Origin of the sequence: Streptomyces sp. P9-2B-2, from assembly GCF_030406865.1 — a bacterium.
In the GTDB taxonomy this organism is placed as follows: Bacteria; Actinomycetota; Actinomycetes; order Streptomycetales; family Streptomycetaceae; genus Streptomyces; species Streptomyces platensis.
Genome location: NZ_CP129126.1, coordinates 1,719,773 through 1,776,439, shown reverse-complemented (window position 1 = coordinate 1,776,439; position 56,667 = coordinate 1,719,773). Strand labels below are relative to the sequence as shown.

General features: G+C 71.6%; 55 protein-coding genes, 1 pseudogene and 1 riboswitch (2 of these 57 only partly in view). Of the genes and pseudogenes, 37 read left to right on the top strand and 19 right to left on the bottom strand.

Features of this window, described 5'->3' with window-relative positions; translation table 11 throughout:
- The 9 genes from carB to QT196_RS07515 form a co-directional block, all read left to right on the top strand.
- A protein-coding gene (carB, locus tag QT196_RS07555) for a carbamoyl-phosphate synthase large subunit (RefSeq protein WP_168478192.1) crosses the window boundary here: on the top strand, positions 1–1,289 show its final stretch. It extends 2,023 nt beyond the left edge of the window; the window shows 1,289 of its 3,312 coding nt (coding positions 2,024–3,312); its start codon lies off the left edge, out of view; the stop codon is at positions 1,287–1,289.
- Positions 1,290–1,371: 82 nt separating this feature from the next.
- Positions 1,372–2,481 (top strand): quinone-dependent dihydroorotate dehydrogenase, encoded by a 1,110-nt coding sequence (locus QT196_RS07550; RefSeq protein WP_168478191.1) that lies wholly within the window; start codon positions 1,372–1,374, stop codon positions 2,479–2,481.
- Positions 2,478–3,335: an orotidine-5'-phosphate decarboxylase gene (gene pyrF / locus QT196_RS07545; protein WP_168478190.1), complete on the top strand. Its 858-nt coding sequence runs from the start codon at positions 2,478–2,480 to the stop codon at positions 3,333–3,335. The genes QT196_RS07550 and pyrF overlap by 4 nt, the downstream gene beginning before the upstream one ends.
- A 215-nt stretch (positions 3,336–3,550) precedes the next feature.
- On the top strand, positions 3,551–3,874 hold the full coding sequence (locus QT196_RS07540; protein WP_006607450.1) for an integration host factor: 324 nt from the start codon (positions 3,551–3,553) through the stop codon (positions 3,872–3,874).
- 38 nt (positions 3,875–3,912) lie between these two features.
- Positions 3,913–4,533 (top strand): guanylate kinase, encoded by a 621-nt coding sequence (gene gmk, locus QT196_RS07535; protein ID WP_085924520.1) that lies wholly within the window; start codon positions 3,913–3,915, stop codon positions 4,531–4,533.
- A gap of 71 nt (positions 4,534–4,604) precedes the next feature.
- Positions 4,605–4,877: a DNA-directed RNA polymerase subunit omega gene (gene rpoZ, locus QT196_RS07530; RefSeq protein WP_005319902.1), complete on the top strand. Its 273-nt coding sequence runs from the start codon at positions 4,605–4,607 to the stop codon at positions 4,875–4,877.
- Between the two features lie 100 nt (positions 4,878–4,977).
- Positions 4,978–6,213 (top strand): bifunctional phosphopantothenoylcysteine decarboxylase/phosphopantothenate--cysteine ligase CoaBC, encoded by a 1,236-nt coding sequence (gene coaBC, locus QT196_RS07525; protein ID WP_168478189.1) that lies wholly within the window; start codon positions 4,978–4,980, stop codon positions 6,211–6,213.
- Positions 6,214–6,465: 252 nt separating this feature from the next.
- Complete coding sequence (gene metK, locus QT196_RS07520; RefSeq protein WP_085924519.1) at positions 6,466–7,674, top strand: methionine adenosyltransferase; 1,209 nt, start codon at positions 6,466–6,468, stop codon at positions 7,672–7,674.
- A 112-nt stretch (positions 7,675–7,786) separates the two neighbouring features.
- A complete protein-coding gene (locus tag QT196_RS07515) occupies positions 7,787–9,925 on the top strand; it encodes a primosomal protein N' (protein ID WP_266736163.1) in 2,139 nt (712 codons plus the stop codon).
- Between the two features lie 125 nt (positions 9,926–10,050).
- On the opposite strand, the gene QT196_RS07510 is transcribed toward QT196_RS07515, so the two are convergent.
- Positions 10,051–10,605 carry a hypothetical protein gene (locus tag QT196_RS07510; RefSeq protein ID WP_168478187.1) on the bottom strand — a complete coding sequence of 185 codons (555 nt, stop codon included), beginning with the start codon at positions 10,603–10,605 and terminating at the stop codon, positions 10,051–10,053.
- 252 nt (positions 10,606–10,857) lie between these two features.
- Here QT196_RS07510 and fmt point away from each other — a divergent pair, with 252 nt between their 5' ends.
- Both fmt and QT196_RS07500 read left to right on the top strand, forming a co-directional pair.
- The gene (gene fmt / locus QT196_RS07505; protein ID WP_168478186.1) at positions 10,858–11,802 is read left to right on the top strand and encodes a methionyl-tRNA formyltransferase; all 945 of its coding nucleotides are present in this window, start codon (positions 10,858–10,860) and stop codon (positions 11,800–11,802) included.
- Positions 11,803–12,004: 202 nt separating this feature from the next.
- Positions 12,005–13,438 (top strand): transcription antitermination factor NusB, encoded by a 1,434-nt coding sequence (locus QT196_RS07500; protein ID WP_266736166.1) that lies wholly within the window; start codon positions 12,005–12,007, stop codon positions 13,436–13,438.
- Positions 13,439–13,507: 69 nt separating this feature from the next.
- On the opposite strand, the gene QT196_RS07495 is transcribed toward QT196_RS07500, so the two are convergent.
- The gene (locus tag QT196_RS07495) at positions 13,508–13,903 is read right to left on the bottom strand and encodes a DUF6193 family natural product biosynthesis protein (protein ID WP_168478184.1); all 396 of its coding nucleotides are present in this window, start codon (positions 13,901–13,903) and stop codon (positions 13,508–13,510) included.
- Positions 13,904–14,051: 148 nt separating this feature from the next.
- Between QT196_RS07495 and rpe the strand changes: the two genes are divergently transcribed.
- The 7 genes from rpe (at position 14,052) to QT196_RS07460 (ending at position 21,037) form a co-directional block, all read left to right on the top strand.
- Positions 14,052–14,735: a ribulose-phosphate 3-epimerase gene (gene rpe / locus QT196_RS07490; RefSeq protein ID WP_168478183.1), complete on the top strand. Its 684-nt coding sequence runs from the start codon at positions 14,052–14,054 to the stop codon at positions 14,733–14,735.
- A 220-nt stretch (positions 14,736–14,955) separates the two neighbouring features.
- A complete protein-coding gene (locus tag QT196_RS07485) occupies positions 14,956–15,972 on the top strand; it encodes a sugar-binding domain-containing protein (protein ID WP_042156821.1) in 1,017 nt (338 codons plus the stop codon).
- Positions 15,973–16,166: 194 nt separating this feature from the next.
- Positions 16,167–16,634: a ribonuclease domain-containing protein gene (locus tag QT196_RS07480; RefSeq protein ID WP_290354645.1), complete on the top strand. Its 468-nt coding sequence runs from the start codon at positions 16,167–16,169 to the stop codon at positions 16,632–16,634.
- On the top strand, positions 16,631–17,074 hold the full coding sequence (locus tag QT196_RS07475) for a barstar family protein (protein WP_168478181.1): 444 nt from the start codon (positions 16,631–16,633) through the stop codon (positions 17,072–17,074). The genes QT196_RS07480 and QT196_RS07475 overlap by 4 nt, the downstream gene beginning before the upstream one ends.
- Before the next feature lie 177 nt (positions 17,075–17,251).
- Positions 17,252–18,715: a GuaB1 family IMP dehydrogenase-related protein gene (locus QT196_RS07470; RefSeq protein ID WP_168478180.1), complete on the top strand. Its 1,464-nt coding sequence runs from the start codon at positions 17,252–17,254 to the stop codon at positions 18,713–18,715.
- Between the two features lie 383 nt (positions 18,716–19,098).
- On the top strand, positions 19,099–20,571 hold the full coding sequence (locus QT196_RS07465) for an amino acid permease (protein WP_168483621.1): 1,473 nt from the start codon (positions 19,099–19,101) through the stop codon (positions 20,569–20,571).
- A 10-nt stretch (positions 20,572–20,581) separates the two neighbouring features.
- Positions 20,582–21,037 (top strand): Lrp/AsnC family transcriptional regulator, encoded by a 456-nt coding sequence (locus QT196_RS07460; protein WP_030076492.1) that lies wholly within the window; start codon positions 20,582–20,584, stop codon positions 21,035–21,037.
- A 24-nt stretch (positions 21,038–21,061) separates the two neighbouring features.
- On the opposite strand, the gene QT196_RS07455 is transcribed toward QT196_RS07460, so the two are convergent.
- Entirely contained in the window at positions 21,062–22,510 is a 1,449-nt protein-coding gene (locus QT196_RS07455) for an MFS transporter (RefSeq protein ID WP_290354644.1), read from the bottom strand.
- A gap of 54 nt (positions 22,511–22,564) precedes the next feature.
- Here QT196_RS07455 and QT196_RS07450 point away from each other — a divergent pair, with 54 nt between their 5' ends.
- The 3 genes from QT196_RS07450 to QT196_RS07440 all read left to right on the top strand — a co-directional run bounded on the left by QT196_RS07450 (position 22,565) and on the right by QT196_RS07440 (position 26,352).
- A complete protein-coding gene (locus QT196_RS07450) occupies positions 22,565–23,500 on the top strand; it encodes a LysR family transcriptional regulator (protein ID WP_168478178.1) in 936 nt (311 codons plus the stop codon).
- A gap of 237 nt (positions 23,501–23,737) precedes the next feature.
- Positions 23,738–24,553, top strand: a complete 816-nt coding sequence (locus QT196_RS07445) for a carbon-nitrogen hydrolase family protein (RefSeq protein ID WP_266736176.1) — start codon at positions 23,738–23,740, stop codon at positions 24,551–24,553.
- 98 nt (positions 24,554–24,651) lie between these two features.
- Positions 24,652–26,352 carry an NAD(P)/FAD-dependent oxidoreductase gene (locus QT196_RS07440; protein WP_168478176.1) on the top strand — a complete coding sequence of 567 codons (1,701 nt, stop codon included), beginning with the start codon at positions 24,652–24,654 and terminating at the stop codon, positions 26,350–26,352.
- 187 nt (positions 26,353–26,539) lie between these two features.
- Here the strand turns inward: QT196_RS07440 and QT196_RS07435 are convergent, their stop codons facing one another.
- On the bottom strand, positions 26,540–27,301 hold the full coding sequence (locus tag QT196_RS07435; protein WP_266736178.1) for a DUF5995 family protein: 762 nt from the start codon (positions 27,299–27,301) through the stop codon (positions 26,540–26,542).
- A gap of 317 nt (positions 27,302–27,618) precedes the next feature.
- On the opposite strand from QT196_RS07435, the gene QT196_RS07430 reads away from it, so the two are divergent.
- The gene (locus tag QT196_RS07430; protein ID WP_168478175.1) at positions 27,619–29,004 is read left to right on the top strand and encodes a solute carrier family 23 protein; all 1,386 of its coding nucleotides are present in this window, start codon (positions 27,619–27,621) and stop codon (positions 29,002–29,004) included.
- Positions 29,005–29,340: 336 nt separating this feature from the next.
- Positions 29,341–30,651, top strand: a complete 1,311-nt coding sequence (locus tag QT196_RS07425; protein ID WP_290354641.1) for an erythromycin esterase family protein — start codon at positions 29,341–29,343, stop codon at positions 30,649–30,651.
- An 88-nt stretch (positions 30,652–30,739) separates the two neighbouring features.
- Here QT196_RS07425 and QT196_RS07420 read toward each other — a convergent pair whose 3' ends face one another.
- From QT196_RS07420 to QT196_RS07395, 6 genes are all read right to left on the bottom strand, one after another.
- On the bottom strand, positions 30,740–31,150 hold the full coding sequence (locus QT196_RS07420; RefSeq protein WP_168478173.1) for a Rid family hydrolase: 411 nt from the start codon (positions 31,148–31,150) through the stop codon (positions 30,740–30,742).
- A gap of 189 nt (positions 31,151–31,339) precedes the next feature.
- Complete coding sequence (locus QT196_RS07415) at positions 31,340–31,900, bottom strand: isochorismatase family cysteine hydrolase (RefSeq protein WP_168478172.1); 561 nt, start codon at positions 31,898–31,900, stop codon at positions 31,340–31,342.
- 270 nt (positions 31,901–32,170) lie between these two features.
- Complete coding sequence (locus QT196_RS07410) at positions 32,171–32,791, bottom strand: hypothetical protein (RefSeq protein ID WP_290354640.1); 621 nt, start codon at positions 32,789–32,791, stop codon at positions 32,171–32,173.
- A gap of 74 nt (positions 32,792–32,865) precedes the next feature.
- Positions 32,866–33,975, bottom strand: a complete 1,110-nt coding sequence (locus QT196_RS07405; protein WP_168478170.1) for a WXG100 family type VII secretion target — start codon at positions 33,973–33,975, stop codon at positions 32,866–32,868.
- Between the two features lie 2 nt (positions 33,976–33,977).
- Positions 33,978–34,292: a type VII secretion target gene (locus QT196_RS07400; RefSeq protein ID WP_290354639.1), complete on the bottom strand. Its 315-nt coding sequence runs from the start codon at positions 34,290–34,292 to the stop codon at positions 33,978–33,980.
- 207 nt (positions 34,293–34,499) lie between these two features.
- A complete protein-coding gene (locus QT196_RS07395) occupies positions 34,500–35,108 on the bottom strand; it encodes a hypothetical protein (protein WP_290354638.1) in 609 nt (202 codons plus the stop codon).
- 253 nt (positions 35,109–35,361) lie between these two features.
- Between QT196_RS07395 and QT196_RS07390 the strand changes: the two genes are divergently transcribed.
- Positions 35,362–35,862 (top strand): thioesterase family protein, encoded by a 501-nt coding sequence (locus tag QT196_RS07390; RefSeq protein WP_266736192.1) that lies wholly within the window; start codon positions 35,362–35,364, stop codon positions 35,860–35,862.
- A gap of 97 nt (positions 35,863–35,959) precedes the next feature.
- On the opposite strand, the gene QT196_RS07385 is transcribed toward QT196_RS07390, so the two are convergent.
- Positions 35,960–37,189 (bottom strand): MFS transporter, encoded by a 1,230-nt coding sequence (locus QT196_RS07385; protein ID WP_290354637.1) that lies wholly within the window; start codon positions 37,187–37,189, stop codon positions 35,960–35,962.
- 70 nt (positions 37,190–37,259) lie between these two features.
- On the opposite strand from QT196_RS07385, the gene QT196_RS07380 reads away from it, so the two are divergent.
- Positions 37,260–38,621, top strand: coding sequence for an ROK family transcriptional regulator (locus QT196_RS07380; RefSeq protein WP_290354635.1), 1,362 nt, complete (start codon positions 37,260–37,262; stop codon positions 38,619–38,621).
- A 225-nt stretch (positions 38,622–38,846) separates the two neighbouring features.
- On the opposite strand, the gene QT196_RS07375 is transcribed toward QT196_RS07380, so the two are convergent.
- A complete protein-coding gene (locus QT196_RS07375; RefSeq protein WP_168478164.1) occupies positions 38,847–39,617 on the bottom strand; it encodes an NAD(P)H-binding protein in 771 nt (256 codons plus the stop codon).
- Between the two features lie 171 nt (positions 39,618–39,788).
- A riboswitch (FMN riboswitch) is annotated at positions 39,789–39,919 on the top strand.
- Between the two features lie 158 nt (positions 39,920–40,077).
- On the opposite strand from QT196_RS07375, the gene ribD reads away from it, so the two are divergent.
- The 10 genes from ribD to QT196_RS07325 all read left to right on the top strand — a co-directional run bounded on the left by ribD (position 40,078) and on the right by QT196_RS07325 (position 48,779).
- Positions 40,078–41,205 carry a bifunctional diaminohydroxyphosphoribosylaminopyrimidine deaminase/5-amino-6-(5-phosphoribosylamino)uracil reductase RibD gene (gene ribD / locus QT196_RS07370; protein ID WP_290354633.1) on the top strand — a complete coding sequence of 376 codons (1,128 nt, stop codon included), beginning with the start codon at positions 40,078–40,080 and terminating at the stop codon, positions 41,203–41,205.
- Position 41,206: 1 nt separating this feature from the next.
- Entirely contained in the window at positions 41,207–41,857 is a 651-nt protein-coding gene (locus tag QT196_RS07365; RefSeq protein ID WP_290354632.1) for a riboflavin synthase, read from the top strand.
- A complete protein-coding gene (locus QT196_RS07360; protein ID WP_266736201.1) occupies positions 41,854–42,507 on the top strand; it encodes a nicotinamide mononucleotide transporter family protein in 654 nt (217 codons plus the stop codon). Before QT196_RS07365 ends, QT196_RS07360 begins: the two co-directional genes overlap by 4 nt.
- Positions 42,504–43,832: a bifunctional 3,4-dihydroxy-2-butanone-4-phosphate synthase/GTP cyclohydrolase II gene (locus QT196_RS07355; RefSeq protein ID WP_168478161.1), complete on the top strand. Its 1,329-nt coding sequence runs from the start codon at positions 42,504–42,506 to the stop codon at positions 43,830–43,832. Before QT196_RS07360 ends, QT196_RS07355 begins: the two co-directional genes overlap by 4 nt.
- Positions 43,833–43,898: 66 nt before the next feature.
- Positions 43,899–44,384 (top strand): 6,7-dimethyl-8-ribityllumazine synthase, encoded by a 486-nt coding sequence (ribH, locus tag QT196_RS07350; RefSeq protein WP_266736203.1) that lies wholly within the window; start codon positions 43,899–43,901, stop codon positions 44,382–44,384.
- 34 nt (positions 44,385–44,418) lie between these two features.
- Positions 44,419–44,691: a phosphoribosyl-ATP diphosphatase gene (locus QT196_RS07345; protein ID WP_042157533.1), complete on the top strand. Its 273-nt coding sequence runs from the start codon at positions 44,419–44,421 to the stop codon at positions 44,689–44,691.
- A gap of 50 nt (positions 44,692–44,741) precedes the next feature.
- The gene (hisG, locus tag QT196_RS07340) at positions 44,742–45,590 is read left to right on the top strand and encodes an ATP phosphoribosyltransferase (protein WP_168478160.1); all 849 of its coding nucleotides are present in this window, start codon (positions 44,742–44,744) and stop codon (positions 45,588–45,590) included.
- Between the two features lie 61 nt (positions 45,591–45,651).
- Entirely contained in the window at positions 45,652–46,104 is a 453-nt protein-coding gene (locus QT196_RS07335; protein WP_168478159.1) for a PH domain-containing protein, read from the top strand.
- 174 nt (positions 46,105–46,278) lie between these two features.
- Positions 46,279–47,652, top strand: coding sequence for a hemolysin family protein (locus QT196_RS07330; RefSeq protein ID WP_266736208.1), 1,374 nt, complete (start codon positions 46,279–46,281; stop codon positions 47,650–47,652).
- Positions 47,649–48,779 (top strand): hemolysin family protein, encoded by a 1,131-nt coding sequence (locus QT196_RS07325; RefSeq protein ID WP_266736210.1) that lies wholly within the window; start codon positions 47,649–47,651, stop codon positions 48,777–48,779. Before QT196_RS07330 ends, QT196_RS07325 begins: the two co-directional genes overlap by 4 nt.
- A 79-nt stretch (positions 48,780–48,858) precedes the next feature.
- Here QT196_RS07325 and QT196_RS07320 read toward each other — a convergent pair whose 3' ends face one another.
- Both QT196_RS07320 and QT196_RS07315 read right to left on the bottom strand, forming a co-directional pair.
- Positions 48,859–50,751 (bottom strand): AAA family ATPase, encoded by a 1,893-nt coding sequence (locus tag QT196_RS07320; RefSeq protein ID WP_290354631.1) that lies wholly within the window; start codon positions 50,749–50,751, stop codon positions 48,859–48,861.
- 474 nt (positions 50,752–51,225) lie between these two features.
- Positions 51,226–51,810: a hypothetical protein gene (locus QT196_RS07315; RefSeq protein ID WP_290354630.1), complete on the bottom strand. Its 585-nt coding sequence runs from the start codon at positions 51,808–51,810 to the stop codon at positions 51,226–51,228.
- A gap of 203 nt (positions 51,811–52,013) precedes the next feature.
- Here QT196_RS07315 and QT196_RS07310 point away from each other — a divergent pair, with 203 nt between their 5' ends.
- Positions 52,014–53,405 (top strand): peptidase C39 family protein, encoded by a 1,392-nt coding sequence (locus tag QT196_RS07310; protein ID WP_290354629.1) that lies wholly within the window; start codon positions 52,014–52,016, stop codon positions 53,403–53,405.
- A gap of 38 nt (positions 53,406–53,443) precedes the next feature.
- Here QT196_RS07310 and QT196_RS07305 read toward each other — a convergent pair whose 3' ends face one another.
- From QT196_RS07305 to QT196_RS07295, 4 genes are all read right to left on the bottom strand, one after another.
- Positions 53,444–53,569, bottom strand: coding sequence for a hypothetical protein (locus QT196_RS07305; RefSeq protein WP_290354628.1), 126 nt, complete (start codon positions 53,567–53,569; stop codon positions 53,444–53,446).
- Positions 53,563–53,982, bottom strand: a complete 420-nt coding sequence (locus tag QT196_RS39345; RefSeq protein WP_356948500.1) for a M55 family metallopeptidase — start codon at positions 53,980–53,982, stop codon at positions 53,563–53,565. Before QT196_RS39345 ends, QT196_RS07305 begins: the two co-directional genes overlap by 7 nt.
- 53 nt (positions 53,983–54,035) lie before the next feature.
- Positions 54,036–54,272, bottom strand: a complete 237-nt coding sequence (locus tag QT196_RS07300; protein ID WP_290354627.1) for a hypothetical protein — start codon at positions 54,270–54,272, stop codon at positions 54,036–54,038.
- A 258-nt stretch (positions 54,273–54,530) separates the two neighbouring features.
- On the bottom strand, positions 54,531–54,815 hold the full coding sequence (locus QT196_RS07295) for a hypothetical protein (protein WP_290354626.1): 285 nt from the start codon (positions 54,813–54,815) through the stop codon (positions 54,531–54,533).
- Between the two features lie 159 nt (positions 54,816–54,974).
- Between QT196_RS07295 and QT196_RS07290 the strand changes: the two are divergent.
- A pseudogene (locus QT196_RS07290) lies at positions 54,975–55,987 on the top strand (transposase).
- Positions 55,988–56,418: 431 nt separating this feature from the next.
- On the opposite strand, the gene QT196_RS07285 reads toward QT196_RS07290, so the two are convergent.
- Positions 56,419–56,667, bottom strand: partial view of an IS630 family transposase gene (locus tag QT196_RS07285; protein WP_290354625.1) — the final stretch only. The gene runs 786 nt beyond the window's last position; only the last 249 of its 1,035 coding nucleotides appear in the window; its start codon lies beyond the right edge, outside the window; the stop codon is at positions 56,419–56,421.

The following is a 56,667-nucleotide window of genomic DNA, read 5'->3' as shown; positions in this document are numbered from 1 at the left end:
CCGAGGAGCGCGGCGCCTTCGGCCGGGTGCTGACCGAGGCCGGACTGCCGGCCCCCAAGTACGGCACCGCGTTCTCCTTCGCCGAGGCCCAGCAGATCGCCACCGAGATCGGCTACCCGGTCATGGTCCGCCCGTCCTACGTGCTCGGCGGCCGCGGTATGGAGATCGTCTACGACGAGCCCTCGCTGCGGGAGTACCTCACCCGGCACGCCGGCCTGATCGACAAGCACCCGGTCCTCATCGACCGGTTCCTGGACGACGCCATAGAGATCGACGTGGACGCGCTCTACGACGGCCACGAGCTCTACCTCGGCGGCGTCATGGAGCACATCGAGGAAGCCGGTATCCACTCCGGCGACTCCGCCTGTGCGCTGCCCCCGATCACCCTCGGCGGCTTCGACATCAAGCGGCTGCGCGCCTCGACGGAGGCCATCGCCAAGGGCGTCGGCGTCCGCGGACTGATCAACATCCAGTTCGCGATGGCCGGGGACATCCTCTACGTCCTGGAGGCCAACCCCCGCGCCTCCCGTACGGTCCCCTTCACCTCGAAGGCCACCGCCGTACCGCTCGCCAAGGCCGCCGCCCGGATCTCGCTGGGCGCCACCGTCGCCGAGCTGCGCGCCGAAGGCATGCTGCCCAAGACGGGCGACGGCGGCACCCTGCCGCTGGACGCGCCGATCTCCGTCAAGGAAGCCGTGATGCCCTGGTCGCGGTTCCGCGACATCCACGGCCGCGGGGTGGACACCATCCTCGGCCCGGAGATGCGCTCCACCGGCGAGGTCATGGGCATCGACTCGGTCTTCGGCACCGCGTACGCCAAGTCGCAGTCCGGTGCCTACGGGGCGCTGCCCACCAAGGGCCGCGCGTTCGTCTCGGTCGCCAACCGGGACAAGCGCTCGATGATCTTCCCGGCCCGTGAGCTGGTCGCCCACGGCTTCGAGCTGCTCGCCACCTCCGGCACCGCCGAGGTGCTGCGCCGCAACGGCATCAACACCACCGTGGTGCGCAAGCAGTCCGAGGGCGAGGGCCCGGACGGTGAGAAGACCATCGTCCAGCTGATCCACGACGGCCAGGTCGACCTGATCGTCAACACGCCCTACGGCACCGGTGGCCGGCTGGACGGCTACGACATCCGTACCGCCGCCGTCGCCCGCGGCGTCCCCTGCCTGACCACGGTCCAGGCGCTGGCCGCCGCCGTACAGGGCATCGAGGCCATGTCCCGCGGAGACGTGGGCGTGCGTTCCCTCCAGGAACACGCCGAACATCTCACCGCGGCCCGCCAGGAGTAGCGGTCAGGAGGGGGACACCGAAACGGTGTCCCCCTCTTCATGAGCCCCCCGACCCTCCCCGTGCGGAAGGCACCACCCGACGATGTACCGCCTCTTCTTCCCACTGATCTTCCAGCGCATGGACCCCGAGAAGGCCCACCACCTGGCCTTCCGCTGGATCCAGCTGGCCGTGCGCCTCCCCGTGCTGCGCACCTTCCTCGCGGCCGCCCTCGCGCCCCGCTACAAGGAACTGCGCACCGAGGCCCTGGGCCGCCGGATGCACGGCCCCTTCGGCCTGGCCGCCGGCTTCGACAAGAACGCCGTCGCCATCGACGGAATGACCATGCTCGGCTTCGACCACGTCGAGATCGGCACGGTCACCGCGCAGCCGCAGCCCGGCAACCCCAAAAAGCGCCTGTTCCGGCTCGTACCGGACCGCGCGCTGATCAACCGGATGGGCTTCAACAACGACGGCTCCGCGTCCGTGGCGGCCCGTCTGGCGGCCCGTAACCCGGTGTTCCCGGCCACCGTCGGCGTCAACATCGGCAAGACCAAGGTCGTACCCGAGGCCGAAGCGACCGCGGACTACGTCACCTCCACCGAGCGGCTCGCCCCGCACGCCGACTACCTGGTCGTCAATGTCTCCTCCCCGAACACCCCGGGGCTGCGCAACCTCCAGGCCGTCGAGCATCTGCGCCCGCTGCTGACCGCGGTCCGCGAGGCCGCCGACCGTACGGTCACCGACCGCCGGGTCCCGCTGCTGGTCAAGATCGCCCCGGATCTCGCCGACGCGGACGTGGACGCGGTCGCCGACCTCGCCGTCGAGCTCGGCCTGGACGGCATCATCGCCACCAACACCACCATCGCCCGCGACGGCCTCGGGCTGACCTCCGACCCGAAGCTGATCGCCGAGACCGGCGGACTGTCCGGCGCGCCCGTCAAGGAGCGCTCCCTGGAGGTCCTGCGCCGCCTCTACGCCCGCGTCGGCGACACCATCACCCTCATCGGCGTCGGCGGCATCGAGGACGCCGAGGACGCCTGGCAGCGCATCCTGGCCGGCGCCACCCTGGTCCAGGGCTACAGCGCCTTCATCTACCAGGGCCCGTTCTGGTGCCGCGCGATCCACAAGGGGCTGGCCGCCCGCCTGCGCAACAGCCCCTACGCCACCCTCGCCGACGCGGTCGGCGCCGAGCACAAGAAGGTGACCGGATGACCCGGGAAGCCGCCCACCCGCCGGCCGCCCCCTTCGGCGCGCGCCTGCGGCAGGCCATGGACGAGCGCGGCCCGCTCTGCGTCGGGATCGACCCGCATGCCTCGCTGCTGGCCGACTGGGGCCTGAACGACGATGTCGCGGGCCTGGCCCGCTTCACCCGCACCGTCGTGGAGGCCCTCGGCGAGACGGTCGCCGTCTTCAAGCCGCAGTCCGCGTTCTTCGAGCGCTTCGGCTCGCGCGGCCTGGCCGTCCTGGAGACCGCCGTCGTCGAGGCGCGCGAACGCGGCGCCCTGGTCCTGATGGACGCCAAGCGCGGCGACATCGGCTCCACCATGGCCGCCTACGCCGAGACCTTCCTGCGCCCGGACTCCCCGCTGTTCTCGGACGCGCTGACGGTCTCCCCGTACCTCGGCTACGGCTCGCTCCGGCCGGCCGTCGACCTGGCCCGCGAGAGCGGCGCCGGACTCTTCGTGCTCGCCCTCACCTCCAACCCGGAGGGCGCGGAGGTCCAGCGGGCGGTGCGGGAGGACGGCAGCACCCTCGCGGCGACGATGCTCGGCCATCTTGCCGCCGAAAACGCCGGAGCCGAACCGCTGGGTTCCTTCGGCGCGGTCGTCGGCGCCACGCTCGGCGATCTCTCCTCGTTCGATCTGGCGATCAACGGTCCGCTGCTCGCCCCCGGCATCGGCGCGCAGGGCGCCACGCCCGCCGACCTGCCGAAGGTCTTCGGAAACGCCGCGCACAACGTCGTCCCGAGCGTCAGCCGGGGGGTGCTGCGGCACGGTCCGGACCCCGCGGCGCTGCGCGCGGCGGCGGACCGATTCGCCGACGAAGTGCGCACCGCGCTCGCCTGACGCCCGAAAGGCGGGGAGTTTGGTCCCGAAATGTCCTGGTCAGCAGAGTCTGACCAGGACTTTTCGCTTGTTCTCGCTGACTCCGGCGCACTCTGCCGCTAGTCTCCGTCGAGAGCACTGCACGTAAGCGCGTTGCTCGTTGCTCCGCACGTGTGGGGTGACTAGGTTCCACACTGGTCCGTATCCGACAGTTCGACATCCGAGGTGACGTAGGCGTGGCTCTTCCGCCCCTTACCCCTGAACAGCGCGCAGCCGCGCTCGAGAAGGCCGCCGCGGCTCGCCGGGAGCGCGCCGAGGTCAAGAATCGGCTCAAGCACTCCGGTGCTTCCCTCCATGAGGTCATCAAGCAGGGCCAGGAGAACGACGTCATCGGCAAGATGAAGGTCTCCGCCCTCTTGGAGTCCCTGCCGGGCGTCGGCAAGGTCCGCGCCAAGCAGATCATGGAACGGCTCGGAATCTCCGAGAGCCGCCGAGTCCGGGGACTTGGCTCCAACCAGATCGCGTCGCTGGAGCGCGAGTTCGGCAGCACCGCTTCCTGAATTTTCCGGCATCACCGGGAAGCTGGAATAATCGCTGCATGAGTTCTGACGTCTCCCGGGGGACGACCCCCGCGCCCCCGGCCAGACAGCCGCGGCTGACCGTGCTCTCCGGCCCCTCCGGGGTCGGCAAGAGCACGGTCGTCGCGCATATGCGCAAGGTCCACCCCGAGGTCTGGCTGTCGGTCTCGGCCACCACCCGTAAGCCGCGGCCCGGGGAGCGGCACGGCATCCATTACTTCTTCGTCGAGGACGAGGAGTTCGACAAGCTCATCGCCAACGGTGAGCTGCTCGAATGGGCTGAGTTCGCGGGCAACCGCTACGGCACCCCCCGCAAGGCGGTGCTGGACCGGCTGGCGGCCGGGGAGCCCGTCCTGCTGGAGATCGATCTTCAGGGTGCCCGCCAGGTCCGCGCGTCCATGGCGGAGGCCGAGCTGGTCTTCCTGGCCCCGCCGAGCTGGGACGAGCTGGTCCGCCGGCTCACCGGACGGGGCACCGAGGCGCCGGAGGTCATCGAGCGCCGGCTGGCCGCCGCCAGGGTCGAGCTGGCAGCGGAGAAAGAGTTCGATGTGACGCTTGTCAACACCTCCGTCGAGGACGTCAGCCGCGAGCTGCTAGCCTTGATGCTGAATCGCTCCGGGGACCGGAACACCAGCGGCTGACCGCGCAGCTCCCCGGACCGTCCAAGACTTTGCGTAACACCCCCGCTTCATCCCCCTTCGGAAGGTAGAGAGTGTCCTCTTCCATTACTGCACCCGAGGGCATCATCAACCCGCCCATTGATGAGCTTCTCGAGGCCACCGATTCGAAGTACAGCCTGGTGATCTACGCCGCCAAGCGTGCACGCCAGATCAACGCGTACTACTCGCAGCTCGGCGAGGGCCTGCTCGAGTACGTCGGCCCCCTCGTGGACACGCACGTCCACGAGAAGCCCCTCTCGATCGCGCTCCGCGAGATCAACGCGGGTCTGCTGACCTCGGAGGCCATCGAGGGCCCCGCCCAGTAAGCAGCACAGCGACACAGCAAGGGCCCGGCGGAGCATCCGCCGGGCCCTTGGTGTGTCATAGGGGCATACGTAGGGACCTAGCCCGGGGAGCGGCGAAGCGATGGACAAGCGGGAGCGGGAGCGGCCCAGGGTCGTCCTGGGGGTCAGCGGCGGGATCGCCGCGTACAAGGCGTGCGAACTGCTGCGGCGGCTGACCGAGTCCGGACACGACGTACGGGTGGTGCCGACGGCTTCGGCGCTGCACTTCGTCGGGGAGGCCACCTGGTCGGCGCTGTCCGGCAACCCGGCCGGCACCGAGGTCTGGGAGTCCGTCCACGAGGTCCCGCACGTCCGTATCGGCCAGGCCGCCGATCTCGTCGTGGTCGCGCCCGCCACCGCCGACCTGATGGCCAAGGCCGCGCACGGCCTCGCCGACGATCTGCTGACGAACACGCTGCTCACCGCCCGCTGTCCGGTGATCTTCGCGCCCGCGATGCACACCGAGATGTGGGAGAACCCCGCCACCCAGGAGAACGTCGCCACCCTGCGCCGCCGCGGCGCGCTGGTGATCGAACCCGCGGTCGGCCGGCTGACCGGTGTCGACACCGGCAAGGGCCGCTTCCCTGACCCGGCCGAGATCTTCGCGTTCTGCCGCCGGGTGCTGGCCCGCGGTGCCCGCGCGAGCGAGCAGGATCTCGCCGGGCGCCATGTCGTGATCAGCGCGGGCGGCACCCGCGAGCCGCTGGATCCCGTCCGCTACCTGGGCAATCGCTCCTCCGGCAAGCAGGGCTACGCGCTCGCCCGTACGGCGGTGGCCCGCGGCGCCCGGGTCACCCTGGTCGCCGGCAACACCGAGCTGCCCGATCCGGCCGGTGTGGACGTGCTCCCGATCGATACGGCCCGCCGGCTCCGTGAGGAGATGGTGAAGGCCGCCGCGGATGCCGACGTGGTGGTCATGGCCGCCGCCGTCGCCGATTTCCGTCCCGCCGTCTACGCCTCCGGCAAGATCAAGAAGGTCGAGGGCCAGGAGCCGGAACCCATCGCCTTGGTGCGAAATCCGGACATCCTCGCCGAGCTCTCCGCCGAGCGGGCCCACCCCGGCCAGCTCGTGGTCGGCTTCGCCGCGGAGACCGACGACGTGCTCGCCAACGGACGCGCCAAGCTCGCCCGCAAGGGCTGTGACCTGCTCGTCGTCAATGAGGTCGGCGAGCACAAGGCGTTCGGCTCGGCGGAGAACGAAGCGGTGATCCTCGCGGCCGACGGAACCGAGACCCCGGTGCCGTACGGGCCCAAAGAAACCCTGGCCGACACGGTCTGGGACCTGGTCGCACCCCGCCTGGCCGAGACTCGTCGCTGAAGCGCCGCAGCGGCCCCGGAATCACTCCGTCAGCCCTGCAAAATCGGGCATGTCCCCTTGACCCGGAAGATTCTCAAGGTGATCGTCCTAGCGTAAGTCGCGGTGTCCCAGGTCACGGGGGGTCCATAAATCGAGACCGTGTGCCCGAACGCCGCATCCGACCGATAAACTGGCGAGTGGATCGGGCCGAGCGCAGCTCTCGGCCCGTCCGCCAATGATCAGCCAGCAGCCGCTGCAACCCCAGGGAGCGATGTGTCCCGCCGCCTTTTCACCTCGGAATCCGTCACCGAGGGACACCCCGACAAGATCGCTGACCAGATCAGCGACACCATCCTCGACGCTCTCCTCAAGGAAGACCCGACGTCCCGGGTCGCCGTGGAGACGCTGATCACCACCGGCCTGGTGCATGTGGCCGGCGAGGTGACGACGAAGGCGTACGCCGACATCCCCAACCTCGTCCGCAACAAGATCCTGGACATCGGGTACGACTCGTCCAAGAAGGGCTTCGACGGCGCTTCCTGCGGCGTCTCGGTGTCCATCGGCGCGCAGTCCCCGGACATTGCCCAGGGTGTCGACACCGCGTACGAGAACCGTGTCGAGGGCGATGACGACGAGCTGGACAAGCAGGGCGCCGGCGACCAGGGCCTGATGTTCGGCTACGCCTGCGACGAGACGCCGGAGCTGATGCCGCTCCCGATCAACCTCGCGCACCGGCTCTCCCGCCGCCTGTCCGAGGTCCGCAAGAACGGGACCATCCCCTACCTCCGTCCCGACGGCAAGACCCAGGTCACCATCGAGTACGACGGCCACAAGGCCGTCCGCCTCGACACCGTCGTGGTCTCCTCGCAGCACGCCAGCGACATCGACCTGGACTCGCTGCTCGCGCCCGACATCCGCGAGTTCGTCGTCGAGCACGTCCTGAACCAGCTGGTCGAGGACGGCATCAAGCTGGACACCGAGGGCTACCGTCTGCTGGTCAACCCGACCGGGCGCTTCGAGATCGGCGGCCCCATGGGTGACGCCGGCCTCACCGGTCGCAAGATCATCATCGACACCTACGGCGGCATGGCTCGCCACGGTGGCGGCGCCTTCTCCGGCAAGGACCCGTCCAAGGTCGACCGCTCGGCCGCCTACGCGATGCGCTGGGTCGCCAAGAACGTCGTCGCGGCCGGCCTCGCGGCCCGCTGCGAGGTCCAGGTCGCCTACGCGATCGGCAAGGCCGAGCCGGTCGGTCTCTTCGTCGAGACCTTCGGCACCGCCACGGTCGACACCGACAAGATCGAGCAGGCCATCGGCGAGGTCTTCGACCTCCGCCCGGCGGCCATCATCCGCGACCTCGACCTGCTCCGTCCCATCTACGCGGAGACCGCCGCCTACGGCCACTTCGGCCGTGAGCTGGAGGACTTCACCTGGGAGCGCACGGACCGCGTGGAGGCGCTGAAGCAGGCCGCGGGGCTGTAAGTCCCGTAGCGCCCGTGTGAGTGCCACGGCCCCGGACCGCCGAGCGGTCCGGGGCCGTCGGCTGTCCACAGCCCGCCGGGCACTGTCCGTGCGGTCTGCTAAGACTGATGCTGTGAGCAGGGAGAACGGGCGACCGGAGGCGGGGGCGGCGGATGCGGGCGAGCAGTTGGCCCTCATCCGGGAGGCCGTGCGGGAGACCAAGGCAGAGCGGGCGAAGCCGCGGACCTGGCGGGGGGCCGAGCTGGCGGCCGAGCTGCCGGTGGCGCGGGTGCTGGTCGACAAGGGGCTGGTGCACCTCGACCGGTATTTCGACTACGCGGTCCCGGCGGCGATGGATCACGAGGCGCAGCCCGGCGTCCGGGTCCGGGTGCGCTTCGGGGCGGGGGAGAAGGGCGGCCGGCGCGAGGGCGGCAAGCTGGTCAGCGGCTTCATCGTGGAGCGGGTCGCGGAGAGCGACTACCGGGGGGTGCTCGCCCCGGTCGCGCAGGTGCTGTCGTCCGAGCGGGTGCTGACGCCGGAGCTGCTGGCGCTGTGCCGGTCGGTCGCGGACCGCTATGCCGGGACGCTCGCCGATGTGGTGCAGCTGGCGGTGCCGCCCCGACGGGCGCGCGCGGAGGCCAAGCCCTCGCCCGCCCCGCTGCCGCCCAACCCGCCCCCGGAACCGGGAAGTTGGGAGCGCTACGGCGCCGGCGCCGGGTTTCTGGCCGCGCTCACCCGGGGGGACGCGCCGCGGGCGGTGTGGACGGCGCTGCCCGGGCCGACCTGGCCGCAGGAGCTGGCGCGGGCGGCGGCCGCGGCGCTGGCGGGCGGCCGCGGCGCGCTGGTGGTGGTGCCGGACGGGCGGGCCGCGGCGCGGGTGGACGCGGCCCTCGGCGAGCTGATCGGAGAGGGCCGGCATGTGCTGCTGACCGCCGACGCCGGGCCCGAGGAGCGCTACCGTCGCTGGCTGGCGGTCAGCCGGGGCGCGGTGCGCGCCGTGGTGGGGACCCGGGCGGCGATGTTCGCACCGGTCGCCGACCTGGGCCTGGTCGCCCTCTGGGACGACGGGGACGCCAGCCACAGCGATCCGCATGCGCCGCAGCCCCATGCCCGTGAGGTCCTCATCCAGCGGTCGGTCCATGAGCGGGCGGGATTTCTGCTGGGCGGGCTGAGCTGCACGGTCGAGGCGGCCCAGCTGGTCGAGACGGGCTGGGCGCGCGCGCTGACCGCCGAGCGCGAACAGGTCCGGGCCGCGGCGCCCCTGGTGCGTACGGTCGGCGACGGCGACGAGGCGCGGGACGCCGCCGCGCGGGCCGCCCGGCTGCCGTCGATGGCCTGGCAGGTGGTGCGGGACGGCCTCCGGCGCGGACCGGTGCTCATCCAGGTCCCGCGCCGGGGATACGCGCCCCGGCTGGCGTGCGAACGGTGCCGTACCCCCGCGCGCTGCCGGTCCTGCGCGGGCCCGCTGGAGGCGCAGGACGCCGGCGAGCTGTGCTGTGCGTGGTGCGGCCGCCCGGAGCCGGACTGGCACTGCTCCGAGTGCGGCGGCGCGCGGCTGCGGGCGCAGATCGTGGGGGCGCGGCGAACGGCGGAGGAGCTGGGCCGGGTGTTCCCGGCGGTGCCGGTGCGGACCTCGGGGCGGGACCATGTGCTGGCCACGGTGCCGGGTGCCCCCGCGCTCGTGGTGAGCACCCCGGGCGCGGAGCCGGTGGCCGAGGGTGACGGGTATGCGGCCGCGTTGCTGCTGGACGGCTGGGCGCTGCTGGGGCGGCCGGACCTGCGGGCGGGCGAGGAGGCGCTGCGCCGCTGGCTGGGCGCCGCCGCATTGGTCCGCGGCCAGGCGGCGGGCGGCACGGTCGCGGTGATCGCGGAGCCGACGCTGCGGCCGGTGCAGGCACTGGTGCGCTGGGATCCGGTCGGCCATGCGGTCCGTGAGCTGGCCGAGCGGGCCGAGCTGGGCTTTCCGCCGGTGTCGCGGATGGCTGCCGTGGCCGGCCGCGCCGACGATGTCACCGAGCTGTTGGGATCCGCCGAACTCCCCGCGGGCGCCGAGGTGTTGGGCCCCGTACCCCTTCCGGTGCCGGACCCCGCCCGCCCGCGCCGGCCGGGCGACCCGCCGCCGGGCGAGCAGTGGGAGCGTGCGCTGGTCCGGGTCCGCCCCGGCCAGGGCGCGGCCCTCGCCGCCGCGCTCAAGGCCGCCCGTGCGGCCCGGCTGGTCAAGCGGGAGGGGGAGGCCGTACGGGTCCGGATCGATCCGCCCGATCTGGGGTGAGCGTCCGCCCGGGCGGGCCGTCGGTGCGTCCCCGCCCCGGACATGGCGCCGCCCCGGGACCGAGGCGGCGTCCCGGGGCGTTGGCGAGCGGCGTGGGGGCGAAGGCGCCCGGTGTCGCGGGTGGTTCAGCCGTTGCGGGGGCCGGGGAAGGCGCCCGGCCGGGCCGGTTCGTCGCGGGCGGCCGCGGAGGGCTGGGCGGGCATGGACCGGGCGGCCGGGACGGACGGCGCACCGGGCAGTCCCGCGGCCACGGTCACCGCACGGGTCGCGGTGGTCTCGGGCGAACGCACCGCCGGCTCGGCGCCGTTGGTCTCCGCGGCGGGCTGGGCCGCGGCTCTGCGGGCACCGTAACGACGGTGTACCGCCTGTTTGGTGACGCCGAGCGCCGAGCCCACCGCGTCCCACGAGAATCCCAGCGAACGGTCGAAGTCGACCGCGGCTGTGACAAGGGTTTCGACGCTGTCCCGCAGTTCCTGGGCGAGGCGCACCGTCGGAGCGGGCGCGCGTCCGTAGACGACGAAGCCCGCGGAAGGGCCCGTGCGCCGGGGCCGGTAGACGTTGCCGAGCTGAGCGGTCAGCGTGCGCAGTGCGTCCACCTGCCGGCGCACCCGCTCGATGTCCCGCACCAGGAGATGCAGGCTGGCGCGCGCCTGGGCGTCGTGGGTTGCGTGGTCGGCCATGAGCAAGCCTCTCGAACCGGCGTGAAATAGGAAGGATGTGGTACGAGCGGGCCGCCAGAGCGGCCCGGCCCGGGTCAATGCTGTTTGACCAACGCGACAGCAGCGGCTCTGGTCACGGTATGGGGGCGTACGAGCTTTCCCACGAGGCGCGGGAATTCATGTACGCCCCCTGGAACCGTCTCCCGTGGCCCGCGTGCCGGACCCATAGACTGGTGCGTCGTTCCGCTGCGTGTGAGAGGTAGTTCGCCACCCATGAGGCTTGTCTTCGCCGGCACCCCCGAGGTCGCCGTACCCGCCCTCGATGCCCTGATCGCCTCGGACCGGCACGAGGTCGTGGCCGTGGTGACCCGGCCCGACGCCCCCGCCGGACGCGGCCGGAAGCTGGTCGCCAGCCCCGTCGCGGAGCGCGCGGAGGAGGCGGGCATCGAGGTGCTCAAGCCCGCCAAGCCGCGCGACGAGGACTTCCTGGCCCGGCTGCGGGAGATCGCGCCGGACTGCTGCCCGGTGGTCGCCTACGGTGCGCTGCTGCCGAAGTCCGCGCTCGACATTCCCGCCAAGGGGTGGGTCAATCTGCACTTCTCGCTGCTGCCCGCCTGGCGGGGCGCGGCGCCCGTGCAGCACGCGGTGCTCGCGGGGGACGAGGTGACCGGCGCCTCGACCTTCCAGATCGAGACCGGCCTGGACTCCGGCCCGGTCTTCGGGGTGCTCACCGAGGAGGTCCGGTCGACCGATACCAGTGGCGATCTGCTGACCCGGCTGGCGTTCGCCGGTTCCGGGCTGCTGGTGGCGACGATGGACGGCATCGAGGACGGCACGCTCCAGGCGGTGCCGCAGCCGGCCGAGGGCGTCACGCTCGCCCCGAAGATCGAGGTCGAGGACGCCAAGGTGGACTGGGCGGCGCCCGCACTGCGGGTCGACCGGGTGATCCGCGGCTGCGCGCCCGCGCCCGGCGCCTGGACGGTCTTCCGCGGTGAGCGCCTCAAGCTGATGTCGGCCGCCCCGGCCGTGGACCACGCGGAGTTGGGCCTGGCGCCCGGCGAACTCGCCGTCACCAAGAAGGCGGTGCACGTCGGCACGGGCAGCCACCCCGTGGAACTCATCTGGGTCCAGCCGCAGGGCAAGAAGCCGATGAAGGCCGCCGACTGGGCGCGCGGGGTGCGCATCGAGGGCGGGGAGCGGCTGGGGGACAGCGCCTAGGGGGTGGGCGAACACATCCCGTAGGGGATGCCGGCGCCCCCTGCGGGCCACAACGTGGCGGGGGCGGGCCGGTATTCCCGAGGGGCCCGCCCGAGCGCAACGCGCCGTCGCCTGCCGCACACCCCGTCCCTCTCCCGGCGCCGCCACCAGGTCCGCGTAGGCTGGGAGGAAGCCCTCATCTCGTATCCGGAGCACCTTTTCTGTGAGTCAGCAGCCAGGCCGTCGCCCCAGCAAGCCCTATCGCCGCCCGCAGAAGGACCCGGTCAGGATCCTCGCGTTCGAGGCGCTGCGGGCCGTCGACGAGCGCGACGCCTACGCGAATCTGGTCCTGCCGCCCCTGCTGCGCAAGGCGCGCGAGGGCGGGGACTTCGACGCCCGGGACGCGGCGCTGGCGACGGAGCTGGTGTACGGCACGCTGCGCCGGCAGGGCACGTATGACGCGATCATCGCGGAGTGTGTGGACCGGCCGCTGCGCGAGGTGGACCCCCCGGTCCTGGACGTGCTGACGCTCGGGGCGCACCAGCTGCTCGGCACCCGCATCCCCAGCCACGCCGCGGTCAGCGCCAGCGTCGAACTGGCGCGGGTGGTGCTCGGCGACGGCCGGGCGAAGTTCGTCAACGCCGTACTGCGCAAGGTCGCGGCCCATGACCTGGACGGCTGGCTGGAGCGGGTCGCCCCGGAGTACGACAAGGACCCCGAGGACCACCTCGGCCTTGTGCACGCGCACCCCCGCTGGATCGTCTCGGCCCTGTGGGACGCGCTCGGCGGCGGTCGGGCCGGCATCGAGGACCTGCTGGAAGCGGACAACGAGCGCCCCGAGGTGACCTTGGTCGCCCGGCCCGGCCGGAGCACCGCCGAGGAACTGCTGACGGTGGCCGGCGAGGAGAGCGCGCTCCCCGGGCGCTGGTCCCCGTACGCGGTGCGGCTCGCGGAAGGCGGTGAGCCGGGCGCCCTGGACCCGGTGCGCGAGGGGCGTGCCGGGGTGCAGGACGAGGGCAGCCAGCTCGTTGCCCTGGCGCTGGCGAACGCGCCCGTCGAGGGCACGGACCGCGCCTGGCTCGACGGCTGCGCCGGCCCCGGCGGCAAGGCGGCGCTGCTGGCGGCGCTCGCCGCGCAGCGCGGCGCCGCCCTGCTGGCGTCGGAGAAGCAGCCGCACCGCGCCCGTCTGGTGGCCCGGGCGCTGGAGGGCAACCCCGGCCCGTACGCGGTCATCGCGGCCGACGGCACCCGCCCCGCCTGGCGGCCCGGCGCCTTCGACCGGGTCCTGGTGGACGTGCCGTGCACCGGCCTGGGCGCGCTGCGCCGCCGCCCGGAGGCCCGCTGGCGCCGCCGCCCCGAGGACCTCGACGGCTTCGCCCCCCTCCAGCGCGAACTGCTCCGGCAGGCGCTCGCGGCGGTCCGGGTCGGCGGCGTCGTCGGCTACGCGACCTGCTCACCGCATCCGGCCGAGACCCGCGCCGTCGTGGACGACGTCCTCAAGGGCCGGGGCGGCGAACCGTTCGCGACGGAGTGGATCGACGCCCGCCCCCTGATGCCCGGCGTCCCGGCCCTCGGCGACGGCCCGGACGTCCAGCTGTGGCCCCATCTGCACGGCACGGACGCGATGTACTTGGCCCTGCTGCGCCGGACGGCCTGACAGCGGCCGCGCGGCCTTTGCGGCGTCCGTCGCGGAAGGCGGAAGAAGGCGCGAGCGGGCGACGGGGGATCAGGGCTGGTGGAGGTCGTCAGCGGTGCCGTCTACGGCGGGGCCGCAGCCGGGCGGAAGGTGGGCGACGACCAGCGCGACGGCCTCTTCGGCCGAGTCCGCGTCGCCGACCATCTGACGGCTTGAGCCGACGGGTTCGTTCATCCGGACCACCCGGAAGCCTCCGCCGGAGCGCGGGTACACGGACGGCACGTCGTTCGTCCAGGGGAACGCGGTGCAGCGGCTGAAGTGCAGCGACCCGTGGCTGATGAGGGGAAAGAGGGCGCGGAGCAGCGGGTGGGCGTAGGCGGCTTCGACCGCGGCGTGGATGAGACGACCTTCGCTCGCCCCGCGTACCGTGTGCCATTTGCTCGCCACGTCATCGGGCGCCTGTGATGCGGTGCTGCCTTGGGTCATCCGTGCTCCCGTTGTGGGCGTGTGGTCGGTCGGCAGAGGTTGCCGTCGATCTTGTCCCAGTGTGCTGTCCACGCCTCCGCGGCCGCCCCGTCCGCCCGGTATCCGTCCCGCCTCCTCCGGCCTTCGGCCAGCAGGCCATACTGGGGGCATGGCCTTGATCAACCCCAGCATTCTGTCCGCGGACTTCGCTCGGCTCGCCGAGGAGGCGAAGGCGGTGGAGGGCGCCGACTGGCTGCACGTCGACGTCATGGACAACCACTTCGTACCGAATCTGACCCTTGGTGTGCCGGTGGTCGAGTCGCTGAGCAAGGCGACGGACACCCCACTCGATCTGCATCTGATGATCGAGGACCCGGACCGCTGGGCGCCCCGGTACATCGAGGCCGGGGCCGGTTCCGTGACCTTTCATGTGGAGGCGGCGGCCGCGCCGGTGCGGCTGGCGCGGGAGATCCGGGCCAAGGGGGCGCGGGCGTCGATGGCGCTGAAGCCGGCCACGCCGATCGAGCCGTACGAGGATCTGCTGCCCGAGCTCGACATGCTGCTGATCATGACCGTGGAGCCCGGCTTCGGTGGCCAGGCCTTCCTGGACATCATGCTGCCGAAGATCCGCCGCACCCGTGAGCTGATCTCCCGGCACGGCCTTCAGCTGGCGCTTCAGGTGGACGGCGGGGTCTCGGCGGACACCATTGAGCGGTGCGCCGAGGCGGGCGCGGACGTGTTCGTCGCGGGCTCCGCGGTATACGGCGCGGACGATCCGGCGAAGGCGGTCCGAGACCTGCGCGAGAAGGCCGAGACGGCGACCGCGGCGGCGGGCTGGGGCTGCGCGCACTGAATTCCCGAGCGGGGGCGCGGGCGGACCGGTCCATTCCGGCCACCGGAATCTCCTCGTGGCACGGCCGCGCCGCCCCTCGTGCGGGGCGCCACCGAGCGTTCATGAGGGTCGGGGCGCTGATGGTCCCCGTTGCCGCCGGGTTTCTGAAAGGATGAGCAAAGACTCGATCAGATGCGCAAAAGGGGAGAATTTCGTGGTAGCCAGCCGCCCACAGTCCGGAATGGGCCCTGCCGAGCTGGTGCAGGCCGCGGCCATGGCCCGCCGTTTCTATCTTGAGGGCAAGTCGAAGATTCAGATCGCGGAGGAATTCGGCGTCAGCCGGTTCAAGGTCGCGCGGGTGCTGGAGACGGCGCTGGAGCGTGATCTCGTACGCATCGAGATCCGGGTGCCCTCCGAGCTGGACGCCGAACGCTCCGACGCCCTGCGGGCCCGCTACGGCCTGCGGCACGCGGTGGTCGTCGAGTCGCCCGCCGACGCTCCCCCCGCCTTCGGCGGCCAGACCCCGCCCGAGGACGCCGCCGACCCGGAGAACCTCGGCGAGGTCGCGGCCGACCTGCTGGGTGAGCTGGTCGCCGAGGGCGATGTGCTGGGCCTGGCCTGGGGCCGGTCGACCATTCACATGGCCGCCGCGCTGCACCGCCTCCCGCCGTGCACCGTCGTGCAGTTGACCGGTGTCTACGACGCGGGGACCGCCGACCGCGGCTCCGTCGAGGCGGTCCGCCGCGCGGCCGATGTCGCCGGCGGCGAGGCGCACCCGATCTACGCGCCGATGCTGCTGCCCGACTCGGCGACGGCTGAGGCGCTGCGCCGCCAGACCGGCATCGCCCGCGCCTTCGACTACTTCGACAAGGTCACCGTCGCCTGTGTCTCCATCGGCTCCTGGGAGCCGGGCGTCTCGACCGTCTACGACATGCTGACGGACCAGGAGCGGGAGCACTACGCCTCGCTGGGTGCCGCCGCCGAGATGTCGGCGCACCTCTTCGACGCCGAGGGGCGGCGGATCGGCCGGGACCTCGGCGAGCGGTGCATCACCGTCGAGGCGGACCGGCTGCGCCGTATCCCGGAGGTCGTCGCCATCGCGGGCGGCCGGCGCAAGGCCGCCGCGATCGGTGCGGTGCTGCGCTCCGGGCTGGTGACGAGCCTGGTCACGGACACCGCGGCCGCCGACCATCTGCTGTTGGAGACCGGCCCGGGGCCGCGCCCCGCACTGGACCGGGCGGACCCTGACGGGGCGTGACGCAGGCCGGAGCCGGAGCCGGGGCGTGACGTACGCCGGAGCCGGTCGCGGTGCGTGATGTACGCCGGGGCCGGACACGGAGCCGGACCCGGCGCCGAGCGGCCCGCGTAAGCCCGGGACCGCGCCCCCCCGGCAGGCACCCCGGCCGCGGTCATCGACGAGCAGCCTGCGCGGCCCTGTGACAGCATCGGCGCATGGTGATCCGCTTCTCCCCGCGCCGTGCCGCCGCCGTCCTCGGCGCGCTGCTCGCCGGGCTGCTCCTGGTGCTGACCGGGTGCTCCATGGGCGGTGGCGCCAACGGGAGTTCGCCGGCGGCGCCGCGGTCCACCGCGACGGCCGTCGACGGTACGCCCCGCGCTTCCGGTGTACCGGACTGGGCGCAGGGCATGCCGGTCGTGCCGGTCGGCGAGCTGCCTTCGCAGGCCCGGGACACCCTGCGCCTCATCGACGCCGGCGGTCCCTTCCCGTACGCCCAGGACGGGACGGTGTTCGGCAACCGGGAGCGGCTGCTGCCCCGTCAGCCGCGCGGCCACTACCACGAGTACACCGTTCCCACGCCGGGCGCACCGGACCGCGGCGCCCGCCGGCTGGTCACCGGCCTCAGCCATGAGACGTACTACACCGAAGATCACTACCGGTCCTTCAAGGCGGTGCTCCGATGACGGCTCCCGTACCCCGGCCGCTCGCCGCGGTGCTCGACGGCAGTACGCCCCCGGGGGTGCTGCCCTGGCCCGCGGAGCGCGCGGTGGCGGACGCGCTGGGCGCCGCCCGGGACGCCGGCTGGACCGGTGCGTCCCTGGATCTCGACGGGGTCGCGGACAAGGCCGCCTTCATGGAGCGGTGCGCCCGCGCGCTGCGGCTGCCGGAGTGGTTCGGCCGCAACTGGGACGCGCTCGCCGACTGCCTCACCGATCTGTCCTGGTGCCCGGCCGGCTGCGGCCGGCTGCTCGTGGTGACGGGCTGGCAGGGGTACGCGGCCGCGGCGCCCGACGAGTGGAGCATCGTCGAGGGAGTGCTGGCGGACGCGGTGGGTTACTGGCGTGACACGGACGCCGGACTGGCCGTGATCATGGCCAGGGGGCGGGCCCGGCAGGGCGCGTAGCGGCGGCCGCGGCGGCCCGACCAGCGGCGATGCCATGCGGTCCGCCGCTCAAGCGGAACATCCCCGCGCGGCAGGGACGCACCGGGCGCCGCGAGGCCCCTTGGGGGATCGCACACACGCCCGACGAAGCGCTCGGACAATCATATGACCCCTGGTCAGGGCCCGTATCCTGGCCATATGCGATTCCTGAATCCGAAGAACGGCGCGCTCGAAGAGAGTTCTTCGGTGCCCTACGACCTGACCTACGACGATGTGTTCATGGTGCCCGGACGCTCCGCCGTCGGCTCCCGCCAGGCCGTGGACCTGAGCTCGCACGACGGGACCGGGACCACCATCCCGCTCGTGGTCGCCAACATGACGGCGATCGCCGGCCGCCGGATGGCGGAGACCGTGGCCCGCCGCGGTGGCCTGGTCGTCATTCCGCAGGACATCCCGCTCGATGTCGTCACCGACGTCGTGACCTGGGTCAAGCGCCGTCATCTGGTCCTGGACACGCCGATCGTGCTGTCCCCGGTCGCGACCGTGGCCGACGCCTTGGCGCTGCTGCCCAAGCGGGCGCACGGCGCGGGCATCGTCGTCGAGGGCGGCCGCCCGGTCGGCGTCGTCACCGAGCACGACCTGGCCGGGGTGGACCGCTTCACCCAGGTGGCCGAGGTCATGTCCCGGGACCTGCTGGTCCTGGACGCGGACATCGACCCGCGGGACGCCTTCAACCGCCTCGACGCCGCCAACCGCAAGCTGGCGCCCGCGGTCGACGCGGACGGCATGCTGATGGGCATCCTCACCCGTAAGGGCGCGCTCCGCGCCACCCTGTACACCCCCGCCACCGACGCCGAGGGGAAGCTGCGGATCGCGGCCGCCGTCGGCATCAACGGCGATGTGGCCGGGCGGGCCAAGGCCCTGCTCGCGGCCGGTGTGGACACCCTCGTCGTGGACACCGCGCACGGTCACCAGGAGTCGATGATCAGCGCGATCAAGGCGGTCCGGGCGCTGGACCCGCAGGTCCCGATCGTGGCGGGCAACATCGTCGCCGCCGAGGGCGTCCGCGATCTGATCGAGGCCGGCGCGGACATCATCAAGGTCGGCGTCGGACCGGGCGCGATGTGCACCACCCGGATGATGACCGGTGTCGGCCGGCCGCAGTTCTCCGCGGTGCTGGAGTGCGCCGCCGAGGCGAAGAAGTTCGGCAAGCACGTCTGGGCCGACGGCGGTATCCGCCACCCCCGCGATGTCGCCATGGCGCTGGCCGCGGGCGCGTCCAACGTCATGATCGGCTCCTGGTTCGCGGGCACCCTCGAATCGCCCGGTGATCTCCAGCACACCGCCGACGGCCGGCCGTACAAGGAGAGCTTCGGGATGGCCTCGGCCCGTGCGGTGCGCAACCGTACGAGCGACGAGTCGGCCTACGACCGGGCCCGCAAGGGGCTCTTCGAGGAGGGCATCTCCACCTCGCGGATGTTCGTCGACCAGGCGCGCCCCGGCGTCGAGGACCTGATCGACTCGATCATCGCGGGCGTCCGCAGCTCCTGCACCTACGCGGGCGCGGCCTCCCTGGCCGAGTTCGCCGAGAAGGCCGTGGTCGGTGTGCAGAGCGCCGCCGGTTACGCCGAGGGGAAGCCGCTGCACGACAGCTGGAACTGACGCGTCACGACGGCCGCTCACCGGCCGTCGTAGCCGCCGCCCAACGGCCCCGCACCGACTCGGTGCGGGGCCGTTCGGGTAAGTGGAACCAGGGGCCCCGGTCGGTGTCACGTGTGGGAACCCGTACGATCGGAACCTGGCGCGCAACGAACGACCGCCCGCCGCGCCGGTGCGCAACGATCGTGCACTGTTGCGCAAAGAACCTGCATTACGGCAGGTCAGCGGCGGGCCGTAAGGTCAAGCGCTGTACGTGGAGTGGCGGAGACCGCCTGCTCGGCGGTCTCCTGCTGCGGGTGTGCTTCGGCATGCCCTTGTACCGACCGCTGCCGGTCGCCGTCATCCGTACCCGTCATCTGATCGGCAGCGATAAAGGAGCCACCCCAGTGTTGGAGCACGGCGCAGCCCCGCCCGCAGGGGACAGCGACCCCCGGCCCCCCTCGTCAGGGGGCCTGGCCACTCGGCTGATGCGGCGCAAGCCCGTCGAGCGGCTGGTCGCCGAGGGCGGCAAGGGCGAGGGGGGAACGCTCCGCCGCTCGATGGGCATGTGGCAGCTGACCATGATCAGCATTGGCGCCACGCTCGGCACCGGCATCTTCGTGGTCCTCGGCGAGGCCGTCCCGGACGCCGGGCCCGCGGTCATCCTCGCCTTCGTGATCGCCGGGGTCACCGCGCTGTTCTCCGCACTGTCCTACGCGGAGCTGGCCGGCAGCATCCCGGTCTCCGGATCGTCGTACTCCTACGCCTACGCCACCCTCGGTGAGCTGGTCGCCTGGGTCTGCGGCTGGTGCCTGATCCTGGAGTACGGCGTCTCGGTCGCGGCCGTCGCCGTCGGCTGGGGCCAGTATCTGAACGAGCTGCTCAGCGGCGTCTTCGGCTTCACCATCCCGGACGCGCTGTCCCAGCCGCCCGGTGACGGCGGTGTCTTCAACCTGCCGGCCCTCCTGGTCGTGATGCTCGCGATGGTGTTCCTGCTGGGCGGCGCCAAGGAGAGCGCCCGCGCCAACACGATCATGGTCGCCGTCAAGATCGCCGCGCTGCTGCTGTTCTGCGGTGTCGCCATCCAGGGCGTGCGGTCCGGCAACTACGCGAACTTCATGCCGATGGGCATGGCGGGCGTCAGCGCCGCCGGCGCGACCCTGTTCTTCTCGTACATCGGCTTCGACGCCGCCTCCACCGCCGGTGAGGAGGCCAAGGACCCGCAGCGCGACCTGCCGCGCGCGATCATGCTCTCGCTGGTGATCGTCACGGCGCTGTACTGCCTGGTCGCGGCCATCGCCGTGGGCGCGATGCCCTGGCAGAAGTTCGAGGGCTCGGAGGCCGCGCTGGCCGGGATCATGAAGGACGTCACCGGTCAGAGCTGGTGGGCCGTGCTGCTCGCCTTCGGCGCCGTCATCGCCATCGCCAGCGTCGTGCTGACCGTCCTCTACGGCCAGACCCGCATCCTGTTCGCGATGTCCCGGGACGGCCTGGTGCCCAAGGTGTTCTCCAAGGTGCACCCGAAGAGCGGTGCGCCGCGTGCCAACACCGTCATCGTCTCGCTGTTCTGCGGGGTGCTCGCCGCGGCGGTGCCGCTGGGCGAGCTGGCCGACGCCACCAGCATCGGCACCCTGTTCGCCTTCGGGCTGGTCAACATCGCGGTGATCGTGCTGCGCCGCACCCGGCCCGACATGCCGCGCAGCTTCCGCACCCCGCTCTCGCCGCTCTTCCCGGCGATCGGCTTTGTGCTGTGCGTCTACATGATGGGCAGCCTCGGCGCCGTGACCTGGGTGGTCTTCGGTGTCTGGATGGCCGTGGGCCTTGTGGTCTACTTCGGATACGGCATGCGCCGCTCCCGATTGGCCACCGCAGAGAAGTGATCCACCCGCAGTGCGACTGAACGATCTCGACGAACGCATCGTCCACGCCCTCGCCGAGGACGCCCGCCGCAGCTATGCCGACATCGGCCAGGAGGTCGGGCTGTCCGCACCGGCCGTCAAACGCCGGGTGGACCGGCTGCGGGCGGACGGCGCGATCACCGGATTCACCGTACGGGTCGATCCGGCCGCGCTCGGCTGGGAGACCGAGGGGTTCATCGAGATCTACTGCCGCCGCAACACCTCGCCCGAGGCGATCCACCGCGGCCTGTCGCGCTACCCGGAAGTGGCGTCCGCCTCCACCGTCACCGGTGAGGCGGACGCCGTCGTCCAGGTCTTCGCCTCCGACATGCGGCACTTCGAACGGGTGCTGGAGCGGATCGCGGGCGAGCCGTTCGTGGAGCGGACGAAGTCCGTGCTGGTGCTCTCCCCGCTGCTGCGGCGCTACAGCTCGGGTGCGCCGGGCTGAGCCGGTGGCCGGCGGGCGTGCCGCTCACGCCCCGCCGCGCCCGGCCCGGGTCCCGGCCCGCAGACCCCACACCACGGCGCAGCCCGCCACCAGCACCACCCCCGCCGCGATCCGGTAGCCCAGCGCCGTGGCGTCGGCGAACGCGGTGACCGCCGTGGCGCCGTGCCCGGTCCCCGCGGCGAAGCGCACCGACAGTACGGTGCCCACGACGGCGATCCCCAGCGCCGCGCCCAACTCCCGCGCCGCGCCCTGGAGTCCGGACCCCATCCCGGAGCGGTGGGCCGGTACGGACGCCACGATCGCATGCGACAGCGTCGGCATCGCCAGCCCCGCACCGGCCGCCAGCACCAGCAAAAACGCCAGGTACCAGAGGTACGGCGTGCGGGCGTCCGCGGTGGCGAGCAGCAGCAGACCGGCCGCGATCAGCGCCAGTCCCGCACCGACCGCCCTGGCCTCGCCGGCCCGCTGCGCCCAGCGCATGCCGTACTTCGTCACCGCCATCATCCCGAGGGCCAGGGGCGCGATGGCGCAGCCCGTCTGGAGCGGCGAGTACGCCTTCACGTACTGGAGGAACTGGGCGTTGACGTAGAAGAGCGCGAACATCCCGAAGAAGGTGACGGCGATCCCGAGGCTCCCGGCGAGCAGCCGCGGCAGCCGGAACAGCCGGGGGTCCAGCACCGGGTGCGCGGCCCGCAGCCCGTGCCGGACGAACAGCGCGAACACCACCAGCGCCAGGGCGAAGGCGCCGGTCACCGTGGCCGAGGTCCAGCCGCGCCCCGGGCCCTCGATGATGCCGAAGAGCAGCGCCGCCGCCCCGAGGACCAGCAGCGCCGAGCCCGGCAGATCGAGCGTCGCGGTCTGCCGGGGGATCCGGGGCGCGGCCGTCGCCACCCAGGCCAGCAGGGCCAGGGCGAGCGGCACATACGCCCAGAACAGCCCCTGCCACGGCAGGAATTGCAGGATCAGCGCGCCGCCCGCATTGCCCGCCAGCCCGCCGATACCGACCGCCGTGCTCCACGCGGCGACGGCCCCGGCCCGGCGGTCGGGCGGCGCGGTGTGCAGGAGTACGGACATGGTCGCGGGGACCAGGAGCGCGGCGCCCGCGCCCGAGAGGGCCCGGCCCGCCAGCAGCACCGGCAGCGAGGCCGCGGGCGCGCACAGCAGCGCGCCCGCCGCGAACACGCCCAGCCCGGTGAGCAGCACCCCCTTGCGGCCCACCCGGTCGCCGAGCGCCCCGGCCGGGATCAGCAGCCCCGCGAAGACGAGCACATAGGTGTCGACGATCCACAACAGCTGGGCGGGGGAGGGGTGCAGAGCGCTTGCGGCGATCTTGGGTATCGCCAGATTCATCGCGGCCACCAGCGACTGCGCCACCAGCACACAGGCGCACATCGCGGCCGTCACCGAGCGCCGCCGGGCGGAGCGGCCGACGGCCGTGGGAGGGGAGTCCGGAGGGGAAACGGTGGAGGTCATGACCGGGACGCTAAAGTCCCGTCCAGTTGACCTCAAATGCAAGGGGTGCACTCCATGATTGCGCGAAACGCAAATATCGACCTCAACCTGCTGACGGCGCTGGACGCCCTGCTCGAAGAGCAGAGTGTGACCGCGGCCGCCGACCGGCTCGGCCTCTCCGGACCGGCCATGAGCCGCGCCCTCGGCCGCATCCGCCGCACGATCGGCGACCCCGTCCTGGTGCGCGCCGGCCGCCATATGGTGCCCACCCCGCGCGCCCTGGAAATCAGGGCCGAGGTGCGCCGGTTGGTGGAGGCGGCCCACGGCGTCCTGGCCCCGTCCGCGCCCGCCGACCCGGCCCAGCTGGCCCGGGTGTTCACCATCAACGCCAACGACCTCTTCGTCACCTCCCTCGGGCCGCGCCTGGTCGCCCGCGTCGCCGAGGAGGCGCCGCAGGTCGTACTGCGCTTCCTCGGCGAGAGTCATATCGATGTGCCGCTGCTGCGGGACGGCGCCGCTGACCTGGAGATCGGCGTCATCGACAGCCGTGAGCCGGAGATCCGCAGGGAGGAGCTCTTCGTCGACCGCAGCGTCGCGGTGGTGCGCGAAGGCCACCCGCTGACCACCGGGAAACTCACCGCGCGCCGCTTCGCCGACGCCTCCCACCTCAACTTCTCCCGCCGCGGCCGGCTGACCGGGCCGGTCGACGCGGCGCTCGCCGCCCGCGGACTGCGGCGCAAGGTGATCGCCACCGTCCCGACCTTCGCCGCATCGCTGATGATGATCCGCGACAGCGACGCGGTGGGCCTGACCAACGAGCGGGCCGGAGTGGCCACGGTCCGCGGCCTGGGCCTGCGCATGCTGCCGATCCCGCTCGAACTGCCGCCGATGACCATGGAAATGGCCTGGCACCCGCGCCAGGAGGCCGACGCGGGACACCGCTGGCTGCGCGGGCTGGTACGGGAAACGGCGCTGGAGAGCCTGCGGGACGCGGCGCCCGACGAGGTCTGAAGCCGCCCGGCGCGGTGGATCGCCGCTGGTCAGGTGATGCGGACCTCCCGGGGGCAGCCGCCGGCCGTTCCCGGTGCCCCGGCCGGGCCGCACCGGCACCGGCGCAACGAATCACCGCACAGTCCCTTGAACGCGCAATGAATCGTCCATCGGCGCGCAACGGTGGCGCCTTGTCCCGGATCACCGGCGGCCCGTACCGTCAAGGCGTCCGCCTGCACCGTCCCGCCGAGGGGTCCCATGACGTCGCTGCACACCGCCCTGCTCCAGAGTTCGGGCCGGCCCGGCGATGTCGCGCACAATCTGCGGGTGATCGAGGACGCGGCCCGCGCGGCGGCGGCCACCGGCGCCGGACTGCTCGCCTGCCCCGAGCTCTTCCTCACCGGCTACGCCATCGGCGGCGACGTCCACCGCCTCGCGGAGACCGCCGGCGGCGACAGCGCGCAGGCCATCGGGAAGATCGCCGCCGAGCACGGCATCGCGGTGCTCTACGGCTACCCCGAGCGCGCCGCGCAGGACGAGGCCGACAGCACCGCGGTGTACAACTCGGCACAGCTCATCGGCCCCACCGGCGAGCGCCTCGCCAACTACCGCAAGACCCACCTCTTCGGCTGCTTCGAGCAGGAATGGTTCACCCCGGGGGAGCGGGCCGTCGTCCAGGCCGAGCTGGCCGGACTCCGGATCGGTCTGCTGATCTGCTACGACGTGGAATTCCCGGAGAACGTCCGGGCCCATGCGCTGGCCGGCACCGATCTGCTGCTGGTGCCCACCGCGCAGATGCACCCCTTCCAGTTCGTCGCCGAGTCCGTCATCCCGGTCCGCGCCTTCGAGAACCAGATGTATGTCGCGTACGTCAACCGGGTCGGCGCGGAGGGCGAGTTCGAGTTCGTCGGCCTCAGCTGCCTGGCCGGCCCGGACGGGGTGGTCCGCACCCGCGCCGGCCGCGGCGAGGAACTGGTCCGGGCCGATGTCGACCCCGCGTTCCTCAAGGAATCCCGGGCGGGCAACCCCTATCTGCACGACCGCCGGCCCGAGCTGTACGGCCCGCTGACGTGACCTGACCCCGCCTTCCCCCTCCCGATCCGCCGCAGGCCGGCCCACCCGGCCTGCACTGCCCTGCCTGCTGTGCCCTGTCTGCAAGGAGCCCGTCCCCCATGACGTCCACGGTGCCCACCGCCGCCCACCACGCGGATGCCCAGCCGCCGATCACCATGTTCGGCCCGGACTTCCCGTACGCCTACGACGACTTCCTCGCCCACCCGGCGGGCCTCGGCCAGGTTCCCGCGACCGAGCACGGCAAGGAGGTCGCGGTCATCGGCGGCGGCCTCTCCGGCATCATCACCGCCTACGAGCTGATGAAGATGGGCCTCAAGCCCGTCGTCTACGAGGCGGACCGAATAGGCGGCCGGCTGCGGACCGTCGGCTTCGAGGGCACTCCGGCCGACGCCGCGGGCCTGACCGCCGAGATGGGCGCGATGCGCTTCCCGCCGTCCTCCACGGCGCTCCAGCACTACATCGACCTGGTGGGCCTGGAGACCACGCCGTTCCCCAACCCGCTGGCCGCGGACACCCCCTCGACCGTCGTCGACCTCAAGGGCGAGTCGCACTACGCCCGTACCGTCGAGGACCTCCCCGAGGTCTACCACCAGGTCATGAACGCCTGGAACGCCTGCCTGGAAGAGGGCGCGGACTTCTCCGACATGAACCAGGCGATCCGCGAGCGCGATGTCCCGCGCATCCGCGAGATCTGGTCCCGGCTCGTCGAGAAGCTCGACAACCAGACCTTCTACGGCTACCTCTGCGACTCGACGGCCTTCAAGTCCTTCCGCCACCGCGAGATCTTCGGCCAGGTCGGCTTCGGCACCGGCGGCTGGGACACCGACTTCCCCAACTCCATCCTGGAGATCCTGCGGGTCGTCTACACCGAGGCCGACGACCACCACCGCGGCATCGTCGGCGGCAGCCAGCAGCTGCCGCTGCGCCTGTGGGAGCGCGAGCCGGCGAAGATCGTGCACTGGGCGCCGGGCACCTCGCTGTCGTCGCTGCACGACGGTACGCCCCGGCCCGCGGTCACCCGCCTGAACCGCACCGCCGGCAACCGCATCACCGTCACCGACGCCCACGGCGACATCCGCACCTACGAGGCCGCCGTCTTCACCGCGCAGTCCTGGATGCTGCTGAGCAAGATCGCCTGCGATGACTCGCTCTTCCCCATCGACCACTGGACGGCGATGGAGCGCACCCACTACATGGAGTCCAGCAAGCTCTTCGTCCCCGTCGACCGGCCCTTCTGGCTCGACAAGGACGAGGACACCGGCCGGGACGTCATGTCGATGACGCTGACCGACCGGATGACCCGCGGCACCTACCTGCTCGACAACGGCCCGGACGAACCCGCCGTCATCTGCCTCTCCTACACCTGGTGCGACGACAGCCTCAAGTGGCTGCCGCTGGAGGCGAACGAGCGGATGGAGGTCATGCTGAAGTCGCTCTCGGAGATCTATCCGAAGGTCGACATCCGCAAGCACATCATCGGCAACCCGGTCACCGTCTCCTGGGAGAACGAGCCCTACTTCATGGGCGCCTTCAAGGCGAACCTGCCCGGCCACTACCGCTACCAGCGCCGCCTGTTCACGCACTTCATGCAGGACCGCCTCCCCGAGGACAAGCGCGGCCTGTTCCTCGCCGGCGACGACATCTCCTGGACGGCCGGCTGGGCCGAGGGCGCCGTACAGACCGCACTGAACGCGGTGTGGGGCGTCATGCACCACTTCGGCGGCACGACGGACGCCACCAACCCGGGCCCGGGCGATGTCTACGACGAGATCGCCCCGGTGGAACTGCCGGAGGACTAGGGCGACCAGGGCGTATGGCAGGAGTGGGTCACCCCGGTGATCCACTCCTGCGCCTTCGGCTCACGCCGCGGTGCGGTAGTCGTGGCCGCAGAGTTCGCGGAAGCCGGCCTGCCCGTACAGCCGGAGCACGGTGCGGCGGCGGCCGTGCGGGGAGCGGGCGGCATGGCGTCGATGACCGGGGCGCGGATCAGCCGGGCAGCGGAGTCAGCAGCATCCGCCCCACCAGGCCCACCCCGGCGTCCAGCCGTTCGGTGAGCTCCTCCGTCACATCCGGCAGTCGGCGGACGCTCCACAGCGCGCGGGCCGCCGCCCAGGCGCCGTCCCTGGCCTTGTCCAGGCTCCAGGACCCGATCAGATGCGTCAGTGGATCGGCGACGTCCAGCACATCGGGGCCGGGCATCAGCAGCTCACGGATCCGCTCCTCCAGGCTCGTCAGCACGCCGCCGACCCGGTCGAAGTCGTGCTCCAGCGCCGCCGGTTCGCAGTCCAGCGCCCGGCAGGTGTCCAGTACGGCCAGCGCCAGATCGTGGCCGATGTGGGCGTTGATCCCGGCCAGGGCGAACTGGAGCGGGCGCACTCCCGGGTGGCGGCGGAGCTGGAAGAGCGGCCGCCAGCAGGCCGGTGGCCGCAGTCCGGCGGCCGCGGCCTCCACCGCGTCGAAGTAACGCCGCGCGAAGCGGATGTCCAGCTCGCCGGTGGCCGCCGGATCCTGGAACGTACCGTCCCCGATGCGGCGCGCCACCGCTTCGGTGACGGCGAGATAGACCCCGTTGAAGACGGCCACCCCGTCCTCGGCGGGCAGCCCCGCGGACAGCGCCCGCATCCGGGCCAGCACTTCCGTCACGCCCGTGTCCGCCTCGGGCCCCGTGGCGGTCGGGGGGCGGGCGGCGGATCCCCCGGCCGGGCCCGTGCGGCTGCCGGGGACGCCGAATTCCTGAGTTGTCGTCATCCACTCAGCGTGACAGTGGAATTGCGGATAGTGAGGAATGCTGGTCGTCGATGACCGAAAAGGGGTAATCGACGGCGCGCCCGCTTGTGGTGTGCCGTGCTCTGCCGCGCCCCGGAAACCGGCCGGTCAGCCTTTCTCGTACGGAGCCCGGCGGCCTTCCGCACACCGCGGAATCCCCGTGCGGAGGGCGGCTGAAATACGCACCCTGCCTCGGCCACCCGAATACGCCTCGGCGTCAGTTTGTCCAGACGCGGTCGTTCGACTATGAATCACCTCGGCTCTGTGACGTGCAGGGCGTCGCAGAGTGGAGAGTGATCATGGCCGGCTTCGGGTGGAAACTGCATGGGGACGGGCGCCATCTGAAGCCCGGCGAGGTGGTCAGGCCCGGAGAACGCCTGACGTGGGGGCGGACGATCGCGCTCGGCGCCCAGCATGTGGTGTCGATGATCGGGGCGTGTTTCGTCGCCCCCGTGCTGATGGGGCTGGACCCCAGCCTCGCCCTGATGGCGTCGGGCGTCGCCACCGCACTGTTCCTGGTGATGACCCGCGGACGCATCCCCAGCTACCTGGGCTCCTCGCTCTCCTTCGTGGGCGTCTCCGTCGTGATCGCGGGCCAGGGCGGTGACGCCGGCACCCTGACGGGCGCGATGCTCGTGGTGGGCGCTTGCCTGGCCGGCTGCGGTGTCGCCATTCATGTCGTCGGGGCCCGGGTGATCCACGCTGTGCTCCCGCCGACCGTGACCGGCGCGGTCGTGATGCTGATCGGCTTCAACCTCGCCCCCGTCACGGCCTCCACCTACTGGCCCCAGGACCAGTGGACGGCCCTGGCGACGATGATGTTCACCGGACTCGCGCTCGTCGTGCTCCGGGGTTTCTGGTCGCGCATCGCCATTTTCCTGGGCCTGGTCTTCGGCTACGCCCTGTCCTGGATTCTCGACCGCACCGCGGGAAAGATTCACTCCGTCAATGGCGCGGGCAAGCTCACGGACCACTGGCGCATCGATTTCTCCGGCGTCGAAAAGGCCGACTGGATCGGCGTTCCCACGTTTCACGCACCGAACTTCTCGGCCTCCGCGATTCTTGTCGCGCTGCCGGTCCTCGTCGCGCTGATCGCGGAAAACGCCGGCCACATCAAGGCGGTCGGCGCCATGACCGGTGACCCGCTGGACGACAAAATGGGTATGGCCATCGTCGCCGACGGCACGGCAACCGTCCTGTCGACCGCGGTGGGCGGCCCCGCCACCACGACCTACGCCGAGAACATCGGCGTCATGGCGGCCACCAGGGTCTACTCCACCGCGGCCTACTGGGCGGCGGCCGGCTTCGCTCTGCTCTTCGGCCTGTGCCCGAAGTTCGGCGCGGTGGTGGCGGCGATCCCCGGCGGGGTGCTGGGCGGTATCACCGTCATTCTGTACGGCATGATCGGCCTGCTGGGAGCCCAGATCTGGGTGCGGAACAAGGTGGACTTCTCGGTCCCCCTGAACCTCATCCCCGCCGCGGCCGGGATCATCATCGCCATCGGCGGCGTCTCGCTGAAGTTCACCGACAACTTCGAACTCAGCGGCATCGCGCTGGGCACGCTCACCGTGCTCACCGGCTACCACTCCCTGCGCTGGCTCTCCAGCGCGGCGTCCCGGCCCCGCACCCCACTCCTCGACGCGGGGACGAGTGAGTACGGGGAGCGTGGCGACGGCGAGGGCTGAGGGGGCGACGGGCCGACGGCTGAGACGGCTGATGACTGCGACAACTCACCGGGACTCCGACCCCCGCCGGTTCGCGTGGGGGTGCGGCAGTGGGCGCCGGCAGGTGGCAGGTCGCCCCGAGCAGTTGGCCGAATACCACCGGACAGGCATGGACGAAGTTGTCGTCACCATGGCCGGCGTGTATTCCGAGCACGGACCCCGGAAACGCCGTGCGAGACCATCAGAACGTCCTCGCCGCGTGCCGGAGGCCATGAACTGACACACGCTCAAGTGCGGTAGCACGGGCGGGCGCCCTTGATGCTCCCCGGCCCGCCCGCAGGGAGGAGACTCACCACCGTGCCCGACGACATCGCGCGCTGGCTGACCGAGCACGCCAGGCCACTGGGCACGCCGGCCCCGGGCGCTCCCCACGGCGACCTCGAACCGCTGGGCGACGCCCTGCGGGACGTGCGAATCGTCGGTCTGGGCGAATCCACCCACGGCACCCGCGAATTCTTCCAACTCAAGCACCGCATCGCGGAGTTCCTGGTGCGCGAGGCAGGCTTCACCACCCTCGCCCTGGAAGCCAGCGCATCGGCCACCCGCGCCCTGGACACCTACGTCCGCCACGGCACCGGGGACCCCACGCGCCTCATCACCCGTCTGGGATTTTGGACTTGGCGCACCGAGGAGATGCTCGACCTCGTCCAGTGGCTGCGCACCCACAACCACGATCTGCCCGAGGACCGGCAGGTGCGCCTCATCGGCCTGGACCCCCAGCGCTGCACCGACTCCCTCGAAGCGCTCGCCACCTACCTGCACCAAGTGGCCCCTGAGCAGGCGGAGAACGTACGCGAACTGGAGCCACTGGCCCAGGCCCACCCCGCCGCACACCCCGACCCGCAACAAGCCCTCCTGCACCGCGCCGAAGCCCTCGCCGCTTTCCTGGAAGCTCACCACGAGGAATTCGCCCGGCACACCACACCCAAGACCGCCGACGAAGCCCTGGAACACGCACGCATCCTCACCCGCGCCGCCGACCTGGTGACCCGCTCAGCCGTCCCGCCCTCCGGCGAGAACAGCGTCTTCGCCGCCCGTGACCGCTCTATGGCCGACGCCGTGATCCGGCTACTCGACGACGACCCTGCCGCACGCGTCATCGTCTGGGCCCACAACGGCCATATCGCCAAGGGCACTTACGGCGACGGAGTACCCGCACTCGGCAGCCGACTCCGAGACCGCTACGGCGACGACTACTACGCCCTGGCCCTGCTCTTCGGCAAAGGCACCTTCCTCGCCCGCCGCAGCCACAACCTGCACGCCCCGCCACGCCGCACCCGCATCGGCACCGGAATCCGCTCCCTCGAAGCCCGCCTCGCAGCCGCCCTCCCCGGCAACTACTACACCAACCTGCGCACCAACGACCCAGCCCCCCAAGCCACTCCATGGCTGCACACCCCACACACCCACCGCAGCTTCGGCGCCGCCGTCCCCCGTTTCACCTACCGCTTCCACGTAGCCCCCCTCACCCCGGCCGACGACTACGACGGCATCGCCTTCGTCGCCCGCTCGAACTGCTCCCGGCGGCTGCCGGCGGGGGAGGTGAGCGCCGCCGGTCAGGACGGGGCAGATGGGGAGCGCCTCACGGGCCGGTCGCGCCCCGCGTAAGCCCAGGGGCGGGCGTTCTGCCTCCGGACAACGACCGGAGCCAGAACGCTTCCCACGGTTGGCTGTCCTGGCAAGGACGCCCGTCGGCTCAGGAATCGAGTACGGCGGCGACGGATTCGATCTCTACCAGCTGGTCGTTGTAGCCGAGCACGGTGACTCCCATCAGCGTGCTGGGCACGTCGTGGTCACCGAACGCGTCCCGGACCACCTCCCACGCCGTCACCAGGTCCTTCTGCCGGGTGGAGGCCACGAGAACGCGGGTGCTGATGACGTCCTGCAGCGACGCACCGGCATCCGCCAGCGCGGTCCGCAGGTTCTCCACGGCCTTGGCCGCCTGCCCCGCGACGTCCCCGATCGCCGCGGTGGAGCCGTCCTCGTTCAGCGGACATGCACCGGCGAGGAAGATCAGCCGCGACTCGGCGGGGGCCGTGGCCGCGTAGGCGTACTCGGCAACATCGGACAGGGACGCGGAGCGAATCAACGTGACGGCGCGTGGCACGGGCATTCCTTTCGCGGGGGACGCGGGACGCCCATGACCCTCTCAAGGATCAACTCTGCTTTCGACGCAATTTCCGGGGCGGGGGCGACTGCTCCGGTGGGATGGCGCGGTCTCGCAGACGGAAGCGATGCCGCCTGCGAGACCGCGCAAGGCCCGAAGGTCTGCCCGCTACTGGAGGTTCGCCCGCTACTACGGTGCGATGGCTTGGAGCCAGTCCTCGACGGCGACGACATCCGCCCACTGCGGGAACAGCCGCTCGGTGAGGAACTGGTGGACCTCGGGGTCGGTGTCGAGGCAGGCATCGGCCAGGACGGTGAGGCCGAAGTCCTGGTCGTTGGCCTGGCACAGGGTGTGCAGCACCACGCCGCTGGTGGCGATGCCGGTGAGAACAAGGCTGTCGATGCCGCGAGCCCGGAGCACCACGTCGAGGTCGCTGCCCAAGAACGCGCTCGCCCGCCTTTTGGTGACCACGATGTCGTCCTGCCGGGGCGCGACGTCCTCGTGGATCGCCGTGCCGGGGGCGCCTTCGGTGAAGAGGCCGGCCTGCACGATGGAGTTGAGCACCCTGTTGCGCGGGCCGACGTCAGGATGACCCGGCCGCAGGCCGATGACCACGTAGATCACCGGGATGCCCGCCGCCCGGGCGCCGTCGATGGCTCTGCGCACGCGCGGCAGATATCCGGAGCCGTCGTCGGCGATGTCGACGACGTCCTGCTGGACGTCCATCACGAGAAGGGCGCTGTTCGCCATGCTTGCTCACCGTCCGTTCTTGAGGGGGAGACGAGAGTAACTCCGGGGAAATATCCGGGTTGAGGTGGGGGATGGGGAGATCCTCCGGGTGTTGTTGGCGTGCAGACCCGGTGCGATTCCAAGGGGCCGGGGCGGCGACGCGTCCCTTCGACCCCTGCGGCCTCGAAGGGCGAAGGCCACTGGGCCACACCTCGCGCGGCGAGCCACCCAGCTGCCTCGTCGAGCACGCCGATACCTCGTCTGGCCTGTGCCTGCCGCGGCCATGAGCCTTCACCCGTGGCGGCCGTCGCGCATTTCCCAGGCCCCTGCCGATGCGGGGAATTCAGCCAGGATGTCGGTCATGGTCTCCGCGAGGCCGACGACTTTCTCGTATGGCTTTCGGTCTTTGAGCCAGCCGAGCATGTGGTTTCCGTGGAGCCGCCAACCCATTGTGGCGCCCACGGTGATGCGTACCACCGGCTCGGTGACGACCAGTTCGGCGAAGGCGGGGTCGACGGAGCACTTGACCATGCGGGGATCGCGGCCGGCGGACAGGTGGGTGGGGGTTCCGGCGTCGGGTGGAAGGGGTTCGTTGCGGAGCCGGTAGACCAAGGTGCCGACGGAGACGGAGGTGTCCGGGAAGGTGGTCGGCAATGTCAGGACGGCCACGGAATAGGAATGGACGAGGGTTCCGTAGCGGCCGCCCTTGCGTACCCCGGCCAGGTGGAAGAGCGTCGTGGGGTATCCGCGTACCTGGCCCTCCAGCACATGGTGGATGTGATTTCTGAACGTGCCGAAAGGATGACCGGGGAGTCCGAATTGAGTTAGCCAGTCACCGGATTCCCGTGTGCGGTAGCTGTGCCAATCAGGGTCGTTGCGATATTTCTGGACGCTCTTCCTCACCCGCCACATGCCGTGGTCTCTCCTCGTCCTTGTACGCCCACCCATCGTTCTCGCACGCCCGCCCACCAGGCAGGCCCTCATCCTTACTCCTTGTACGCACCGTCCGGGTCGGCGAGCGCAGAGTGTGGCTGGTCGAACGGGCTCGCCGGGTGTTCGGCGGTCCTGTCGGTCTCGTTGGCGTTGGCGTCGCCGTAGACCACGCCGTTGGCGGCGGCCTGCCGCCCGGGGCCGAAGGAAGGGCCCGTGTCGGGGTCGCGGTGCCGTCCGCCCCCGCCGTGCTCGTACCGGGCGTCACTTCCGTGCACCGCTGCTCCACCGGCCGCGCCGCCGACAGCACTGGTGATCAGGTCGGGGACGAGGTTGTCGGTGGTCTTGCTGCCCTGGTGCATATCGAGACCGTCCGCGGCCATCTGGCCGCCCGCACTGGTGGCCGCGCCTGTGGCCGTCCTCCCCCAGAAGCCGTCGCCCTCGAAGACCCTGCCGAGCCCGCCGGACATCCGCCCGCCCACCACCCGGCCCCCCGCTCCGAGAGCGGTGCCGACACCTCCGGCCACCGCGGCGTCCTGGAAGTCCTGACCCCAGGTGACCTGCTGTCCGGTGAACACCTGCCCCAGCACATTCCCGGTGAAGTTGCCGGCCGCGTTCGTGCCGAACTCCACGCCGATCTTCAGGAGTTTGCTGCTCTCCATGAGGTCACGGAGTGTCTCCAGGGCCGATTCGACCGTCTTGAGCAGCTTCGCGAGCCGCGCGACGACCGTCCCGGCCTCGGCGACCTCGGCTGCCGCAGCACCAGCGGCCACCGCGTCGGAGAAGCCCGCGGTGAGGACGGTCAGGCCCAGCCCCACGGCTGCGGTCACCGCCAGTTCCTCAAGGACGTGCTGCACCTGCTCATTGGCGTCCTCAATGTGGTCGGCCGCCTGTTCCAGCTCTTTGGCCACGCGCTCGAAACGGGGGAGTGCGTGGTCGATCTGCTGTTTGGTGTGTGTCCAGTGTTCCCGGAATGCGGATGCGGCCCGGCCGCTCCAGTCCGCCTCACCGAGGTCTGCGACCTGGTGGTCGAGATCCCTCCCCGTGGATTCCAGGTCATGTGCCATCCGGCGCCATGCTTCTGCGCACGTGCGTAATACCTCGGGATTTCCGCCGGGTTTGAGGATGTTGAAGCTTTTTTCGATCTCCGGCTGCTGGTCGGCCATGGTCACTTCCCCTCGAGGGCGGCCGCGCGCTCCGCGTCGGTGTGTTCGTAGTTCGCGGCGGTGCGGTCCAGGCCGACCGCGTAGGCGGCGAGTTGCCGGTGCAGCTGCTGGAGACTTTTGACGGTGGCCCGCGTCATCTCCACGTATTTCGCGAGCGCCTCGGTGGATTCACTCAGCACCCCGAATGCATCGTCCACATTCTCCGCCTTCTTGGCGAAGTGATGTATCTGGCCCTGGATCCGGCCTTCCACATGCGTGAAGTCACGAGATAAGTCGCGAAGTTTATCCGGGTGGGCGGTGAAGTGCTCGTGCGTCATATTCAACTCCCCGTTGCGTGAGCGATCTTGCGCCGAACACGCTAGCGGGGCGTGCGATTACGGTGGAGGGATGTCGCGTCAAGATGCCGACAAGAGCGTCAAAACCTGCACACACAAAAGCAAGAGAACGGCAAACTCCGCAGTCGGCGCGCAGAGCCGCGGAATCCGAGCTCGTTGACGCTGGCTCTGTCGCGGTTCGACGGTGTTTCAGATGGGAAGCCCCATCAGTCCCCATCGGCGTCGTCGGGCTTCGCCGACGATTTCGGCCCAGCCGGACAGCAACGCGGTGAACTCGTCGAAGTCCGCGATCCAGCGCCCCGGGCATGCCGCGTGGCGTGCGTACGGTTCACGGAGTCGCGGCAGAGCGGGGGCAGCTTCCTGCCAGCAACGGTTCAGATGGGCCACGGACCGGGGCCCGCGGGCGATCAGCGGCCCGGGCCGCCACAGGCCGTGCTCGGAGGGGAAGACCTCGGCGTCCACGTGCTCGGTGTCGCTTTCGGCCTCGGGACCCCACCAGATCAGGGCTTCCAGGAAGTCGTCCAGCGTTGTCCGCAGCTCGGTCCCGGCGGCGTCCCGGACGTCCTCCCACGCCTGCGCGGCCCAGAAGTGCGGCTTGTACGAGCCGAGGGTGCCGCCGAACTCGTACCGGCCCAGCCAGGACCGGTCCGGCTCAGCAGGCCACACCCAGCCCGCGTCGACCTCATCGCTTTCGTCGTCCGCGTACGCCGACTCCTGGAGAACCTCAAGCCGGTCGTCCGGCGCGATCTCCGTGAGGTGCGCCCAGTCGACGATCAGGACGGTGATGTCCATGCCCATGGGGTGAGGCTAGACGGGTCGCGAAGGAGTCCGGGGACCGGGGCGCAACGGGGGCGGCTGATCGCGCGCGGCTGATGCGCACCGTGTGAGGCCACTCGCGGTCCTTCGCTCCCCCCCCCAGGTATCCCGGCGAAGGGGCATCCTAAGCAGCCGCTTACCATGGCCCCGGCTCGTCGTCAGAGCCTCACCCGTCCCGACAGCACCCTTCGCACCAACAGCGCCGGTCGGCGCGAGAAAACCAGGAGCACGTTTCGTGAGCGTCGAACCCCTTCAGGCCAGCACCGTCCCGTACGGCGAACTGGTGCCCGTCACCGTCCACTTCGACGACCTCGACGCGCTCGGCATGCTCCACAACTCCCGCTACCCGCTGCTCGCCGAGCGCGCCTGGGCGGAGTACTGGCACGGCCAGGGCTTCACCTTCGACGGCGACTGGGCCGCCGCGGGCGATATGTGCAATGTCATCAAGGAGATGAAGGTCTCCTATGAGCGCCCGATTACCCGGCCCGGCCGGTACGCGGCGCACCTCTGGGCCGAACGCCTCGGCCGCACCGGCCTCACCTACGGCTTCCGGCTCTGCACGGCCGACGGCACCGAGACCTACGCCCAGGGGCACCGGGTGCTCGTCCGCGTCGACGCGCAGACACTGCGCCCCATCCCGTGGTCCGACCGCGCCCGCGCCATCGCCGACCGGCTGCTTCGGCCGGAGGCCGCGGACGCGGGCTCCGAGGCGGGCACGGAGGCGGAGGCGGCCTGAGCCTCGGCGGGCTGTGGGCGGGCACTCCTGCTCGGGGTGCTTCCGTCGACCGCACAGCCGGTGCCGGCCCGCCCCGCCCCCCAACACCACCCGCCGCTCAAGACCTCTCCAGCTCCCCAGCCACCGCCGGAGCGCTCCCCGACGCCGTACGGCTCGGTACCCCCAGTACCCGCGCGCCTACCACCAACCCGCATGCCAGGGCTGTGACCAGCATGAACGACACCGGCAGTGAGGTCGCTTGGGTCAGGCCGCCGATCGCGGACGGGGCGATGAGGCCGGAGGCGTAGGTGATGGTGGCGACGCCCGCGATCGCCTGGCTGGGGGCGGGGCCGCTGCGCGCGGCGGCCGCGAAGGCCAGTGGGACCACCACCGCGATACCGAGGCCCATCAGGCCGAACCCGCCCATCGCCATGGCCGGATGCCGCGCCGCGACGATCAGCAGACCGCCGGCCGTGGCCAGTACGCCGCCGGCCCGCACCGTACGCACCGCACCGAACCGGGCCACCACCTTGTCCCCGGCCAGCCGGGCGACTGTCATCGTGCAGGCGAAGGCGGTGGTCGAGGCGGCCGCCAGGCCCGCGTCGGTGCCCAGCTCGTCGCGGAGGTAGACCGCCGACCAGTCCAGGCCGGCGCCCTCCGCGAAGACCGCGCAGAACCCTATGGCCCCGAGGATCAGCGCCGACCTCGGCGGCAGGGCGAAGCGCGGCGGCGGATGCTCCTCGGGGGTGCTGCGCAGATCCAGTACGCCCCGGCAGGCGAGCGCGCCGAGCAGGGTCAGGACGAGGGCGGCGCCGGCCAGATGGAGCCGGGCGTCCCAGTCGGTGTGCGCGGCGACGGTGCCGGCCGCCGAGCCGAGGAGGGCGCCCGCGCTCCACATCCCGTGCAGCCCCGACATGATCGGTTTGCCGAGCCGGTTCTCGGTCTCCACGCCCAGCGCGTTCATCGCGACGTCCGACGTCCCGGAGGCCGCGCCGTACATCAGCAGCGCCGGGATCAGGGCGTAGAGGCCGGGGGAGAGGGCGGGCAGGACCAGCGACAGGGTCCACAGGGCGAGCAGGCCGCGGAGCGCGGTGCGGGCGCCGAAGCGGTGACTGATCCGGCCGGCCAGCGGCATCGCGAGGGACGCGCCGATCGCGGGGAAGGCGAGCGCCAGGCCGAGTTGGCCCGGTGAGATGGCGGTGTGGTCCTGGATCCAGGGGATGCGGGTCGCGAAGTTTCCGGTGACCGAGCCGTGGATGAGGAACACCGCGGCGACGGACCGGCGCGCCCGGCGCAGCTCGGTGTGGGGGAGTGGGTTGGCGCCGTCGGGGACGCTGATGCCAGCCATGCGCGGTAAATTATCAGGAACCCTGCCTGATAATAAGGGGGTTGGTCCGACCGAATGAAAGAATCCCGCCATGCATGCACCGCGCGCGGCAGCGGCCGGCCGCACCGCCTCCCCGACCACGGCACGGCTGATCAACGATCGGCTCGCGCTCCAACTCCTCCAGTCCGAGGGTCATTTGACGGCAGGTCAGCTCAAATCGTTGACCGGACTGTCCCGGCCGACCGTGGCGGACCTCGTCGAACGTCTCCAGGAGGCCGGGCTGATCGCCGTGGTCGGCGAGAGCGGCGCCCAGCGGCGCGGGCCCAATGCCCGGCTCTACGGGATCGTCGCCGACCGGGCCCACCTCGTCGGCCTCGATCTGCGGACGCACAGCATCACCGTCGCGGTCGCCGACCTCCTGGGCCGGGTGCGCACCGAGCACACCGTCGCCATCCGCCCGGACAGTGCCCCCGACACGGCCGTCGCCACCGCACTCGCCGCCGTGGACAAGGCGCTCGCCACGGCGGGCGCGCCCGCGCCGCACACCATCGCCGTCGGCGCGCCCGGCCTGGTCGACCCCGCCACCGGGCGACTCGCCGGCACCGACTGGACCTCGTCCTGGCACGTCGGGCTGGTGGGCGCGCTGCGCGCACGCACGGGCGTAGCGGTCCTGGTGGAGAACGAGGTCAATCTCGCCGCCATCGCGGAGCAGCGCGACGGCGCGGTCCGCGACCGCGACACCTTCGTCCTGCTCTGGCTCGGCCACGGCACCGGCGCCGCCGTGGTCCTGGACGGCACGCTGCGGCGCGGCGCCTCGGGCGGCACCGGAGAGATCGGCTTTCTGCCGGTCCCCGGCACCGGCGCACTGCCCTCCGCGAGCGGCTGCGACGGCGGCTTCCACTCCCTGGCCGGCTCCGCCGCGATCTGCGCCCTCGCGGCGGAACACGGTCTGTCGCCCGAGGACGCCGCGGGGTCGGCGGACGGCGCGAACAGGCCGTCGTCGGAGAACGCCGCCGGGCCGGACGGGGCGAATGGGCCCTTGTCCGAGAATGCCGCCGTGACAGACGGGGCGAACGAGTCGTCGTCCGGCACCGAGGCCACCGACGGCCCGCCCGCCGAGTCCCTCGTCCGGGCCGCCGTGGCCGCGGGCGACGCCGGTGCCGCCTTCCTCGACGCGCTGGCCGCACGGATCGCCCTCGGCGTGGCGGGCGTGTGCGCCGTACTCGACCCCGGGTGTGTCGTGCTCGGCGGCGAGGTCGGCCGCGGCGGCGGCGCCGAACTCGCCGACCGGGTCACCGGCCATCTGGCCAGGCTCTCCCCGCTGCGTACCGACGTACGGGCGGGGGCGGTGGGCGGACGGGCGGTACTGCTCGGCGCGGTGCTCGCCGCACGGGACGCCGCGCAGAACGACCTGTTCGGAGCCGCGGGCCCGGAGGCGGCACCTCGTCCCTGAGGCATCCCTTCAGGGGGGTGGGAACAGATCCCGTAGGGGATACGGGCGCCCCTCGCGGGCCACAACGTGCCGGGGGCGGGAGGTATTCCCGGACGAGCGCCAGGCTGGGGGTGTTCCCGACGAGCGCCGGGGCGCGGCCGTTCCGACGAGCACCAGGCCGCGACGAGGATCCCCGACAGCACCCGACACCGCCCGCCACCTGAACGCGCCCACCTCAGCCACCCATCAGACCGCCCCCACCCGCTCCGCCAGAAATTCCGCATAAGTCCGTCGGCCCTCGGCGTGCTCCGGTGTCAGGTTTCCGCCGCGGCGTAGTGCGGCGGCGGTGGGGCCCGGTAGCCGGAGAGGCATCAGGAGGCGGCGTCGTCCGCCCGCCTCCAGGGTGGTCCGTACGAGGTCCCGGGCGGTCAGTACCTCGGGGCCGCCCAGGTCCGGGACCCGGCCGGCCGGGGGGCCGGCCGCCAACTCGGCGAGGCGGGCGGCCACTTCGTGTACCTCGACCGGCTGGACCCGTACCCCGGTCGGTACCGGCAGTACCGGTGACCGGGCGCCTGCCTTGATGAGCTGGAGCACCAGGTGGTGGAACTGCGTGGTGCGCAGCACCGTCCAGCCGATGCCGGAGTCCTCGATCAGCCGTTCCACGGCGAGCTTGGTGCGGTAGTAGCGGAGCGGCACCCGGTCCACTCCGACGATCGAGATGTAGACCAGGTGCGGGACGCCCGCCGCCTTCGCCGCCTGGACGAGGCGGCCGGCCGCCTCCATGTCGCCGCCGGCCGGTGTCGAGGCGCAGTGCACGATCGCGTCCACTCCGGCCAGCGCCTCGGGCAGCCCCGTGCCGTCGCGCAGATCGACCGCGTACGACTGCGGCCGGGGGCGCTCCGTGCCGGTGTGCGGACGCCGGCTCAGTGACCGGACGTCATGGCCGTCGTCGAGCAGCCGGTGCACCAGGGGATGCCCGAGCGTGCCGGTGCCGCCGGTGACCAGAATTGTCGCCATCGAGGATCAGTCCTTGGGGAGAAGGGGCGGGGACGTCTCCGCTATGACGCCTCACGCGCGCGGTCCGTGACACGGGCGGCGCGCCGGGGGCTGTGAGGCAGCCCACAGGGCTTCGCTCGCATGGGCCACGACGCGGCGTGGCAGACTGAAGCTGTACTGACATAAAAGCAGCAGCGCACTCCGGGGTCGGTGTAATTCCGAACCGGCGGTAACAGTCCGCGACCCGTCCGCAGCCAGCGGCCGGTTGAGCAGGTGAAATTCCTGCACCGACGGTGAAAGTCCGGATGGGAGGCAGTGCGCGGCGGGCGAGCTTCGGTACACCGCCGTCGGCGGCGCGTCCGGTCGTTTTTCCGGACGGGCTGTACGCATTTTTCCGGCCGCGGTGTTCCCGTGGCGTCGTTTCCGCTTCTGTCGTCACAGACAGCCCCGGAGTCCGTGCCCTGAGAGGCAGGAGGACCCGGTGGCCACCGCAGCCCCCGTCGAGATCGCGGCGATGCGCCGAGCCATTGAGCTCGCCGCGCGCGGGCTCGGGCACACCAGCCCCAACCCCGTGGTCGGCTGCGTCGTTCTCGACTCCGCCGGCTGTACGGCGGGCGAGGGCTGGCATCAGCGGGCCGGCGGGCCGCACGCCGAGGTCCATGCCCTGCGTGCCGCGGGCGAACGCGCCCGGGGCGGCACCGCACTGGTCACCCTCGAACCCTGCAACCACACCGGCCGCACCGGCCCCTGCGCCCAGGCGCTGATCGACGCCGGGATCGCCCGCGTCGTCTACGCCGTCTCCGACCCCAACCCGACCGCCACCGGCGGCGCCGTCACCCTGGCCGAGGCCGGGATCGACGTCGAGGGCGGACTGCTCGCCGACGAGGCCGCCGCGGGCAACGAGGCCTGGCTGACCTCGGTGCTGCGCCGCCGCCCCTTCGTGCTGTGGAAGTACGCCGCGACCCTCGACGGCCGGATCGCCGCTGCCGACGGCACCAGCCGCTGGATCAGCTCGCCCGAGTCGCGCGCCGATGTGCACCGGCTGCGCGCCGCCGCGGACGCCGTGATCGTCGGCTCCGGCACCGCCCGCGCCGACAATCCGCAGCTCGGCGCCCGGATCAGCGGGCTGTCCGACGACGAGATCAGCCAGCCGCTGCGGGTCGTCGTCGACTCCGGCGCCACCGCCGTCAAGGCCGGCGCCCGCGTCCTGGACGGCACCGCGCCCACCCTTATCGCGGTCGCCGAGGACGCCGACGCCGGCCACCTCGAAGGACTCGCCCCGATCGTCCGGCTGCCGCGCGCCGCCGACGGGCCCGGGCTGTCCCTCCCCGCGCTGCTCCAGGCGCTGTACGAGCGCGACGTCCGCTCCGTGCTGCTCGAAGGGGGCCCCACGCTCGCCGGTGCCTTCCTCGCCGCCGGGGCCGTCGACAAGGTCGTCGGCTACCTCGCGCCGGTACTGCTCGGCGCCGGAGCGGCCGCCGTCGGCGACGCCGGAATCACCACCATCGCCCAGGCGTTGCGGCTCGACGTGACCGACACCGAACGGCTCGGACCCGACCTGCGCCTCACCGCCACCCCCATCCGCCACGCCCTCCACGAGGAGAACTGAAGTGTTCACCGGAATCGTCGAAGAACTGGGTGCGGTCGTCGCCGTCGAGAACCTCGGTGATGCCTCCCGTTTTAGGCTCCGCGGGCCCGTCGTCACCGAGGACGCCAAGCACGGTGACTCGATCGCCGTCAACGGTGTCTGTCTGACCGTCGTGGACACCGCCGACGGTGAGTTCACCGCCGATGTGATGGCCGAGACCCTCAACCGCTCCAGCCTCGGCGCGCTGGCCGCCGGCTCGCGGGTCAACCTGGAGCGCCCGATGGCGCTCGGCGGGCGGCTCGGCGGGCACCTCGTCCAGGGCCATGTCGACGGCACCGGCACCATCGTCGAGCGCGTCCCCGGTGAGCACTGGGAGATCGTCAAGATCGCGCTGCCGGCCGCACTGTCCCGCTATGTCGTCGAGAAGGGCTCGATCACCGTCGACGGTGTCAGCCTCACCGTCGTCGACGCGGCGGACGACTACTTCACCATCAGCCTCATTCCCACCACCCTCGCCCTGACCACGCTGGGCATCAAGAAGGCCGGCGACCCCGTCAACCTCGAAGTCGATGTCCTCGCCAAGTACGTCGAGCGGCTGCTCGGGCGAGGCACCGGCACCGGCACCGGCGCGGACCTCAGGGATCTTGAGGAGATCAAGGAGATGGACCGGTGAGCGTCCTGGACACGCTGAACGGCGAGGTCTTCACGGCCTTCGGGCAGCACGTCATCTGGTCGGACATGATCGGCAACACCATCGGTCTGGCCGCGCTGGCGCTCGGCTGGCGGCGCTCCATCTGGACCTGGCCCGCCCAGCTCCTCTCCGGAATCATCCTCGTCGCCGCCTACGCCTCCGCCCACCTCAGCGGCGGCGTCGGCAAGCAACTCCTCGTCATCGGCGTGGCGTTGTGGGGCTGGCGGCAGTGGCAGCGCGGCCGGCAGCAGGCCCAGGACGGCTCCATCGCCGTACGCTTCGCCGGCTGGCGCGAGCGGGCTGTGCTGCTCGGCGGCACCGCACTGGGCACCGCGGCCGTCGGCACCCTCTTCACCCTGATCCCGCAGCTGTCCTGGAACCCCTGGCCGGACGCCTACATCTTCGTCGGCACGCTCGCCGCGATGGTCGCCCAGGCCCGCGGACTGGTCGAGTTCTGGTTCGCCTGGCTGCTGGTCGACGTCGTCGGCGTCCCGCTCGCCTTCAGCAGCGGGCTCGCCTTCTCCGGCCTCGTCTACGTCGTCTATCTCGCCCTCGTCGTGTGGGGCATGCGCGACTGGTGGCTGCGCTCGCGTGCGAGCGGCCGCCCCGTCCTGGAAGGAGCAGCGGCATGACCGCACTACAGAGCTGGTACGACGAGGACGCCGCGGCCCTGGCGCTGGACCCCGTCGCACAGGCCGTCGCCGATATCGCCGCCGGCCGCCCCGTGGTCGTCGTGGACGACGAGAACCGCGAGAACGAGGGCGACCTCGTCATCGCCGCGGAGAAGGCCACCCCCGAGATCATCGCGTTCATGATGAGCGAGTGCCGCGGGCTGATCTGCGCCCCCATGGAGGGCCCGGAGCTGGACCGGCTGGAACTCCCGCAGATGGTCGAGCACAACACCGAGTCGATGCGGACCGCCTTCACCGTCTCCGTCGACGCCACCGCCGCGCACGGCGTGACCACCGGCATCTCCGCCGCCGACCGCGCCACCACCCTGCGGCTGCTCGCCGCCGGGGAATCGACCGCCGGTGACTTCGTCCGGCCCGGCCACATCTTCCCGCTGCGCGCCCGGCCCGGCGGGGTGCTGGTCCGCAACGGCCACACCGAAGCCGGCGTCGACCTCGCCCGGCTGGCCGGACTGCGCCCGGCCGCCGCCATCGTGGAGATCGCCGGCGAGGACGGCACGATGCTGCGGCTGCCCGAGCTGGTGCCGTTCGCCCGTAAGCACGGACTGTCGATCATCTCCATCGAGGACCTGATCGCCTACCGGCAGTCGTCCGAGCCCACCGTCCGCCGCGAGGCCGAGACCCGGCTGCCCACCGCCCACGGCGAGTTCACCGCCTACGGCTACCGCTCCACCGTCGACGGCGTCGAGCACATCGCGCTGGTCGCCGGGGACCTCGGCGACGGCGAGGACGTCCTGGTCAGGGTGCACTCCGAATGCCTGACCGGCGATATCTTCCACTCGCTGCGCTGCGACTGCGGCCCCCAGCTGGAGGCCGCGCAGCGGCGGATCGCCGAGGCCGGACGCGGTGTGGTGATCTACCTCCGCGGCCATGAGGGACGCGGTATCGGCCTGCTGTCCAAGCTGCGCGCCTACGAACTCCAGGAGCGCGGCCGCGACACCCTCGACGCCAACCTCGAACTGGGGCTGCCCGCCGACTCCCGCGATTACGCGGCCGGCGCCCAGATGCTCCAGGACCTCGGGGTCCGCTCGGTGCGCCTGATGACCAACAACCCGGAGAAGACCGCCGCCCTGGTGCGGCACGGCCTGCGGGTCTCCGGCCGCGAGGCGATGCCCGTCCAGGCCGGGGAACACAATCTGCGGTATCTGCGCACCAAGCGGGACCGGATGGGGCACGACCTGCCCTGGCTGGACCCCGCCGCGGGCGGCGGCGCCGACGGAGCGGCCTACGCCCCGCCCGCCTCGGCCACCACCTGCGACAACCAGTAGCCACCCGGCACCACGTCACCCAGCACGTCACCACCAACCGGCACCATCACCCGAACGAGGAGAACCGTGAGCGGCAAGGGCGCACCCGAACTGACCGTGAAGAACTGTGGCGACCTGCGGGTGGCCGTCATCGCGGCGCAGTGGCACCAGCAAGTGATGGACGGCCTCGTGGACGGCGCGCTGCGCGCCCTCACCGAGCTCGGGATCGACGAGCCGACGCTGCTGCGGGTGCCCGGCGCCTTCGAGCTGCCGGTCGTCGCCAAGGTCCTGGCCGGCCGCGGCTATGACGCCGTGGTCGCCCTCGGTGTGGTCATCCGGGGCGGTACACCGCACTTCGACTACGTCTGCCAGGGCGTCACCCAGGGCCTGACCCAGGTCTCGGTGGACACCGGCGTACCGGTCGGCTTCGGCGTGCTGACCTGCGACACCGAGCAGCAGGCCCTGGACCGCGCGGGCCTCGAGGGCTCCACCGAGGACAAGGGCCACGAAGCGGTCACCGCCGCCGTCGCCACCGCCGCGACGCTGCGGACCGTGTCCGAGCCCTGGCGCTGAGGCGAGGGGGCAACCGCGTAGGGTGGTCACCATCATGTCCAAGAAGACGTTCGAGGAGCTCTTCGCCGAGCTCCAGCAGAAGGCCGCCACCGGCGACCCCACCACCTCCCGTACCGCCGAGCTGGTGCAGGCAGGCGTCCATACGATCGGCAAGAAGGTCGTCGAGGAGGCCGCCGAGGTCTGGATGGCCGCCGAGTACGAGTCCGACGAGGCCGCCGCCGAGGAGATCTCCCAGCTCCTGTACCACCTCCAGGTCATGATGGTCGCCAAGGGCATCTCCCTCGACGACGTCTACGCCCACCTCTGATCCACCACACCGCACCCCAACACCCTTCACCTGCAAAGGAACTTGCTCTCATGCTGCGCATCGCTGTCCCCAACAAGGGTTCACTGTCCGAGCCTGCGTCGGCGATGCTCCATGAGGCCGGCTACCGCCAGCGCAAGGACCGCAGGGAACTGGTCCTGGTCGACGCCGAGAACGAGGTCGAGTTCTTCTTCCTCCGCCCGCGCGACATCGCGGTCTACGTCGGCTCCGGCAAGCTCGACATCGGCATCACCGGCCGTGACCTGCTGCTGGACTCCGGCTCGCCGGCCGAGGAGATCCTCCAGCTGGGCTTCGCCGGCTCGACGTTCCGCTACGCCACCCGCCCGGGCACGGCCACGGACGTCAGCGAGTTCGGCGGCATGACGATCGCCACCTCGTTCTCCGGCCTGGTCCGCCAGCACCTCGCCGACAACGGTGTGGACGCCTCCGTGGTCCACCTCGACGGCGCCGTGGAGACCGCCATCCAGCTCGGCGTCGCCGAGATCATCGCGGATGTCGTGGAGACCGGCACCACCCTGCGCAACGCCGGGCTGGAGATCATCGGCGAGCCGATCCTGAAGTCCGAGGCCGTGGTCATCCGCGGCACCGGAGCGCCGGACGACGACCCGAAGGTGCGCCAGTTCCTGCGCCGTATGCAGGGCGTCCTGGTGGCCCGCCGCTACGTGATGATGGACTACGACATCCGGGTCGAGCACGTGGAGAAGGCCGTCGGCCTCACCCCCGGGCTGGAGTCGCCGACCGTCTCCCCGCTGCACCACGAGGGCTGGGTCGCGGTCCGCTCGATGGTCCCGTCCAAGGACGCCCAGCGCATCATGGACGAGCTCTACGACCTCGGCGCCCGCGCGATCCTCACCACCGGCATCCACGCCTGCCGGCTCTGACCCGCGGCCCCCGGCCACCCACCCGTACGCACCGCATCACCCACGACGGAAGACCGACGACGTGTCCGCGCCCCTGCCCAGCCTGCCGGTGACCTTCCGGCCGACCCGCACCCGGGTCGTCCTGTACTCCGTGGGCGTCGCCCAGCTCGCCGCCCTCACGGCGATCGCGCTGGCACTGCCCAAGCTGAGCGGTGGCGAACGGCTGAGCTTCGTCCTCACCGGACTGCTGGTGCTCGCCGTCCTCCTGCTGCTCGGCCGCCCGAAGGTGGTCGCCCGGCAGGAGGGCGTCACGGTGGTCAACCTCACCACCCGGCGCGAACTGGCCTGGGCGCAGGTCGTCCGGGTCAACCTCCGGGTCGGCGACCCCTGGGTCCACCTCGACCTCGCCGACGGCACCAGCCTGCCCGCCATGGGCATTCAGCCCGGCATCGCCCGGGAGCAGGCCCTCCGGGACGCCCGTGCGCTGCGCGACCTCACCGAGAAGCATGGTGCTGTCGACCACACGGCCGGGTGAGCCTGCCCTAATCCGGGCCCTGCTGTTTACTCTGTTCTCCGGGGCGCACCCTGCGCCCTGCCCTTCAGTGGGCTCAACACGACCCGAGGAGTGACTCCCTCCGGCAATGGACGGATCGTCCTGTAGTACCTGCGCCGCCCCTCCCCAACCCCCGCATACCACGGAGGCGGCGGCATGACCGGCCCCCTTTTGCTGCTCGCCGCGGCACTCGTCCTGATCCTGGCCAACGGTTTCTTCGTCGCCGCCGAGTTCGGACTCATCACCGTCGAGAAGGCGGACGCCGAGCGCGCCGCGGCCGACGGTGACCGCCGCGCCCACACCGTCGTCTCCGCACTGCGGGAACTCTCCTTCCAGCTCTCGGGCACCCAACTGGGCATCACGATCACCTCCCTGGTGGTCGGTATGCTCGCTGAGCCCGCGCTGGCCGAGCTGCTGTCCGGCCCGCTGCTGGCCACCGGCCTGCCCCAGGGCGCGGTCCCCGGCACGGCCGTGGTGACCGGCATGCTGCTGGCCTCCGGCGTCCAGATGGTCGTCGGCGAGCTGGTCCCCAAGAACTGGGCGGTTTCCAAGCCGCTGCCCGTCGCCCGCGTCGTGGCCGGGCCGCAGCGGGCCTTCTCCCGCTTCTTCCGCCCGGTGATCACTCTGCTGAACACCGTCGCCAACCGCCTGGTGCGCGCCCTGGGCGTGGAGCCGACCGATGAGCTGGCCTCCGCCCGTACCCCGGGTGAACTGGTCTCGCTCGCCCGGCACTCCGCCCGCGCGGGCGCGATCGAGCAGGACACCGCTGACCTGTTCGTCCGCACCCTCTCGCTGGGCGATCTGACGGCGGAGAACGTCATGACGCCGCGCGTGCGGGTGAGCGCCCTCCAGTCCTCCGCGACCGCCGAGGACGTGGTCAACCTCACCCGCGCCACCGGCCTCTCCCGTTTCCCCGTCTACCGCACCCGCCTCGACGAGATCGTCGGCATGGTGCATCTCAAGGACGCGCTGGGCATCCCCGAGCACGACCGGCTGCGCACCCCCGTCGGACGGATCGCGGTACCGCCGCTGCTGGTGCCCGAGACGCTGCCGGTGCAGCCGCTGCTGGAGCGGCTGCGCAGCGAACAGCCGATCGCGGTCGTCGTCGACGAATACGGCGGCACGGCCGGCGTGGTCACCCTGGAGGACATCATCGAGGAGCTGGTCGGCGAGGTCCGCGACGAGCACGACGGGGTCGACCTGCCCGAGCTGGGCCAGGCCCCGCCCGAGGAGGGCCGCCCCGCCTGGGACGCCGACGGCGGCTGCCGGGTGGACACCCTGCGGCGGATCGGCCTGGACGCCCCCGAAGGACCGTACGAGACGGTGGCAGGACTGGTGGCACACATACTCGGCCGGATCCCGGCCCCCGGCGACATCGCGGAACTCGACGGCTGGCGGCTGCGGGTGCGGCTGGTGTCGCACCACCGCGCCGAACGGATAAGGATCGTACGCACCGCGACCGTCACGGTGCCCGCCGCCCCCGGGGCGCCCCGTGAACCCGTCGTGGTCGGCGCGGAGGTGGCCCGGTGACGCTGGTCCAGCTCCTCTTCGCGGTACTGCTCGTGCTCGCCAACGGCTTCTTCGTCGGCGCCGAGTTCGCCCTGGTCTCCGTACGCCGCAGCCAGATCGAACCCCTGGCGACCGAGGGGTCCAGCCGGGCCCGCCAGGTGCTGCACGGCCTGGAGAACCTCCCGCAGATGATGGCCGCCGCCCAGTTCGGCATCACCGTCTGCTCACTGACGCTCGGCGCGGTCGCCGAGCCGACCGTCGCCCATCTCCTGGAACCGCTCTTCGCGGCGGTGCACCTCCCCGCCGCCCTGGTCCACCCGCTCGGCTATGTCATCGCCCTGGCGCTGGTGGTCTTCCTCCACCTCGTCATCGGCGAGATGGTCCCGAAGAACCTGGCGATGGCGGCGCCGGAGAAGACCGCCCTGTGGTTCAGCCCCGGCCTGGTCGCCTTCGCGCGGCTGTGCCGCCCGGTCACCGCACTGCTCGGGGCCTGCGCCCGCGGCGTGCTGCGGCTCTTCGGGGTGGAGCCGAAGGACGAGGTCGAGGCGGTCTTCACCAGCGAGCAGCTGACCCACCTCGTCGAGGACGCGGGGCAGGCGGGCCTGCTGGAGCCGGCCGAACAGGAACAGCTCTCGGACGTCCTGGAACTGGGCAGCCGCCCCGTCACGGACGTCCTCCTCGACCGGGCGGCACTGGTCACCGTCGACCCGACCGTGACCCCCCGTCAGGTGGAGGAGCTGACCGTACGGACCGGCTACTCCCGCTTCCCGGTGTGCGCCCCCGGCGGCGCGTACATGGGCTATCTGCATGTCAAGGACGTCCTCGACCTGGAGGAGCGGGACCGCGCGGTACCCCAGCGGATCTGGCACCCGATGACCACCCTGCGCGCCGAGCTGCCCCTGGACGACGCCCTGACGGCGATGCGCCGGGCCGCCTCCCACCTGGCCGCGGTCGCCGACGCGACCGGCCGGGTGCTGGGCCTGGTCGCCCTGGAGGACGTCCTCGAAATGCTGGTCGGCGAGGTCCGCGACCCGGCCCACCGGCGTGCTCCGGCGGCCCGCACCGGCCGGCGGCAGGCCGGCGAGCGGGTCAGCGAGCCCCGCGAGGAGGCGGCACTGCCGGCGGAGAACCGGGCGATGGCGGGCTGAGCCGAGGCGGGGCGCCGGGCCGGGGCGCCGAGGGGCTGAAGCGCCGTCCCTGGGCGCCGACCCGCCGGGCCCGCGACGGTCAGTACTCCGGCCGTCCCCGCGGATCCGGCCCGCGCCCGGAGAGCACCTCGCCGTAGGCCTGCATCAGGTCGGGCAGTCGGAGGGTGGCGAGGTCGTCGCGGGTGGGGGTGCCGAGCCAGGTGGCGAGCCGGAGGTCGCGGTAGGCGCAGCTCTTCTCGTACAGGGTGCGCAGGAAGCGGCCGTTGCCCAGCTCGTCGATCCAGCCCTGCTCGACGACATGACCGCTGATGCTGCACAGCTCGTCGCGCGCCTCCTCGTCCCAGCGGTCGCCGTTCTCCGCGGCCAGCACCTCGCCGATGGCGGTCAGTTCCAGCGGCCGGTAGCTGGGGAAGTCGACGCGGCTGGTGAAACGGGAGGACAGGCCGGGGTTGGCGGCCAGCAGCCGGTCCATGCCCTCCGGGTAGCCCGCCAGGATGACCACGAGCCGGTCACGGTTGTCCTCGGCGCGCTTGAGCAGCACCTGAAGCGCCTCGTCGCCGTAGGCGTCGCCCTTGCTGTAGCCGGAGTTGGAGAGGCTGTACGCCTCGTCGACGAAGAGCACCCCGCCCAGCGCCGAGTCGATCAGCTCATTGGCCTTCACGGCGGTCTGGCCGAGGAACTCGCCGACGAGATCGGAGCGTTGGGCCTCCACGAGATGGTCGCCGCCCAGCAGCCCCAGCGCGTAGAAGACCCGGCCGAGTATCCGTGCCACGGTCGTCTTGCCGGTGCCGGACGGGCCGGAGAAGACGAAGTGTCGTTTCGGCGGCTGCACCGGCAGCCCCTGGCTCGCCCGCAGCCGGGCCATCCGGAGCTGTGCGGACAGCGCCCGCACCTGCCGCTTGACCGGCTCCATGCCGACCATCCGCTCCAGCTCGGCCAGCGCCTTCTCCAGCAGCACCGGATCGGCGGGCCCGGCGGGCAGCCGCTCGGCGCCGCGCGGCACCGGGGCCGTCGCCTTGACCCGGGCCGCCGCGTCGCCCCCGGCGGGCACGCCACCCGGCTCGCCCTCCGGCCCGTCGGCCTCGCCGGTCACCAGCAGCTCACGGCCGTCGGCCGGATCGAGCGGGGCCGGCGGATCCGGATCGCCGCCGGCCTCCTGGCCGAGGCCGGCGGCGGAGACCGTCGCGAGATCGGAGCCCTCGTCGAGGCCGTCGCCCTCCGCGATGGCGGCGAGCCGGGCCGCGGTGTCCATGAACGCCGGGTCGACGCGGTGTACGGCGCGGTAGAGGGGGAGCGCCGCGGCGCTGCGGCCGGTGCCCTCATGGGCGCGGGCGAGCCAGTAGCGCAGCTCCTTGCGCTGCGGCTGCTCGCTGCGGCAGCGCATCAGCGCCGCGGACAGCAGCGGCTCGGCCTGCCCGTACATCTCCAGCCGCACCCGCGCCATCCCGCCGAACAGCCCCGCCTCGATACCCAGCGCCGGATCGGCGAGCAGCGGCTCGGTCTGCCGTACGAGCTGGTCCCAGTCCTTGACGAGATAGGCGCGACAGGCGTGCAGAAAGCGCACCTGGGGGTCGGTGTCGACGGGCGGGCAGCCGGCCAGCGCCTGGTCCAGCTCGGCGACATGGCGGCCGTCGAGCCAGTGGGAGGCGTGCGCGAGCAGCAGATCGCGGCCGGTCTCCAGCACCGGCTGAACCCACCAGCCCAGCCAGTACCAGGAGTTGAGGGTGCGTCGGTGACGCGCGCGCATCTCACCGAAGCGGTCGCGGTGCCGGTGCATCCGCAGCAGGGCGATGGAGGTGTCGGCACGCAGTGCGTGCAGTCCGAGCCAGGCGTCGGCCATCGTCGGATCGAGTCGTACCGCGGCCCGGAACTCCTCCTCGGCCTGCGGATACGCGCCCACGGTGTAGGCGTCGACCGCGCGCAGCCAGGCGAGCTCGGCCGGGGCGGGCGAACCCTGAGCGCCGAAATCCATCCCGTCCCCCCACAAAGCGTCCCCCGTGCGGCGCCGGGCGAGTGCCCGGCGGCGGCTCCCTAACCGGCATACCGCGGGCGGGAGTTGACCGAATCCGCGCGCACCTCGGCCCTGGCCTGTGGTGGCACGGACTCGCATGGTACCTGCGGGATCGGTGCAGGCCGTAGAGGGCGGTACGGGGCAACAGCGGGCGACCGGGCGAGGGTTCGCGGCGCGAAGAATGCGGTGACCCAGGGTGAGGGAGAGAGGGCGCCCGGCGGCGGCACGGGGCGGTTTCAGACAGAACGAAGCCCCCGATCACGGGGGAACAACCGGGGGCTTCGCATCTGTGGGCGGTCCGTTGAACCGCACATTGAGAACGTAAGTCCTGTACGCCCCCCAGGTCAAGCCGAGTTGAGGTACTCGGCGGGACCCTGTCGGCGTTGTCGGACGCCTCTGCCATGGTCCACTACGGAGCGTGAGAAGCGGGGCCGATCATGGTGCCGCGGAAGGCCCCACGACTACCTCGTACCCCATCTGCCCCTGCTGGACCAGGAAATCGGCGTAGGGGCGCGAAGGATCCGCCGCGAAGTGCGCGCGCTCCGCCGGAATCCAGCCACTCCAGAACGCGGAGAGCCCCGGCCCGTCCCGGAGTTGACCCCTTTCCCAGGAGTGTTCGCTCGTCAGTTCCATCCACAGCAGGCACGCCAGAAACGGCCGCAGCGCCCGCCGGCCGGCGCCCACACCCTCGACGAGCACCAGCGGCTCGGGCGCCAGCGCACGCTCCTCGGTGAACTCGCCGCGCACCCAGTCGTAGACGTCGTAGCGCGCCGTCTCACCCCGGGACAGCGGAGCGAGGATCTGGGCGTCGAAGCGCTCACTCCAGGCGAAGAGTTCCTCATGGGTGGCGAGATCGTCGGTGTGCACCACCGGCACCCCGCCCAGCGCGCCGGCCAGCCGCTCGGCGAACGTCGTCTTGCCCGAGCCGGCGTGCCCGTCCACCGCGATCAGCCGCACCAAACCGCAGGAGGGCGGCACGGCGAGCAGCCGGGCGGCGAGCGAGGCAAGATCACGGTCCATTGCGCCAGCGTACGCCGCCGGCGCGCACCACTCCGATGCCAGTGGTCCACGCCAATATTGGTGCCGCGACGCGCCCCGCACCGCCTTCCGCAGCAGGCCCGGAACCGGAATAGTTGAGCCACTGCTCAGCCGCCCGTCGCCCGTACGCCGCCCGGCCCGACCTCCCCGCCCGCTCGTCTGCATCCCACTGGGGGACCTCCACCATGACCAGCTCCGCACCCCGGCGCACCGTCCTGGCCGCCGCACTCGCCGCCGCGGCGGGTGCCGCCACCCCCTCGGCGCAGGCCGACGCCGCCCGTACGCCCGCAGCGTCCGCGGCCGCCGGCACCCCGGAAGCCGCCGCGCGCCGAACGAAGAGCCTCGTGGACTATCACGCCTGGACCACCACCGCCGACTGGAACAAGGGCCACGCCCAGGGCACCGCCCTCGCGCACGGCGCCCGGCCCGGCATCCGCCTCGTTCACCCGGTCGGCACTCTCGACTACAAGGATCCGCACACCGGCCGGACCACCGCCTGGGAGTACGCCGTCTGGACGTCCCCGGCGCACTCCCTCAAGGTCCCGGCCACCGAGGCCGTCGCCTCCTGGAACGCCCACACCCCGCCCGGTACCTGGATCGCCGTCGAACTGCGCGGCACCTACTCCGACGGCGGCCGCACCCCCTGGTACGTGATGGGCCGCTGGACCGCCGGCGACGGCGACGCCGATATCCGCCGTACCTCCGTCGACGACCAGAAGGACGGCAAGAGCAGCATCTCCACCGACACCTTCGCCGTCGACGCCCCCGCGAGCGGCCTCCGCCTGACCTCGTACCAGCTGCGCGTCACCCTCCACCGCAAGCCCGGCACCGCCCTCACCCCCACCGTCTGGCGGCTGGGCGCCATGGCCTCGGACCTCCCCGACCGCTTCGAGGTGCCGGCCTCCCGGCCCGGCCGGGTAGGCCGCGAGCTGGCCGTCCCCCACTACTCCCAGGAGATCCACAAGGGCCAGTACCCGGAGTACGACAACGGGGGCGAGGCCTGGTGCAGTCCCACCTCCTCCCAGATGGTCATCGAGTCCTGGGGCCGCAAGCCCACCCGGGACCAGCTCTCCTGGGTCAACCCCGACTACGCCGACCCCCAGGTCTGCCACGCCGCCCGCCACACCTTCGACTACCAGTACGAGGGCTGCGGCAACTGGCCCTTCAACGCCGCCTACGCCGCCACCTACCGCGACCTCCAGAGCGTAGTCACCCGCCTCGCCTCCCTCACGGCCGTCGAACGCCTCATCCACGCGGGCATCCCCGTCATCACCTCCCAGTCCTTCCTCAAAACCGAACTCGACGGCGCGGGCTACGGCACCGCCGGCCACCTGATGACCGTCGTCGGCTTCACCAAGAACGGCGACATCATCGCCAACGACCCGGCCGCACCGAACAACGCGGCGGTCCGGCGGGTTTACAAGCGCCGGCAGTTCGAGAACATTTGGCTGCGCACCAAGCGTTACGACGAAAAGGGCCAGATCAAGAGCGGTACAGGAGGCATCTGCTATCTGTACTGGCCGGCCAAGCCAGCACCGAGTCAGCACCGCGTACTGCGGGAGCTGGGAATCCGCTGAGTATGTGCACGCCGACAGTAGCGCTCGGTGCCGTACGGTCATCGAGGCGGCCGGAGCGGTCCGCCGTGGCCTTGATGGAGCCGCACCTTGACAATGGCGTTGTGGACATCGAGGTAGAACGGCGTGACGTCGGCAGCCTCGGTTTCTTCGCTCGTGATCAGCACGACCGGTACACGGTGGGCCCAGTGTCACCAAGGCGCTGATCGCGCTTCCTCGGTGCCTGTGCTGTTGAGCAGGAGCTCGCTGATCGGTGGGTGCGCGAGAGCGTGGCCGGGGCGCCGGCCATCGAATTGTGGTAGGAGACGAAGAAGAGAGACCGTAGAACGAGGGCCCCAGGCTCTGTGGACGGGTTTGTGCCGACGGGCAGATAACGAGCCCGGGCTGCGAGAGCGTCCGACCGGAAGTTGGTCACCTGCCCGTGCGAGTCATGGACCAGGAGACCGGTTGTGCCACTGGCCCGCGCACTGTCGATCACGGCATTGACTTCTTCTTGCAACAGGCTGCGGTAATAGTCGTCTTCGGAGGGGACTGCGGGGCTCGGATCTGGAGCCAGTCGACAACCCGCGATGCCTTCCACGCCGGAGAAGTCGAAGATCGTCACGCGCGCGGGCCCTCAAAGGTGTTCTGTTGTTACCGGGAATGCTCACGATTCCGATGCCGGTTCGCTGGGCGGGAGATGTCCTTGTGCGGGATTCCGTTCTGGAGGTGGTCGGCGAGGGCGGTGGTGATTGCTCGGCGGGTGGGCTCGTCGACGAAGGCCCATTGGCCGTTCGGGTTGGTCTCCAGCCAGATCCAGCGGCCGTCGGCCCGGACGGCGAAGTCGAAGGCTCCGAAGAGGAGGCCGAATGCGTCGACGTAGGCACGCACCGCCGTGCGGATGGTGGGGGCGTCTCGGCGGGGGAGTAGGTGAGGGAGGCGTAGTCCTGGCGCCAGTCGAGGTGGTCGCCGCCGATGTCGATCCGGGTGGCGAAGAGCTGGTCGCCGACGGCGGCGAGCCGGATGTCCGCGACCTTGGGGACGCAGGACTGGAACAGGTGAGGGCAGGCCGAGACACCGTCGTCGAGCTCGTCGGGGTCGACGGTGCGGTCCCGCGTCAGAGCCGGGACGTACGCAGCGGCCGCACCGTCAGCGTGATCGCCGCGGTGAGTAGGCAGGCCGTGCCGCAGCCCGCGATGAAGACGCTGGTGCCCAGGCCGCCACCACGCCGGTCAGCGCGTACAGCAGCGGGCTCAGATCCAGGTGCCGAGGCTGGTGACCGAGGTAGCGCGGGTCGGTCTCCTTCTGCAGCAGGGCATTGCTGACGGCCATCGCGACGCCGGTCGTGGCGCCGAGCAGTGCGGCCAGGGCGATCGCCGGGCCGGGGGCCTGGCTCACGGCGGCCGTCAGGACTGCGGTGAGCAGCAGCAGCACGCCCGCCAGCGCCTGGCCGGCCCGAGGTCCTGTCGTCGAACAGCTTCCCGATCGGTGTCACTCGCCTGGGAGTTCGGCCTGCGCGGACGGCGGTCTTGGCGTGATTCTTCGTGCCGATCCAGAGCGGGAGTTTCGCCATCCCCAAGACCGCCGTCGGAGGTGAGTCCGCTGCACCATGAAGCCCAGCGGGACGCATTCGACTTCGCATCACACTTCCGTGATGACTTCTCCACGCGCCTCGTCGGCACCGGGACGAACTGTTTGAGCTAATGGACGCGCTGCTGTGCGCCGTGGGCCGGGTGATGACGCCGGTGGACCTGACGCTGTTGGCTGAACACCCGTGTGGGCATGGCGCGTTGTACCCCGCGCTGTCCCGGCCCAAGGCCGCCGACAATCGGCTCGTCCTCGCGGACGACGTGAGCAACTGGCTGCGCCCGGACGCCGAGTGCAGCGCAGACCGCCTCTTCTGCCACACCTATGGCCGTAGCCGCGACCAGCACTTCATGATCCCAGGATAGCCATACTCCTTTGTCGCCGCCTGGACACCGGATGTACCTCCTGGTGCCAGCTGCTGTGCTGTCCGCCTCGACCTCGAAGATGACCTGGCCGAGGTCGCCGCACGCCAAGTCCGCGGTGTCGTCGAAGACGTCATCGACGGCGGTCAGTGGGAAGACGATGATGCGGACATCCTGGTCATCTTCGATGCCGGCTACGATGTGCCGCGCATGGCCTACGTCCTCGAGGGCCTCCCGGTGGAGGTGCTCGGGCGGATGCGGACCGCTTCGACTTGGAACACGCCTTCAGAGTGATCAGGACCACGCTTGGATGGACCCACCCGAAGCTCCGCACCTCGAAGCCGCGGACTGCTGGACTTGGCTGATCATCACCGCTCACACCCAGATCCGCCTGGTCCGGCCGCCGGCCGCCGAACCTCCGCCGTTCCTGGGAACGTCCTGCCGAGCCCGGCCGGCTCACCCCGGACCGCGTCCGCCGCGGATTCAGAACCCTCCGCGCTCACTTGCCATGCCCAGCCCGTGCGCCGAAACCCTCAAGGCCAGGCCCAGGCAGGCCACCGGGGTCGACGAGCCGCCGACCAGCGCCCCGCTACGACGTGGGTAAAAACGGCCAGACGACCCGAGTCCATCATCGAACGTGATCGGTTGAGACCATAAAGATCAAACTTAGGGCGAGTGCCAGTACCTCGTCGAGTCCCATCCCATACCGCTGGCCCTCCACAGGCCCGGTGGCGTACGTCACGCGATCCGCCTCGACGGGAAGAGCCGCTGTTTGCTCGGCCGAAGTTCGCTGGCCTGGGCAACACAGGAGATGAAGGCGCCCGACTCACAGGGCACGATCCGGATCCGCCCCCCGGCATTCGCGGCGAGGAATTGCAGGTAGCCTCGCCGCAATCCGACGAGACGGCGGGCCTCAGAGCTGACGGCGCATCACGGCCTCGATCACCACACCCGACAGATGCGACAAGGCTTGCTGTAACTCGCTGAACTGCACACGCGCACAATACGATCTACATAGCATCCAGGCCGCAAGATCATCGACTGACGTTCACGTTGTGCGCCGACACCAACGTGCCGGGACAGCACAACTAGTGTCCTGAGTCGGAGATTCGTCGGCAGTAGGCGGCGACTTTGTCGAGGATCTCGTCGGCGGTTTTGGTCCAGACGAAGGGTTGGGGTTCGTCGTTCCAGTGGGCGAGCCAGGCTCGGATATCGCGCTCAAGGGCCTGGACGGAGCGGTGGACACCGCGGCGGAGCTTCTTCGTGGTGAGTTCGGCGAACCACCGTTCCACCAGGTTCAGCCAGGAGGACCCGGTCGGGGTGAAGTGCAGGTGGAA

Excerpts from the sequence above, each read along its gene's own strand:
- QT196_RS07410 (WP_290354640.1), bottom strand. The coding sequence starts at position 32,791 with ATGTGGCGGGTGAGGAAGAGCGTCCAGAAATATCGCAACGACCCTGAT.
- QT196_RS07355 (WP_168478161.1), top strand. The coding sequence starts at position 42,504 with ATGACCGCACTACAGAGCTGGTACGACGAGGACGCCGCGGCCCTGGCG.
- QT196_RS07415 (WP_168478172.1), bottom strand. The coding sequence starts at position 31,900 with ATGGCGAACAGCGCCCTTCTCGTGATGGACGTCCAGCAGGACGTCGTC.
- QT196_RS07480 (WP_290354645.1), top strand. The coding sequence starts at position 16,167 with ATGGTGATCCGCTTCTCCCCGCGCCGTGCCGCCGCCGTCCTCGGCGCG.
- QT196_RS07400 (WP_290354639.1), bottom strand. The coding sequence starts at position 34,292 with ATGACGCACGAGCACTTCACCGCCCACCCGGATAAACTTCGCGACTTA.
- QT196_RS07440 (WP_168478176.1), top strand. The coding sequence starts at position 24,652 with ATGACGTCCACGGTGCCCACCGCCGCCCACCACGCGGATGCCCAGCCG.
- QT196_RS07395 (WP_290354638.1), bottom strand. The coding sequence starts at position 35,108 with ATGGGCATGGACATCACCGTCCTGATCGTCGACTGGGCGCACCTCACG.
- QT196_RS07445 (WP_266736176.1), top strand. The coding sequence starts at position 23,738 with ATGACGTCGCTGCACACCGCCCTGCTCCAGAGTTCGGGCCGGCCCGGC.
- fmt (WP_168478186.1), top strand. The coding sequence starts at position 10,858 with ATGAGGCTTGTCTTCGCCGGCACCCCCGAGGTCGCCGTACCCGCCCTC.
- QT196_RS07330 (WP_266736208.1), top strand. The coding sequence starts at position 46,279 with ATGACCGGCCCCCTTTTGCTGCTCGCCGCGGCACTCGTCCTGATCCTG.
- QT196_RS07405 (WP_168478170.1), bottom strand. The coding sequence starts at position 33,975 with ATGGCCGACCAGCAGCCGGAGATCGAAAAAAGCTTCAACATCCTCAAA.
- rpe (WP_168478183.1), top strand. The coding sequence starts at position 14,052 with ATGGCCTTGATCAACCCCAGCATTCTGTCCGCGGACTTCGCTCGGCTC.
- QT196_RS07470 (WP_168478180.1), top strand. The coding sequence starts at position 17,252 with ATGCGATTCCTGAATCCGAAGAACGGCGCGCTCGAAGAGAGTTCTTCG.
- QT196_RS07475 (WP_168478181.1), top strand. The coding sequence starts at position 16,631 with ATGACGGCTCCCGTACCCCGGCCGCTCGCCGCGGTGCTCGACGGCAGT.
- QT196_RS07310 (WP_290354629.1), top strand. The coding sequence starts at position 52,014 with ATGACCAGCTCCGCACCCCGGCGCACCGTCCTGGCCGCCGCACTCGCC.
- pyrF (WP_168478190.1), top strand. The coding sequence starts at position 2,478 with ATGACCCGGGAAGCCGCCCACCCGCCGGCCGCCCCCTTCGGCGCGCGC.
- QT196_RS07380 (WP_290354635.1), top strand. The coding sequence starts at position 37,260 with ATGCATGCACCGCGCGCGGCAGCGGCCGGCCGCACCGCCTCCCCGACC.
- QT196_RS07485 (WP_042156821.1), top strand. The coding sequence starts at position 14,956 with ATGGGCCCTGCCGAGCTGGTGCAGGCCGCGGCCATGGCCCGCCGTTTC.
- QT196_RS07550 (WP_168478191.1), top strand. The coding sequence starts at position 1,372 with ATGTACCGCCTCTTCTTCCCACTGATCTTCCAGCGCATGGACCCCGAG.
- QT196_RS07315 (WP_290354630.1), bottom strand. The coding sequence starts at position 51,810 with ATGGACCGTGATCTTGCCTCGCTCGCCGCCCGGCTGCTCGCCGTGCCG.
- coaBC (WP_168478189.1), top strand. The coding sequence starts at position 4,978 with ATGGACAAGCGGGAGCGGGAGCGGCCCAGGGTCGTCCTGGGGGTCAGC.
- QT196_RS07320 (WP_290354631.1), bottom strand. The coding sequence starts at position 50,751 with ATGGATTTCGGCGCTCAGGGTTCGCCCGCCCCGGCCGAGCTCGCCTGG.
- QT196_RS07430 (WP_168478175.1), top strand. The coding sequence starts at position 27,619 with ATGGCCGGCTTCGGGTGGAAACTGCATGGGGACGGGCGCCATCTGAAG.
- QT196_RS07455 (WP_290354644.1), bottom strand. The coding sequence starts at position 22,510 with ATGACCTCCACCGTTTCCCCTCCGGACTCCCCTCCCACGGCCGTCGGC.
- gmk (WP_085924520.1), top strand. The coding sequence starts at position 3,913 with ATGAGTTCTGACGTCTCCCGGGGGACGACCCCCGCGCCCCCGGCCAGA.
- QT196_RS07510 (WP_168478187.1), bottom strand. The coding sequence starts at position 10,605 with ATGGCCGACCACGCAACCCACGACGCCCAGGCGCGCGCCAGCCTGCAT.
- QT196_RS07450 (WP_168478178.1), top strand. The coding sequence starts at position 22,565 with ATGATTGCGCGAAACGCAAATATCGACCTCAACCTGCTGACGGCGCTG.
- QT196_RS07385 (WP_290354637.1), bottom strand. The coding sequence starts at position 37,189 with ATGGCTGGCATCAGCGTCCCCGACGGCGCCAACCCACTCCCCCACACC.
- QT196_RS07495 (WP_168478184.1), bottom strand. The coding sequence starts at position 13,903 with ATGACCCAAGGCAGCACCGCATCACAGGCGCCCGATGACGTGGCGAGC.
- QT196_RS07435 (WP_266736178.1), bottom strand. The coding sequence starts at position 27,301 with ATGACGACAACTCAGGAATTCGGCGTCCCCGGCAGCCGCACGGGCCCG.
- QT196_RS07345 (WP_042157533.1), top strand. The coding sequence starts at position 44,419 with ATGTCCAAGAAGACGTTCGAGGAGCTCTTCGCCGAGCTCCAGCAGAAG.
- QT196_RS07375 (WP_168478164.1), bottom strand. The coding sequence starts at position 39,617 with ATGGCGACAATTCTGGTCACCGGCGGCACCGGCACGCTCGGGCATCCC.
- hisG (WP_168478160.1), top strand. The coding sequence starts at position 44,742 with ATGCTGCGCATCGCTGTCCCCAACAAGGGTTCACTGTCCGAGCCTGCG.